Raw genomic sequence first — 57671 nt, 5'->3', positions numbered from 1 at the left:
TGTGACGTCACATCGTCATCATCGTGCAAGATTGCAAACCCGATATTGCTGCTAACCCTACCCTGTTGTGTCCAACCAGACACGCTGGATAGAATCCGGGGGACGTGGTGCTTCCACGGGAAAGTGGTACCTGGGCCGTGAAGATCGGAGATCCAGACCCAATTTTTTGCCCACTCTCCGTGCAAGAGGTTGTAGACGCAGTTCCCGGAGGTCAGGATCAGGTTGTTGTCGCCAACTATCGTGCTGCCAGTGCATATATAGTCTTGTCCGCCGGCTGTGTATACAACCAGGCCCTGCGAATTTGTGACCCTGTCCATAGTGCCGTTATCGGCATTTTGGGTCGGCGGTACCGGGTCCATCGAAATTTCCGGAACATCGGATCGCGGCGACTGTGGGGCCTCTAGATTCATGTCCTCCGGAAGGGGTGCGGGTATGGCGTTGGCTATTCGCTCCGGAGTCCAGTATTCCTTAACCTTTTCGACAAGTGCTTCGCTGGTGATAGCCTGACCATCGCTGGTGCGATTGGGGTAGGAGACGCCGACACTAGTAGGGTCCGAATTAACCGGGGAGGACTGGTCTGCTTGGGCAGCGGGTGAAGCGCTCCCAATGAGGGTCAATGCTAGGAATGCAGGCGCAGACCATCGTAGTAGTGGTCTCAAGGGTTTGTTTTCCTTCCTTCGTGAGTTGCGAGATGACAGTAGTCCTAAAAGGACAAACCTTACAATGGGTGTGTGATCTATGTCACCTTATGCCCGATTATTCGGTCATTGTCTTCGAGGTGACTCGTAATGGGGTTTGGCCAGGGCCAGGTAGCTATGGTTGCCTTCCTGGCGCCTGGGCAGGGCAGCGTCCCCGCAGAACGGGCCGAGGACTCGCCACCGCCCAGGGCGTCCCGACGCGGGGCATTCCGCAGGTGGCCATGGACGTTTCCGGATGGGGAGCGCGCCGCCGCGTACTCACAGCTGGGAGCCTCCCTCCAGGAAGGCTGGTCGCCGCTCGCTGCTGACGAGGTCGTCGCCCCCAGGGCTCCGGACACGGCCTCACCTACGCGGCCACGGTCATCCCGGGTCGGCTTCGCGGAAACATGTATGACGCACCCGTCGTCGGGGTGCGGACCTCGTCCCCGACCGAACAACTCGCCCACCTTCTCGGTCACCGGAGATACCGGCGATGAGGGGGTCCGGCGGCCGGGGCCTAGTGAGGTACAGGTGTACGGCGGCAGCGGTCAGAAGGCGCCGGTTGACCCGTCGGTCAGCTCGCGAAGGATGTCGGCGTGGCCGGTGTGCCGAGCCGTCTCTTGGATCACGTGCATCAGGATCCAGCGGAGCGAGACCTCGCCGAGCTGCGGCTGTGGCACTACATGATCGAGGTCGAATCGGGCTGCCACCGTGCGGGACCGAACGCACTCTGCCTCGTAGGCCGTCGCGAGCCGTTCGACGGTGTCCTCGTCGGTCAGGGTGAAGCTGGCCAGCGCGCTCTCCGCGGTGGCCTGGACGACATCACCCTCGCTGGGGTCGAGTAGTGCCGAGAACCAGTTCCGCTCCACGAGGGTGAGGTGCTTGACCAGGCCGGCGACCGTGGTCGCGGACGGCACCAGGCGGCGAGCGGCATCGGTTTCGGAGAGCCCACGCAGCTTGCGCAGCACCGCGCCGCGCTAGAAGTCGAGGAAGGTTTCGAGCACCGCGCGTTCACTGCCCATGCGTACCTGCACCAGACCAACTGTGGGATCGGCACTCCTCGCAACCATGCCGGGACCCTAACCGACCGCTGGTGCCTTCACATCCCGAGTTTTCGCGAGCCCCTTCGACCGGGAGGTGGAAAGTGGTCAGGGGCGGGTCTCGGTTGCTGGAGTACCCGCCCCTGACCGATTGGCTGAGCGCGTTGGCCCGGGAGGTCCTCGCCGTCGGGCTGCCGGCGGTGGCTCCGCCAGAAACACAGTAGACCGCAGGCCGGTCTGGTCAGGCGATGAAGTCTCGGACCTTGGTGTAGTTACTGGAGTCGTCGTTCATGTCGGTGTGCCCCTTGCAGCCCACGGAGGTGTTCACTGCGCCGTCGAGCTTCGCCGAACTGTCGGGGTTGATCAGCGCGTCGCACGTCGACCACAGGGCGGCGTAGTTGACGTTTCCCGGGGTTTCGTCGCCGGAGTTCAGCGAGTCGAGGAAGCTGCTGCCTCGAATCATTTCCCGGCACGAGGTGTAAAAGAAGCAGAACAAGGAGACGTCGGTGCCGTGGTTCACCCCGGCCACGGAGACGAAGTCGTCCACGGTGGCGGTCCCGCCGCCGTTTTTGAGGTACCAGCGGGAGCTCAGCGTTCCCATCGAGTGAGCGACGATATCAACCTTCGTGGCGCCGCTCGCGTCGAGCACCTCCTGCACCTTGTCGATGAGCTGCGAACCGGTGGTCGCGTTGGACTGTTTCCAGTCGTAGGACCAGTTGTAGAGCTCGGAGTTCTGGTAGCCGTCCGCCTTGAACTTGTTGATCCAGGTGTTCCAGGTGCTGGCGGAACTGCTCAGACCATGGACGAAGAGGACGGGATTGCGGTCTGCGGCCTGCGCGGCCGACGGGGCGACCAGTGCCACCGTCGCCACCAGGGCGGCGACGATGGCGGTGCGGACGAAGCGTCTCATGGGGGTCTCTTTCGATCCGGGCGGCCCAGAGTTTCGGACCTGACGGTGGTGGGTGGGAGACAATCCAGTGACGAACGTCAATGTGACACGAGGGTGTCGGGGGGTGCTAGTGGTGTTATGTTTCGATCCGGTAACATTGATCACTGTCTGGCGGTGTTGCTGGTCAGGACAGGGGTGAATGCTCCTCGCGTAGCTTCGCCGACCCGGCGCCGACCGACCAGCCGGCAACCCACTCGCTGGATGTGGTCGGCTTGGTCCGGTCCGCCAGGTGGTACCAGTCCATCCGGCACGAGGCTTGGGTAACCTCCAACACGCCGTAGCCGTGTCCGTCCAGTTCGGTCCAACGTACGTGTGGATTCGTCGCGCGGATCAGGCTCGCGCCGAGCTTGCTGATGGCGTTGTCGGCCGGTAGCCGCAGGAAGTCGTCCACGTTGTCGGTGGTCACCGATGGCACCACGAATTCGGCGGCGGCCGGCGACCAGGGGCCGGTGGCTTTCGTCGTCAGTTCGTTGGCCCACGAGGTGTGGATATCCCCGGTGAGGAAGACGACGTCACGGGTGTCGGTGGCGCGGAGGTGGTCGACCAACTCGTTGCGGTCGGCGTTGTAGCCGTCCCACTGGTCGGCGTTGAGCACCACGCCGTTCTGTGGCACGCCCAGTAGCTCGCCCAGCGGGCCGAGAAGCCAGGCGGGTAACGTGCCGACATCGAGCCGAGAGATCATCACCGAGCTACCGACCAGCTTCCATCGCGCGTCGGAGGCGGCCAGACCGCTCTTCAGCCAGGTCATCTGGTCTTCACCGGTGATTGTCCGGTCGGTGTCGTCGACCTCGCCCCAGTCCTGCTCTGACCGGTACGTCCGCAGGTCCAGCATGGAGAGGTCGGCCAGCCGCCCGAAGCGGAGCCGGCGGTAGATGGCGCCATCCACCCCCGCGCGTACCGGCATCCATTCCAGGTACGCCTGCCGCGCCGCGGCCAGCCGGGCCGCGTAGTCACCCTCATCGCCCGGGGTGTGGTTCTCCGCGCCGCCGGACCACGAGTTGTTGGCGACCTCGTGGTCGTCCCAGGTGATCGCCCATGGCAGCGCGGCGTGCAGGGCCTGTAGGTCCGGGTCGGTCTTGTAGGTGGCGTGCCGGATGCGGTAGTCGGCCAGGGTGAGTATCTCGTGCGGTGGGCTGACCGGACGGATGACCTGACCCGCGGTGCCGAGCTCTCCGGTGCCGTACTCGTAGAGGTAGTCGCCGAGGTGCACGACGAGGTTCAGGTCGCCCCGCTCGGCCAGGTACCGGTAGGCCGCGAAGTAGCCGCCCTCCCAGTTCGAGCAGGAGACCACGCCCAGTCGCAGGCGATCGATCTCGGCGTCCAGGTCCGGCGCCGTCATCGTTCGCCCGGTCGGGGACCAGCCGCCGTCGTAGCCGAAGCGGTACCAGTACGTGGTGGCTGGCTCGAGCCCGGTTGCCTCGACGCGAACGGTGTGGTCCCGCGCGGGCCCGGTGGGAATCGTCCCCTGTGCCAGCGGCGTGGTGAAGTCCGGGTCGGCGGAGATCTGCCAGGACACCTGCGCCTCGGGGCCGAGCCCGGATCCGGGTTGGGCCTCCTCGGTCGGGGTCAGGCGGGTCCAGAGTAGGACTCCGTTGGGGAGGGGGTCGCCGGAGGCGACGCCGTGCCGGAAGGCGCCGCTGGCGGCCTGCACGGGATTGCCGCGGGCGACGGTGGCACTGGCGAGGGCGGCGGTGCCAGCGGACGCGCCGGCCACCCGGAGCAACGTCCGGCGATCAATTCCATTCATCATGAACTATGTTTACCGGATCCGGTGTCGGGTTCGCTACCGCCGGCTGTTGGCGTCGTTGGCACCCGCTGCCCGACGTGGCTCGCGACCGGGCGGGGCCCCGGGCGTCGAGAGGTTGCGGCGGTGGGCCGGGGTGGGCCTCGAACGGGTGAGGAGGCCCGCCCTCTGGGTGAAAGGTCCCGCTTGGTTCCTAATGTGATAGCGCGCCCTCGCGGGTGGGGCAGGGCGGGGTGAAGCGGGATGTACGCAGGTGCGGCGGGGATGGCGCTGGTCGCCGTGGTGGTCGTGGCGGGCTGCTACCTGGCGCACCGTGCGCTGGCGATTGCCCGTCGGCCGCTGCTGGTCGCGCCGTTTGAGTCCGGCTGGCCCCCGGAGGAGCACGCCCTGTCCCGGTACCACGTCCGTTGGTACCTGGTGACGGTGCTGTTCCTGGCGTTCGACGTGGAGATGCTCTTCATGTACCCGTGGGCGGTCGTCGTCGCCGACCTGGGGGCCACCGCCGTGGTGGAGATGTTCGTCTTCCTGGCAGGTGTGCTCGTCGCGGTCGTGTGGGCCTGGCGGGAAGGCGCGCTGCGATGGGTGTGAGCGGGACGCTGGCGCGGCTCGCCCTCCGGCACGCCCACCTGCTGGTCATCGAGGTGCCCGGGAACTGGCTGACCCGGGTCGCCGTCGAGCGGCTCGCGGGCGTCCGGGGGTGGCGGCTGGCGGTGTCACCGGCGGACGCCGACATCCTGGCGGTGTGTGGATCGCCCGGACCGGAGCTGGCGCTGGTGGTGGCGCGCCTGTGGGAGCAGCTGCCCGGGCCACGGGCCCGGATCGACGTCACCGGGCCGGAGCTGGTGGCCGCCGCCCTGGACCAGGCGGAGGCCGCCCTGCGGGACACGCCCCGCCAGCGACGGGACAGTATCGCCCGCGACGGGCGTGGGCCCGACGACGCCCCCGACGGCGACAACGCCCTGGCGCACGGCAGCGAGGATCGCGACGGGCTGGAGATGGACGTGCTGCACGTACGACTCGGCCCGGTGCTGCCGGACTGGCCAGCCGGCCTGGTCCTCCGCGCTCAGCTGCACGGCGACCTCATCGCCGAGGCGCAGGCGGGTGTCGTTGACGCCGGGCCCGGGCCGGCCGGCGGTGCGCACGTCGTCGGTGGTGGCCCGTCCGGCGAGGTCAGGCCGGCAGACGCCGGCGAGCTCGCCGCCCAACGCTGCGACAACGTGGCTCGGCTGCTGGCGCTGGCGGGCTGGCCGGACGCGGCCCAGCGGGCCCGCGTTGTCCGCGATCGGCTCCTGGCCGGCGAACGGTCGGCGGCGACCACGGAGTTGGCGCGGCTACGGCGCCGGGTACGCCGTTCGTGGCCGCTGCACTGGTCGCTGCGGCGGGTGGGGCCACTGCCGCCCGACGAACTGGCCCGATTGGGGCTCGCCCCGGATCTCACCGGTGACGTGTGGGACCGACTCAACGGCATGCTCGACCGGGCACTCCTCGCAGCCGGTGGTCCCTCCGGTGTGGTGGACGGTGCTCCTGCCGGTGTCGCCGGTGGTCCCGCCGGTGTGGTGGCCGGTGCTCCTGCCCCGGTGGTGGTCGGCACGCCCGTCGGCGTCGCGGTCGGCCTGCCGGTCACACCGCCCGCGGCGGTCGCCAGCGTGGTGTCCGGGTGGGACCTGGCCACCGCCCGGCTCATCGTGGCCAGCCTCGACATCGCGGTGTTGGGTGTGGTCACCGATGGCTGAAACACCGGTAGCCGTTTCCGGTGGCTGGGCGCCGGTCGCGGCGGGGCTGCTGGGGACGCTCGCGGTAGCCGCGGCGCTCTTCGACGGCGCCCTGGCCGGGCGGGCCGCCGGTGCCGGGTCCCGGATGGGGCGGCCGGTGGGGGAGGTGGCGCGGTTGCTGCGGCAGCGCCGGCGCACCACCGTCGCCGCGGACCGCCTGCTGTGGCGGATCGGCGGGGCCGGGTTGCTCGGGATGGCGCTGATGATCGTCACGGTGGTGCCGCTCGGGCGGTGGACCCTGTTCGACCTGGCCGTCGGGGTGGTGTGGGTAAACGCGCTCGATGTCCTGGCGTGGGCGTTCGTCTGGCTGACCGGGTGGGGCGCCAACTCCGCGTACGCGATGGTCGGCGGATACCGGTTTCTCGCCCACGGGCTGGCGTACGAGTTGCCGTTGATGTTCGCGTTGGTGGCGCCGGCGGTCGCGGCGTCCAGTCTGCGGGTGGGGGAGGTCGCCGCCGCGCAGCAGGGGTTGTGGTTTGTGGTGTGGATGCCGGTGGCCTTCGTCGTCTACTGCCTCGGCGTGGTGGCGATCGCGGTCTGGGGGCCCTTCTCGCCGGCGCTCGGTCGCGACGTGGCGGGTGGGGTGACGGCGGAGCTCTCCGGCGTGGATCGACTGTTGTTTCTGGCCGGTCGGTACGCGCTGCTCGCGGCGGGTGCCGCCTTCGCCGTACCGATGTTCCTCGGTGGTGGGTCCGGCCCGCTGCTGCCGGCCTGGGCCTGGGTGCTGGTGAAGGCCACGGCGCTGCTGGCGGGGTTGGTGTGGCTGCGCCGTCGGATGCCCGCGCTGCGTCCGGACGTGTTCATGGAGGTGGGCTGGCTGGTGCTGCTGCCGGCGGTGCTGCTGCAGGACCTCCTCGTCGCCGTCATCGTGATCGGGGGCTGAGGCGTGCTCACCCACCTCGTCTTCTGGGGCCTCGCGGTCGTCGCGGTGCTCGCCGGGGTCGCCGTCTTCGTCGTCAACTCGATGGCCCGGGCCAGCTACTCCCTGGCGCTCTCCTTCATCGCGGTCGGTCTTCAGGTGCTCCTGCTGCAGCAGCTCTACGTCGGCGTGTTGGTCATCCTGATGATGGTGATGGAGATGGCGATCATGGCTGTCTACATGAACATGTTCATGGGAATGAATCCGGCGATGATGTCGATGAACATGGTCCACGGTGCTCGCCACGCCCTACCGGTGTCGGTCGGGGTGTTTCTGCTCCTGGCCGCCGGGGCGCTGTTCGCGCCGTGGCCGAGCCGTCGCGGCAGCCCACCGGCGGATGTCACCGCCGCCCTCGGCACGGAGTTGATGGGTCCGAAGATGTTGACGATGGCGGTGGTGGGTGTGGTCATGGCGGCCACCATCGTCAGTGGGGTCGTTCTGGCCGCGCACCGCACCCGCTACGACCGGCTCGGGGACGACCTTCGTCGGCCTCGGGCGGCCGATCCGCAGCCGGGGGGAGTCGGCCGGTGACGGTACGGACTGTGCTGCTGGTGGCCGCAGCCCTGATCTCCGTTGGTTTGTACGGCGCCCTGTCCCAACAGGTCGTGGTGATGGTGATGATGGGCCTGGAGTTGATGCTCAACGGCGTGATCCTGGCCGTGGCCGGGCTGTGGTGGTTCTGCGCCCCCGACCCGTCCGGGCAGGTGCTGCTCCTGGTCGTCCTCGCGGCGATGACGGTGGAGATGGCGATGGGCTTCGCCGTCGCCACGTCCCTGCACCGGATCCGGCGGTCGGACCTGACCGACACGGCCGCGGACCTGTCCGGATGAGCACGCTCGGGACGGCAGCGTTGTGGGCGGTGGTCGGCCTGCCCGCCACCGCCGGTGTCGTGCTGGTCGTCGCCCGGCCCCGGGACCGGGTCGCGGTGCGGGTCGCGTTGGCGGTCGCGGCCACGGCCGTGCTGCTTTCGGCACCGGTCGCCGTCGTCCGGCCGACGGTGGCGGTGCCGTTCCTGGCCGGCGCGGATTTCGTCCTGACGGTGGATGGCCTGGCCGCGCTGGTCCTGCCGACGGTGCTGGTGGTGACGCTGCTGGCGCTGGTGGCCGCCGTCGGCGAGGCGCTCACCCCGGCGGCGCGGTTCCACGGCCTGATGCTGTTGTTCGCCGCCGCGGCCGCGCTTACCGTCACGGCGGGCACCCTGCCGACGTTGCTCTTCGCCTGGGAGCTGATGGGCGCCGCGTCGTACGCGTTGATCGGGTTCTGGTGGTGGGACGAGGCCCGGGTCGCCGCCGGCCGCACGGCATTCGTCACCACCCGTACTGCGGATCTTGGCCTCTACCTGGCGGCCGGGGCGGCGCTGGCCGGTGGTGCGGGCCTGGCCCTGGCCGACCTCGCCGCCAGCAGCCCGGGGTGGCGGCACGTGCTGGCGGCGGGAGTCCTGGTCGCGGCGTTCGGCAAGGCCGCGCAGCTACCGTTCTCCTTCTGGCTGTCCCGGGCGATGGTCGGGCCGAGCCCGGTCAGTGCGCTGCTGCACTCCGCGGCGATGGTGGCACTGGGCGGCTACCTGCTCCTGCGGATGCAGCCGCTGCTGGCCGCCACCGCCTGGGCGCCGTGGGCGGCCATGTGGGTCGGTGCGGGGACCGCGCTGCTGCTCGGCGCGGTCGCGCTTACCCAGCCCGACCTCAAGCAACTCCTCGCCGCCTCCACCTGCGCGCAACTCGGTTTCGTGGTGTTGGCCGCCGGCGCCGGTGCGGTGGCGGGTGGGGCCGCGCATCTGGTGGCGCACGCCGCGGTCAAGGCGCTGTTGTTCCTCGCCGCCGGGGCGTGGCTTGCCGCGCTGGGCACCAAACAGCTCGCCGGTCTGGCCGGAGTGGCCCGGCGCTGGTCGCTGGCGGGCTGGTCGGCCACGGTCGCGCTGCTGGCGTTGGCCGGGATCGCGCCGCTGTCACTCTGGGCGACCAAGGACGCCATCCTCGCTGCCGTCCGCGAGGAGTCGCCGGCGCTGTACGCGGTCGCCCTCGCGGCCGCCGCGCTCTCCGCCGCCTACGCGGGGAAGGTTCTCGTCGTGCTCTGGCGGCGGGTCCCCGCCGACCAGCAGGACGCGGTGGATGCGTACCGGGACCAGGAGGGGACCGGCACCGGGCGGATTCCCTGGGCCGCCTGGTTGCCGCTGCTGGTGCTGGCGGTCGCCGCCGCGGGCGCCGGATTGCTGGCGCTGCCCCCGATCGGCGCCGTCGTCGCGCACGCCGTCGGTCAGCCCGGCGGCTACCACCCGACCCCGGTACCGGAACTGGCCGCGTCGGCGTTGATCGCCCTGGCGGCCCTCCTCGTCGTGGCGCGGTGGCGGGTGCCGGCACCCCGCTGGGCGCGGCGGTGGCTGGGCCTGCGACCGGCGGCTTCGGTACTGGTGACGCGTCCGACCCTGGCGCTCGGTGCGGCGGCGGCCCGGTTCGACGACCGGGTGCTGGACCGGGGCGTCGCGCAGGCGGCGCGGGCCACGGTCGTCCTCGCCCGGCGGGCGGCCCGGGTCGACGAACGCCGGGTCGACCGGACGGTGGAGGTGGTCGCGGCCGGGCTGCGGCGGCTGGGGCACCTCGCGCGCCGGCCGCAGACCGGGCAGCTGCACCAGTACTACCTCCAGGCCGTGGTGGTGCTCGTCGTGGGTGCCGTCGTCCTCGTGGTGCTGGGGTAGCCGGATGCTGACCGCGATCGTCTTCCTGCCCCTGCTCGTCGCGGTGCTGCTGGCCGTCGTCCCCCGGTGCGGCGACGCCGCCGCGCGCTGGGTCTGGGTGGGTGCGGCGACGGTCGAGCTGGCGTTGGTCGGCGTCGTCTGGGCGGGGTACGAGACGCCGCCGCCGGGACAGCTGGCCTTCGTCGAACGGGCGGCGTGGATCCCGGGGGTGGGCAGCAGCTACCACCTCGGCGTGGACGGGCTCTCCCTGCCCCTGATGGCGATGACCGCGGTGGTCTTCCTCGCCTGCGCGGTGTACGCGCTGCGGGAGCGGCACCGCCCCCGCGTACAGGCGTCGCTCTTCCTGTTCCTCCAGAGCGTGTGCCTCGGGGTCTTCGCCGCGGCCGACCTGATCCTCTTCTTCGTCTTCTTCGACCTGTCCATCGTCGGGATGTACGCGGTGATCGCCGGCTGGGGGCACGGCGACCGGGCCCGGTCGGCGCTGAAGTTCTTCCTCTACACCTTCCTCGGCTCGCTGGCGCTGCTCACCGGTTTCATCGGCCTGTACGCGGCCGCCGACCCGCACACCTTCGACATGCCGGCCCTCACCGCGGAGAACCCGCTCGCGGGGCGCCCCCTGGCCGGCGGCCTGGTGCTCGCCGCGATCCTGATCGGCCTGGCGGTGAAGACCCCCACCGTGCCGTTCCACACCTGGTTGCCGCCGGCGCACACCGACGCTCCCGCGGTCGGCTCCGCCGTTCTGGCCGGGGTGCTGTTGAAGCTGGGTACCTACGGCTTCGTGCGGATCGCCGCACCGATGCTGCCCGAGGCGTGGCGGGGTTGGGCGTGGGTGATCGTCGCCGTCGGGGTGGTGTCGGTCCTCTACGGCGCGCTGGTCGCCCTGGCCCAGACCAACCTCAAGCGGATGATCGCCTACACCTCGATCAATCACATGGGTTACGTCGTGCTCGCCGTTGGCGTCGCCGGCCTGGTCGGCGTGGACACCGCGGAGCCGCGGGCGGTGGCGGTGACCGGTGCGGTCACCCAGATGGTCAGCCACGGTCTGATCACCGCTGCCCTGTTCCTGCTCGCCGGGGTCCTGTACGAGCGGGCCGGCAGTTATGACCTGCACGCGTACGGCGGTCTCGCCGCCCCGGCACCGGTGTTCGCCGCCCTCTTCGCCGTCGGCGCCTTCGCCTCCCTCGGCCTGCCGGCCTTCTCCGGCTTCATCGCCGAGTTCCAGGTCTTCGCCGGCAGCATCGCCACCGCTCCCGTGACGGCGGTGGCGCTGCTCGGCATCCTCGTCACGGCCGCGTTGTTCCTCCGCGCCGGGCAGGCGTTGCTGACCGGCCCCACCGTCGGCTGCGCGAGGGGCTTCGGTGACCTGCGCGCGACCGAGCTGTGGTCGGTGGGGCCACTTTTGGCGCTGTCCCTGCTCATCGGGGTGCTGCCGCGTCCGCTGCTCGATCTCGTCGAGCCGGCTGCCCGTACCGTCGTTGACCTGCTCGGCCGGTGACCCAGGTGGCGTCGGAGATGATGCGCGCCGAGTTGTTGCTGCCGGAGATGCTGCTCGCCGGCGGTGCCCTCGTCGTCCTGCTCGGCGGCTCGTTCACGCCCCGCCACCGGCAGTGGGTCCTGCGGGGGGTCGCCGCCGCTGTCTGCGGCACAGTGATCATCACCGCGGCGGTCGCGCTCTCCGCTCCGGCCAACACCGCCTTCGACGGCACCTACGCGGTCGACACCGGCACCGGCGTCGCCCGGATCCTCGCCGCCACCGGCTGCCTCCTCGTCCTCGCCCTCGCCGGGGACGAGCTCGCCGGGTCGGCCCGGGAGAGCGACGCCTACGCGCTGCTGCTCTTCGCCACCGCCGGGGCGGTGCTGCTCGCCGGCGCCACCGACCTGCTCGCCCTGGTGGTCGGCTTTCTGCTGGCCAGCATCCCGCTGTACGCGCTGATCGGCCTGGCCGGCACCGGCACCGGCGCCGAAGCGGTGCTCAAGACCTACCTTCTCGGCGCACTCTTCGGCATCCTGCTCCTGCTCGGTGTCACGCTGCTCGCCGGGATCACCGGCACCACGGCCTACGCCGAACTGGCCGCTCGGCTGCCCGACGCGCCGCGGTCGGTGGTCACCGCGGCCGCCGTCGCGGTGATCGGCGGGTTGATGTTCAAAGCCGGTGGATTTCCCGCGCACTTCTGGGTTCCCGACGCGGCCCAGGGCGGTACGGCCACGGCGGCGACGTTCCTCACCACCGTGCCCAAGATCGGCGCGCTGCTGGCGGTTCACCGGCTCGCGGAGGTCCTCCCCGGCTCCTCGAACTGGCCGGCGGTGGTGGCCACGCTGGCCGTGGCGTCCATGCTGCTGGGTAACCTCGCCGCGTACTGGCAGACCGACGTGCGGCGGCTGCTCGGCTGGTCAACGGTGAGCCAGGTCGGCTACCTGCTGGTGCCGGTGGTCGCCACCGGACGCAGCGACCTCGCCCAGCCGTCGTTGTTGGTCTATCTCGCCGGCTACACCGTCACCAACGTCGCCGCCTTCGCGGTCACCGCCGCGCTACCACGGCACCGCGACCGTACGTCCTGGCGCGGGGTGGCGGCGACCGCGCCGTGGCTGGCCGCCGCCCTGGTGGTGGCGCTGCTCGGGCTGGTCGGCACCCCGCCGACAGCGGTCTTCGTCGGGAAACTGACCGCCGCGAGCGCCGCCTGGGACGGCGGGTACGCGTGGCTGGCGGTCGTCGTCTTCATCAACTCCGCGCTCAGCCTCTTCTACTACCTGCGGTGGCTGGTTCCGCTCTATCAGCCCTGGGCGGTCGCCCCGCCCGACCGCCCAGGGCGATGGAGTACGACGGTGGCCGTCGTGGCGGCCGTGCTCAGCCTCGCCGTCGGGGTCGCCGCCGGCCTGGTGTGGCGGGCCGCCGGCGGATAGCGAGCCGGGGCACGAGGTCAGCGGCGGGGTTCACCGGGGCACCTACCGACCGGTGAACCGGGGCGCCCGCTTGTCGAGGAAGGCCTGCATCCCCTCCCGCTGGTCGGCGGTGCCGAACAGGGCGTGGAAGCTGCGTCGCTCAAAGCGGACCCCCTCCCGCAGGCCGGTCTCCAGCGCATGGTCGACCGCCTCGCAGGCGGCCGTGGTGGCCGCCTTGCCGAATCCGGCCACTGTCCGGGCCACCGCCTCCGCCTCCGCCCGCAGCTGGTCGGCCGGAACGACCCGGGAGACCAGGCCGCTGCGCTCGGCCTCCTCGGCGGTCATGAGCCGGCCGGTCAGGATCAGGTCCATGGCCTTGGCCTTGCCCACCAGCCGGGTCAGCCGCTGGGTGCCGCCGATGCCGGGGATCACGCCGAGTTTGATCTCCGGTTGGCCGAAGCGAGCCGTGTCGGCGGCGACGATGATGTCGCACATCATGGCCAGTTCACAGCCGCCGCCGAGGGCGTAGCCGGCGACCGCCGCCACGGTGGGCGTACGAAGCGCGGTGAAGGCCTCCCAACCGGCGAAGAAGTCCTCGACCACCATCTCCGCGGCCGACTTCGCCGCCATCTCCCGGATGTCCGCACCCGCCGCGAAGAACCGGTCGGTGCCGGTGAGGACGAAACATCCGACGCCCGGGTCGGCATCCAGCGGCTGCAGCGTGGCCAGTAGTTCGGTCAGCAGTTCGGTGTTGAGCGCGTTGCGGGCGGCAGGCCGGTTCAGCCGTACGGTGACGACCCGGTCGGTCCGCTCCACGATGAGATTCACAGTCTCTTCTCCTTGTCGCTCAGGAGTCCCAGATGGCGCCGTAGGCGGGGATGCCCCGTTGCTCCAGCCCGTGGACGACCTGCCAGGTCAGCTTCTTGTTGGAGATGCAGATGACGGCTTCGGCGCCGTGTTCGCGGTAGGCGCGGTAGGCCAGGGCCACCATGTCGGGCTTACCGTCGGTGGCGGTGTCCCAGATCATGGCGCCCGGCCGGGCGGTGCGAATCTCGTCGATCAACGCGTCGCCGTAGGTGGTCCGGGGGCTACGGACCGCCCAGACCAGGTGCGAGGGGACCTCATCGGCCAGCAGGTGGGGCAGCACCGGACCGATCCCGCTGCCGGTGGCGACGTAGATCACCTTGGTGAAGAGCGTCTCGATGTTGGCCACCCCGGCGGTGGTGATGCCCTTGACCCACAGGTGGGATGGGGGATCATCCACGAGGGCGCCGGTCCAGTCGCCCGCGCGGGAGATGGTGATGCGGAAGTGTCGTTGTCCCGGTGCGGGAACGTTGGCGAACGAGTGCCACTCCAGCAGCGGGCTACGGCTGACCGCGGTGGAGGAGCCGGGGAAGGGCACCCGGCGTCGCTCGAGCTGGACCAGCGCGACGTGGGTGGAGGGTCGTTCGACGGCCACGGGCACCTTGCGCAGCCGGAGCCACGGCAGGGCGACGCTGAACGTCATCAGGGCGAGCGCCCAGCTGCTCGGCGCGGTCAGCAGCGCGGTGGCGAGCGGTCGGGAACCGGAATCTGCGGCGATCATCAGTACCGTCAGCGCCCAGAACAGCGTCAGGGCCAGCCACCCACCGAAGCGGTGGACCCGTTCGAACAGGTCGTGGTGCCGGGCGCGTACCGGTGGCAGGGCGGTGCCGCAGACGGTGAGGAGCAAAGCGACCAACAGGTAGGTCACGACTAGGGTCGCGGGCAGGCCCGCGCCGTCCCGGCGGGCCTCGACGGTGGCAGTTGCGGTGAAGGCGAGGAACCACAGGGTCCCGGCGAGCGCGCCGCCGACGTGTAGCCCACCGAAGTGGTAGACCTTGCCGAGGGTCCGGCGGATGCGCAGGGGCCAATCCGGTCGGGCCCGGGTGGCCAGCCAGAAGAACAGATTGATGACGTACTGCTGTCGGACGACGACGGCGAGGGTGAAGTTTGCCAAGGTCAGCCCGGCGAGCTGGGAGGCCGGTAGCTCGGTGGTGGACCATCCGCCGGTGCCGAGCCCGTACCCGGCCAGGCCGAGATTCACGACGAGGACCACCGCGGCCAGCCGGTGATGGTGTATCAGGGCCGGGTGCGTGAAGATTCGCCGCGGTAGCGGAAGCCGCGGCGGCAGCGGGACACCGTGGGCGGAGCGCGCCGGGTCCGGGGCTGCGCTGGCCGGTGGTGCGGGTGGCGTTTCGGCCAGCGGGGTGGTGGTCATCGCGTCGCCTCCCGCTCGTGGTCGGCTACGAGCCGGCGGAGGGCGGTCTTGTCGATCTTTCCTCGGCTGGTCATCGGGAGTTCCGGCAGGGTGTGCACGGTCTCGGGCACGCAGTAGTACGGCAGTGCCTCGGAGACGGCCATCTGGGCGAGCCCGGGATCCACCTGGGTGGGTGCCACGAATGAGACGAGGGTGCGGTCGTCCAGTTTGATGGTCGCGGCTCGGGTGCACCCCGGTACCGCCTCCAGGATCGCCGAAACCGAGTCCAGCTCCACCCGAAAGCCGCGGACCTTCACCTGGTCGTCGGTCCGTCCGAAGTGTTCCAACTCGCCGTCGGGGGTCCAGCGCCCCAGATCACGGGTACGGAACATCCGGCGCCCACCGCCGAGGAACGGGTCGAGGGCGTACCGTTCGGCGGTGAGCTGGGGGTTTCCGAGGTATCCCGCCGAGACGCCGGCACCACCGGCCCACATCTCGCCGACCGTGCCGATCGGGCAGGGTCGAAGATCGGTGTCGAGCACGTACACGGTGTTGTTGGGGGTTGGCCGGCCGATGGTGAGTCGTTCGGCGGTCGGGTGGTGCCGGCTCATCGTGTTGACGATTGTGGTTTCGGTGGGGCCGCAGGAGTTGTAGAAGGAACAGACCGCGGACCAGGTGTCCGCGAGTGAGCGGGGGCAGGGCTCACCGGCGACCGCCACGACCTTGACCCGGTGACACCGGTGTGGGTCGATCCGGCTGAGCACCGTCGGGGTTGCCACGATGACGTCCACGCGGGACATCGTCTCGGCGATGTTCCGGCCACGAATGACGAGCGTGGCACCGTGGCTGAGCGCCCCCAGGATCTCCCAGGCGGCCATGTCGAAGGCGATGTTGAGGATCTGGCTGACCCGCCAGCCCGGCTGGATACCGAGGTCGCCGGGGGAGGTGAGCAGGATGTTGCAGAGGTTGCGGTGGGTCACGACCACCCCGTTGGGTCGGCCGGTGCTACCAGAGGTGAACAGCACGTAGCAGGGGTCGTCGGGCTGCACCGGCCTGGTCGGGGTGAAGCGACGGACCGGGCGTTCGCCGGGCTCCCCAGCCGGACCGTCCAGGGCGATCACGACGTGGCCGTCGGGAGCCGGAATGCGCTCGGCGGTGGCGGTGAGGGTCAGGATCACCCGGGTCCCGGCGGTCTGGATGACATGCTGCAACTGGGCCGTGGGCACGGAGTCGACGTGTTGCGGTACGTAGGCCGCGCCGGACTTCAGGGCCGCGATCAGGCCGACGACCATGGGGATCGACCGCCGGACGAAGAGCGCGACCCGGTCACCGGGACGAACGCCGGCGGCAGCGAGCCGGGCCGCCAACTGGTCGGCTCTCCGGTCCAGCTCGCGATAGGTGATGGTCTCGTCGCCGTGTTCGACGGCGATGGCGTCCGGAGTGACGGTGGCCCAGTACTCGAAGGCGTGGTGGATGTGGGAGTACGCGACCGATTCGGTGGGACCGTGACCGAAGCGTACGAATAGCTCGCGGTCGCGGGGCGGCAGTGTCGCCAGTGGTTCCGGCAGTTGGTGGGGCGGGGTGGGCACGTTCGGGTGGCTGGTCGTTCGGGTCGACGCGGTTGTCTCTCCGGTGGGGGCAGTCGAGATGCGCTGCATGGGTCCTACTTCCTGGCGTGGGTTCCAGACCGATGGCGACAGCGCGGGTCGCCGCATTCCAGAGAAGCGGACCGATTCTGAATGGTCAGCCTTTAGGCATTTATGTAAGTAAATGGTAATGTATTTCGATGTATCTGAGCAGGGTGGCGTAACTCAAGGCGTACTGAGGGCTGGCTCTGGCTGGCCCGCCGACGGCAGGGTGGCACTGGGCCGACCGGCGCCAGTGGTCCGGTCGCTACGCCGGAAGTAGCACCGCCGCGGTGTGGACCAGACCGTCTACGACGGCGAATCGACCGGACACGGTGGCCGGTGGGGCGGGCACCGGGGCAGCGGCTACCCGCGCGGGCGCGATCCGGGCGGTGAACCGACCTTCCTCGGGATCCAGCGTCACCGTCGCGTCGTGGAAGTCCAACCAGGTGCCGACGACCGGGTGCCAGACCTTGTAGACCGTCTCCTTCGCGCTGAACACCACGGTCGGCCAGGAGACGCCGCTGGGCAACCGTGGAAACAGCGCCTCCTCCTCCGGCAGGCAGATCGCCGAGACCACCCCCGGGCTCAGCGGTCGGTGTTGCTCGGCGTCGAGGCCGACCGATCGGATCTCGTCGGCCCGGGCCACGGCGGCGGCGCAGTAGCCGCGGGTGTGGGTGATCGCCCCGACCACCCCGGCCGGCCAGACCGGCGCCCGGTTGGCGGCGGTGGGGACGGCGACCGGCGGCCGGCCGAGCGCGGAGATGGCGCGGCGGGCGCAGACACGACCAGCGGTGAATTCGCGACGTCGGCTGGTCACCGCTCGATCGCCGAGGCCCGCCCGCTCCTCCGGCAACAGCACGCCCTCCCAGTCGGGCGGCTCCGCGACCACGACCGCGACGGCGGCAGGCAGCAGGTCACGCATCGACTACTCCGGTGCGGCTTCGCCAGCGGGAAGGTCCGCGCGGCGCAGCCAGCGTCTGCGTGAGGGTCATGGCTGCCCAAGGTAGCGCATTCGCGGTGCTGCTGCTGGGGCGCGAATCCCGCGCGGAAGCGCGAAACCCCGGGCGGAAGCCCTGCCGCTGACTTGGGCGCGGTTGTTAGCGGCTCATTCGTCTCGACCGCAAGCGACGGATCGGCGTGGCGATCGTCGTAAATCTGACCCAACCCGGCCAGTTGTGCCATCGCTCCAAGCTGGTTAAGCTTTTGCTGCGCGCTCCAATCGCCCGCTTCCCCCGTGGCAGGCGATCGGGGCGCGCTTCTCTTTGGCATGGCCCACACGTCTCGCGTGCGGGCCCTTTTCGTTATTCCGGGTGCCAGAGCCGGCGCCGGCCCGACCCAACCGGCGCCCGCCCGGCCCAGCCGAAGCCGGTCAGATCCATCGGCTGTCCAGCCACATCCGGTTGGACCAGCTGTCGTACGGAATCGGCTCACCCACGAAGATCGGATAGAAGTAGGCGAAGTTGAGCGCCACCAGCAGCACGAACCCTCCGGCGATGACGGCGCCGACGAGCCGTTGCCCCCCGTCGCCTGCTGCCGGGGTCTGCGGTGTGTGCGCCGAAGCGTTCGCCGCCGGCGAGCCGATGATCACACCCAGCACGTAGGTCACCGCGAGCACCAGGAACGGGAGCGCCGGGGCGGTGTAGAAGGAGAACATGGTGCGCCCGCTGTCCGTCGCGTACCAGAACCAGGGCAGTATCCCGGCCGCCACACAGAGCAGGATCGCCCCGGCCCGCCAGTCCCGTCGCGCGAGGCCCAGCCAGGCGAGCGCGGCCAGAGCGGGTAGGAAGGACCACCAGAGCAGCGGCGTGCCCAGCAGCAGCACCTCGGTGGCGCAGTTCGCCGCGGCGCAGGTTCCCTCGCCCGACCAGTAGAACGCGACCGGCCGCGCCAGGAGGAGCCACTGCCAGGGCCAGGACTGGTACGTGTGCGCGCTGTCGAGCTGCCGGTGGAAGCCGTACGCCTGCCGGTGGTACTCGATCAGGTTCTGTAGCGTCCCGATGACGGGGGTGTCGCTCAGCGCGGCCTGCGGCCAGCGCTGTGCGTCGGGCACCCGGTAGAACCCCTCGTCGCCCAGCAGCCATCCGGACCAGGTGGCGAGGTAGGTGACCACCATCAGCAGCCCGGCCAGCAGCAGCCAGGGTGTCTCGTCGCGCAGGGTGCGCCGCCACGGCCGGCGTACCTGTGCGGAGCGGCGGGCGCCGACCTCCCAGAGGATCACCAGGAGCGCGAACACCGGGAGGAAGTACAGCGCACTCCACTTCACCGCGCAGGCGCAGCCGAACAGCACCCCGGCGGCCAGCCGCCACCACGGCCACGTCCGCCAGCCACCGGCGGGTCGGTCGGCGGCTGGTGGGTGGCCCGGGTTCAGCCCGGCGGTGAGGGTCTCCGCCCAGCGGCGGCGCCGGGTGTCCCGGTCGAGAACCAGTGCGCCAAACGACGCCAGCACGAAGAAGAGCAGAAAGATGTCGAGCAGTGCGGTGCGGGACAGCACCAGGTGGAAGCCGTCCAGGGCCAGCAGCAGCCCGGCGGCGCAGCCCAGCACGGTGGAGCCGAACAGTCGGCGCGCGATCCGGACCAGCAGCAGCACCGAGAGGGTGCCGATCAGCGCTGCCGAGAATCGCCAGCCCACCTCGGGGGCGGTGGTGATCAGGTGCCCGGCGGCGGCGATCCCCTGTTCGGTGTCGCGGTATCCGAAGGCCCACTCGCCGAGCCCGATGAGCCACTTGCCCAGGGGCGGGTGGACCACGTACGACGGGGCGTCGTCCTGGTAGTTCCACTCGACGCCCCGGTCGACCAGAGCCCAGCCCTCGCGGGCGTAGTAGACCTCGTCGAAGATCTTGCCGGGCGGGGTGCCGAGGTTGACGAAGCGCAGGACCGCCGCGATCGCGACGATCATCGCGGTGGCCAGCCAGGACCGCCGGTCGAGCCGGTTGTCAACGGTGGCCAGCCGGCGGCGGACGAGGTCGGGAAGGCCCTTGCCGGTGGGCAGGTTCCGGCCCGTCTGCTCGGGCTGTTCCGGCCCGGACCGGCCGGCGGGGTGCGCTGTTGACGCCTGGGTCACCCCGTGATCGTAGGCTGCGAAGGTGGGCCGGCGTGCCCACTGCCCTGAGCCAGAATTGTAACCGTCGATGAAGGAGCGTCCTTTCGTGGATGCGAAGTCCGATATCGGGCGCTTGGTCCTGCTCGGCGCGCCGCTCGGAAATCCGGCCGACGCCTCCGCCCGGCTCCGCGAGGTGCTCGCAACCGCTGACCTGGTGGCAGCCGAGGACACCCGGCGCCTGGCCCGGTTGGCCCGGGAGCTCGAGGTGACCGTTTCCGGGCGGATGGTCTCATATTTTGAGGGGAACGAGGAACGCCGTACGCCGGAACTTGTCGAGGCGCTCCGCGCCGGCCTCAGCGTGGCCCTGATCACCGACGGCGGCATGCCCAGCGTCTCGGACCCGGGCTACCGGCTGGTCCGGGCGGCGGTGGACGCCGGGATACCGATCACCGCCGCCCCCGGCCCCAGCGCGGTCACCACCGCCCTCACCCTCTCCGGGCTGGCCAGCGACCGGTTCTGCTTCGAGGGCTTCCTGCCCCGCAGCCCGGGCTCGCGCCGCGCCCGGCTGACCGCGCTCGCCACCGAGGAACGCACCCTGGTCTTCTTCGAGGCGCCGCACCGGGTCGCCGCGGCCCTCGCCGACCTGGCCGCGGCGTTCGGCGTGGACCGGCCGGCGGCGCTCTGCCGGGAGCTGACCAAGACCTACGAACAGGTGCTCCGGCGTCCACTCGGTGAGTTGGCGAGCTGGGCCGCCGAGGAGCCGGCGCGGGGCGAGATCACCCTGGTGGTGGCGGGGGCCTCGGGTCCGGCCCGGCAACGTCCGGACGACGAGACGTTGCGCGCCGCGGTCGCCGCCCGGGAAGCGACCGGACGTTCCCGTCGGGACGCGGTGACCGAGGTCGCCGTCGAGTACGGGCTACGCCGACGTGAGGTCTACGACATCGTCCATCGGTGAGGTGGGGCCCACGGAAGAGAAGTGACCCGGGCGGCCGCCGGGCCTGTTGGTTCGCGGCCCGGCGGCCGGGGTCACTAGGCTTGTTGGCCATGAGTCACGTTCTCGCGGCGGTTGCCTGGCCCTACGCCAACGGCCCGCGCCACATCGGCCACGTCTCCGGCTTCGGCGTTCCCTCTGACGTCTTCGCCCGGTACATGCGGATGGCCGGCCACGACGTGCTCATGGTCTCCGGCACCGACGAACACGGCACGCCGATCCAGGTGCAGGCCGACGCGGAGGGGGTCACCCCCCGTGAGCTGGCCGACCGCTACAACCGGGTGATCGTGACGGACCTGCACGGGCTCGGACTCTCCTACGACCTGTTCACCCGGACCACCACCGGCAACCACTACGCCGTGGTGCAGGAGCTGTTCGAGGGGATGTACCGCAACGGCTACATCGTGCCGAAGACCACCATGGGTGCCATCTCCCCGTCCACCGGTCGGACTCTGCCCGATCGCTACATCGAGGGCACCTGCCCGATCTGTGGCTACGACAGCGCCCGCGGCGACCAGTGCGACAGCTGCGGCAACCAGCTTGACCCGATCGACCTGCGACACCCGAAGTCGAAGATCAACGGGGAGACGCCGAAGTTCGTCGAGACCGAACACTTCTTCCTCGACCTGCCGGCGCTCGCCGACGTCCTGGGGCAGTGGCTGGGCACGCGGGAGGGCTGGCGGCCGAACGTGCTGCGCTTCTCCAAGAACCTGCTGGACGACCTCCAGCCCCGGGCGATCACCCGGGACCTGGAGTGGGGCGTACCGGTCCCGCTCGACGGCTGGCGGGAGCGCGGCGACAAGCGCATCTACGTGTGGTTCGACGCGGTGATCGGCTACCTCTCCGCCTCGATCGAGTGGGCCCGCCGCTCCGGTGACCCACAGGCGTGGCGCCGGTGGTGGTCGGCGGACGGGCCGGGCAAGGACGCCCCCAGCCACTACTTCATGGGCAAGGACAACATCGTCTTCCACTCGGTAATCTGGCCGGCGCTGCTCGCCGGCTACTCCGGCGAAGGCTCCCACGACGGCCAGCCGGGAGAGTTGGGTCGGCTGAACCTGCCCACCGAGGTGGTCTCCAGCGAGTTCCTGACCATGGAGGGGCGGAAGTTCTCCTCGTCCCGGCGCGTGGTTATCTACGTCCGCGACTTCCTGGAGCGCTACGACGCCGACGCGTTGCGCTACTTCATCGCGGTGGCCGGTCCGGAGAGCAACGACACCGACTTCACCTGGGCGGAGTTCCTCCGGCGTAACAACGACGAGCTGGTCGCCGGCTGGGGCAACCTGGTCAACCGCTCCATCTCGATGGCCGCGAAGAACTTCGGCGCGATCCCCCCGGTTGACCCGGCCGGGCTCACCGAGGCCGACGAGGCGCTGCTCGCGGTGGCCCGGGCCGGCTTCGACACGGTCGGCGAGCTGATCGGCCGGCACCGGCAGAAGCAGGCGATCGGCGAGGCGATGAAGGTGGTGGCCGAGGCTAACCGCTACCTCTCCGAGCAGGCGCCGTGGAAGCTCAAGGGCGAGGCGGACCGGCCGCGGATGGGCACCGTCCTGCACGTCGCCCTGCAGGTGGTCAGCGACGCGAACACGCTGCTCACCCCCTTCCTGCCGCACTCCGCGCAGCAGATCCACCAGCTGCTCGGCGGCACCGGGGTGCACGCGCCGATGCCGGTGATCGAGGAGGTTGCGGACCTCGACGGTGGGCCGGACTACCCGGTGCTGACCGGCGACTACACGGTCGGTGCCCGGTGGGAGTCGGTGCCGCTGGAGGTGGGGCGGGCACTCGACCCGCCCAAGCCGGTGTTCCGCAAACTCGACCCGTCGATCGTGGACGAGGAGCTGGCCCGCCTGGCGGGCTGAGCGCTGGTGGCCGTGCCGCTCGCCGCAGCGGATCCACCGCTCGGCGCAGCGGCCCACCGGCGGCAGGTGACGGTGATCATGCGGTCGTAGTCTCGGCCGCCACACCCGATCACCCGCACCGGAGGTGGGCCGATGGCCACACCCGAACCCCAGACGCCGGCCGCCGCGAAGACCCGGGCGAAGGACAAGAGCCCCTGGAACTGGCTGCTCTTCGTGCCGGTCGTCGTGCCGTTGATACCAGCGTTCTACAACACCGACTCACCCCGGGTTTTCGGCTTCCCGCGGTTCTACTGGCTCCAGCTCGCGTACATTCTGCTCGGCGTCGCGGTCACCACGCTCGTGTACCAGCTCACGAAGAGGCGGGGTGACCGCTGATGTGGCGTGAGCACGTTACCGAGATCAGCATCTTTACCGCGCTCTTCCTGCTGGTGAGCGCCATGGGATTCATCGCATCCCGCTGGCGCGCGCCGAAGGACATGGCCCACCTCGACGAGTGGGGGCTCGGTGGGCGCAACTTCGGCGGCTGGATCACCTGGTTCCTGATCGGCGGCGACCTGTACACCGCGTACACCTTCGTGGCCGTGCCGGCGTTGGTGTTCGGTGCCGGTGCGATGGGCTTCTTCGCGGTGCCGTACACCGTCGTCATCTACCCGATGGTCTTTCTGGTGCTCTGTCGACTCTGGTCGGTGTCGCACCGGCACGGTTTCGTCACTCCGGCGGACTTCGTCCGTAGCCGGTTTGACTCGCCGGTCCTCGCCCTACTTGTGGCGATCACCGGGATTGTGGCCACGATGCCGTACATCGCGTTGCAGCTCGTCGGGATCGAGGCGGTGCTCAAGACCATGGGCGTGACCGGGGAGAGCAGCCTGGCCCGGCACCTGCCCATCATCATCGCGTTCGCGATCCTGGCGGCGTACACGTACCAGTCCGGGCTCCGTGCGCCGGCGCTGATCGCCTTCGTCAAGGACACCCTGATCTACGTGGTGATCCTGGCGGCGGTGCTGTACCTGCCGTACAAGCTGGGGGGCTGGGGAGAGATCTTCGACGCTGCCGACGCGAAGTTCGCGGCATCACCGAATCCCAACGACGGGATTCTGCTCAATGCCAACAACCAGGTCCAGTACCTCACCCTGGCCTTCGGCTCTGCGCTGGCGCTCTTCCTGTACCCGCACAGCATCACCGGTGTGCTGGCCAGCCGGAACCGGGACGTCATCAAGCGGAACATGTCGGCGCTGCCCGCCTACAGTGTGCTGCTGGGGCTCATCGCGCTGCTCGGCTTCATGGCGATCGCGGCCGACGTGCAGCCGCTGCCCGGGGCGACCGCGGGCACGGTGGACAACAACACCATTGTTCCGGTGCTCTTCGACCAGCAGTTCCCGAGCTGGTTCACCGGCGTCGCGTACGCGGCCATCGGCATCGGGGCGCTGGTGCCGGCGGCGATCATGTCGATCGCGGCAGCGAATCTGTTCACCCGCAACATCTACAAGGAGTATCTGCGGCGGGACGCCACCCCAGCGCAGGAGGCGAAGGTCTCCAAGCTCACCTCGTTGGTGGTGAAGATCGGCGCAGTAGCCTGCATCGTCTTCCTCGACCCGCAGTTCTCCATCGATCTTCAGCTGATCGGCGGCGTGATCATCCTGCAGACGCTGCCGGCGGTGGCCCTCGGCCTCTACACCCGCTGGTTCCACCGCGGTGCGCTGATCGCCGGTTGGGCCGTCGGCATGTCCCTGGGAATGTGGATGCTCTACCAGGTGTCCAGCCCGACCCGGAGTCACTTCGGCGGCTCCGCGTTTCCCCTGGAGAAGTTCGGCTTCGACACGACGATGACCATCTACGCCGGGTTCGTGGCCGTGCTGGCCAACCTGTTGGTCGCGACAGTGCTGACGCTGGTGCTGCGGACCGCGAAGGTGGCCGACGGGGGCGACCGGACCAGCCCGGACGACTACTTCGCCGACGAGGGGGACCCGCGGGTGAGCCGGGGCGAGCACCGGGGCGTCGACGCTGCCCCGGAATCGGTGGCGGGCGCGAATGCCGGGTAGCCGATGGTCCGGGTGCACACCGGGTAGCGGGCGGCTGCCGGTGCTGGTGTGTGATGCTTGGGCCGATGACCGAGCAGACCGAAGCCCGCACCCTGCGCCCGGCCCGGCGGGTCGGGGAGTTCCCGTCCATGCCCGAGCCACTGCCCCGACCGGTGCCCGACAGCCACACCCACCTCGACATCACGATCGGTGAGGCCGGGGTTATCCCGCGACGCACCCCGGGGCCGCAGACTCCGCAGTCGGAGGCGGCCGGTGACCCGATGGCTGACCCGGTCCGGGCGGTGGTCGAGGCGGCCGCGGAGGTTGGGGTGGACCGGTTGGTGCAGGTGGGGGTCGACGTCGACTCGTCCCGGTGGGGGGCGGAGCTGGCCCGGCGCCATCCGGCGGTCGTCGCCACCGTCGCGCTGCACCCCAACGAGGCGCCCCGGCTGGCGGAGCTGGACGAGGCGCTGCGGGTCGTCGAGTCGCTGGCCGGCCAGGACCGGGTACGGGGCGTCGGCGAGACCGGGATGGACTTCTTCCGCACCGGCGAGGACGGGCGGGCCGCGCAGGAGGCCAGCTTCCGGGCCCACATCGACATCGCCAAGCGGTACGGCCGGACCCTGGTGGTCCACGACCGCGACGCGCACGCCGACGTGTTGCGGATCCTGGACGACGCGGGCGCCCCGGAGACGGTGGTGATGCACTGCTTCTCCGGCGACGCCGAGTTCGCCCGCGCGTGCGTGCGCCGCGGCTACCTACTCAGCTTCGCCGGCACCGTCACCTTCAACAGTGCCGCGGCGCTGCGGGAGGCCGCCGCGGTGACCCCGCTGGATCACCTCCTCGTGGAGACGGACGCGCCGTATCTCACTCCGGTGCCGCACCGGGGCCGGCCCAACGCGTCGTACCTGATCCCGCTCACCGTCCGCGCGCTCGCCGCCACCACCGGCAGCGACCTGGACGAGCTCTGCGCGGCCCTCTCCCGTACCGGCGAGCGGGCCTTCGGCCCCTGGTGACGGTGGTGCTGACGGGATTTCGCCGGGAGGTGGCGGGCCCCTGCCCGGTGCGCCCCGGCGTCCACCTACGCTAGCGGGCGTGACCGGTCTCCTCGGCCCGGCGGAGATCCGGGACCTCGCCGCCCGCCTCGGCGTCGCTCCCACGAAGCGACTCGGCCAGAACTTCGTGCACGACCCCAACACGGTGCGGCGGATCGTCACCACCGCCGGTCTGACCGCCGAGGACGTGGTGTTGGAGGTGGGGCCGGGACTCGGCTCACTCACCCTCGCGCTGCTGCCGGTCGCCGCGCACGTGCACGCCGTCGAGATCGACCCGGTCCTCGCCGCCGCCCTGCCGGAGACCGCCGCCCGGCACGCCGGCCCCGCCGCCGGCCGGCTCTCCGTGCACCGCGCCGACGCGCTCCGGGTCACCGCCGGTCAGCTCGCCGATCCCGCGCCGACCGCGCTGGTCGCCAACCTGCCGTACAACGTCGCCGTGCCGGTGGTGCTGCACCTGCTCGCCGAGTTGCCGACGCTGCGGCACGGCCTGGTCATGGTGCAGAAGGAGGTCGCCGATCGACTCGTCGCCGGTCCCGGTTCCCGGGTGTACGGCGTGCCGTCGGTCAAACTTGCCTGGTACGCCCACGTCCGCGCGGCGGGCAAGGTGCCGCCGAACGTGTTCTGGCCGGTGCCGAACGTCGACTCCGGGCTGGTCGCCTTCACCCGTCGGGAACCGCCGGGCGTGGGCGGGTCCCGGGAGCGGGTCTTCGCGGTGGTGGACGCCGCGTTCGCCCAGCGTCGCAAAACCCTTCGCGCGGCCCTGGCCGGCTGGGCCGGCGGTGCGGACCGGGCGGCGGCGGTGCTCACCGCCGCCGGAGTGGATCCCCGCGCCCGCGGGGAGGCGCTCCCGGTCGAGCAGTTCGTCGCGATCGCCGCGTCGGCCCCGGCCGCCACTCCCACCGGGCAGTAGGCTGACGCCGTGCCCGTCAAGGAAGTTGGAAAAGCCAGGCCGTTGTCCCCGCCCGTCGCGCCGGGGACGGTGAGCCGGGGCCCGGTCGGGGACGCCATCTCGTGACCGAGGCATGGCGACCGGAGGATGACGAACCGCGAGGTGTCAGCGGGCCGGTCCGGGTACGAGTCCCCGCCAAGATCAATCTGCATCTGGGGGTGGGCCCGCTACGCCGGGACGGCTATCACGAGCTCAACACCGTCTACCACGCGATCTCTGTGCACGACGAGTTGACCGCCCGCCGGGGCGACACCCTCAGCCTGACGATGGCGGGCGAGGGGACCGGCGAGCTGGCCCTGGACGAGTCGAACCTGGTTATTCGCGCTGCCCGCGCCCTCGCCAGCTCCGCCGGGGTGCCGCCGCACGCCCGGCTGCACCTGCGGAAGCAGATTCCCCTGGCCGGTGGGCTCGCCGGGGGCAGCGCCGATGCCGCCGCCGCGCTGGTCGCCTGCGACGCGCTGTGGGGGACCGGGCTGTCGCGGGACGAGTTGGCGGAGGTCGCCGCCGGCCTCGGTTCCGACGTGCCGTTCCTGATCCACGGTGGCACCGCGCTCGGCACCGGCCGGGGTGAGGCGGTCAGCCCGGTACTGGCCCGGCCGACCGTCTGGCACTGGGTCGTCGCGGTCGCCGACGGTGGCCTCTCCACGCCGGTCGCGTACCGGGAACTCGATCGGCTCCGCGAGGCCGGGGCCGCCGGCCCCCCACTCGGCAGCACCGACACCCTCCTCGCCGCCCTTCGGCAGTCTGACCCCCGGGTGCTCGCCGCAGCCCTCGGCAACGATCTCCAGGACGCCGCACTCGCCCTGCGGCCGTCCCTGGCCGCCACCCTGAAGGCGGGCGAGGCGGCGGGGGCGCTCGCGGGTATCGTCTCCGGCTCCGGTCCGACCTGCGTCTTCCTCGCCACCGGAGCAGCCGAGGCGGAGCGCATCGCCGCCGAGCTGGGCGCCCTCGACGTGTGCCGACAGGCGCGCACCGCACACGGCCCGGTCGCCGGGGCCCGGATCGGCTGACGTCCCCGGCGTCGGCCCCCGGCGCCCGCGTACCCTTGCCTCGGGCGTCCTTGGCTGCCGATCCGGTGCCGGGCGCCCTTGACCATGGAAGGGGTGTAGTGGCCAACATCGTCAACCTGGACCGGGTGTCCAAGGGCTACGGCGCTGCCGGGCCGCTGCTCACCGATGTCTCGCTCGGTCTCGACGACGCCGACCGGATCGGTGTGGTGGGCCTCAACGGCGCCGGCAAGTCCACCCTGCTGCGCCTGCTCACCCGGCAGGAGGAGCCGGACGACGGCCGGGTGACCCACCGGCGTGACCTGCGCGTCGCCGCGTTGCCGCAGACCCTGCAGCTCGCCCCCGACGCGACCGTCCGAGACGTGGTCCTGGGTACCGCGTGGCTGGCCGAGGGGATGGGCGCCGAGCACGAGTGGGCCGGCGACGCCGGAGTCCGGGCGGTCCTCGACGGCCTCGGGATGCCGCACCTCGGCCTCGACGCTCCGGTCGGCCCGATGTCCGGCGGCGAGCGCCGGCGAGTCGCCCTGGCCGCGCTGCTGGTTCGCGAGGCCGACCTACTGATCCTCGACGAGCCCACCAACCACCTTGATGTCGGCGGCATCGACTGGCTGGCCCGGCACCTGCTCGCCCGCCGAGGTGCGCTCGTCGTGGTCACCCACGACCGTTGGTTCCTCGACGCCGTCTGCACCACCACCTGGGAGGTCGCCGACCAGACCGTCCGGGCGTACGAGGGTGGGTTCGCCGCCTGGACCCTCGCCCGGGTCGAACGGGAACGGGTCGCCGCCGCCACCGAGGCGCGCCGCCAGAATCTGCTCCGCAAGGAGATCGCCTGGCTGCGGCGCGGCGCGCCGGCCCGTACCGCCAAGCCGAAGTTCCGCATCGACGCGGCGAACGCGCTGATCGCCGACGTTCCGCCGCCGCGGGACAGCATGTCGCTGCAGCGGCTCGCCACCGCCCGGCTCGGCAAGCAGGTGTACGACCTGGAGCACGTCCGGTTGGACGCGGGGCCGAAGGAGATCCTGCGCGACCTCACCTGGCAGGTCGGTCCCGGGGATCGGATCGCCGTCCTCGGTCGCAACGGCGCCGGCAAGACCACGCTGTTGCGGATGCTCGCCGGCGTCACCCGACCGGATCATGGCCGGTTCGTGGCCGGTTCCACGGTGCGTCCCGCCTTCCTCTCCCAGGAACTCGCCGAACTCCCCGGCCACCTGCGCGTCCTCGAGGCGGTCGAGGAGATCGCCCGCCGGGTCCGGTTGGGTGACCGGGAGATCTCCGCCGCCCAGCTTGCCGAGGTCTTCGGCTTCGACGACCGCCGGCTCTGGACCCCGGTGGCTGATCTCTCCGGTGGCGAGCGGCGGCGGCTGCAGCTGCTCCGCCTGCTCGCCGGTGAGCCGAACGTGCTCCTGCTGGACGAGCCCACCAACGACCTGGACACCGACACCCTCGCCGCGCTCGAGGATCTGCTCGACTCCTGGCCTGGCGTGATCATCGTGGCCAGCCACGACCGGTACCTGGTGGAACGGGTCGCCGACACCGTGTACGGCATGTTCGGCGACGGCCAGTTGGTGCACCTGCCCGGCGGGGTGGACGAGTATCTAGCCCGGGCCACCGACGGCGGCCCTCCGGGACCGGCGACGGGTGCGGGGCCGACGCCGGCGCCGGCGAGCGGGATGTCTGCCGCGCAGGTCCGCCAGGCCCGTAAGGAGCTGGCCCGGCTCGAGCGGCAGGTCGGCCGGCTGGAGCAGCGGGAGGCGGAGCTACTCGACCAGCTGGCCGCGAACGCGACCGACTACGCCCGGGTGGCGGAGCTGGACGCCCAGCTCAAGGAGGTCCGGGGCGAGCGGGAGCAGGTCGAACAGGCCTGGCTGACGCTGGCCGACGAGATCCCGGCCGGCTGACCGCCGCTGCGCCGCGGCCCATTCGGCCGGGACCGTGTGCGGCGTCACACCGGCCGGTACGGGACAATCGGCGCCGACCCTCACCGTAACGTCGTTGGAGACTCAGCCATGGCCCACACCCCCGTGAACCACCCCGCGCGGCCGATCTACCGGGCGATCGGCGGGCTGACCGGCCTGTACCTGGTCGCCTTCGGCGTGCTCGGTCTCATCGCGACCGTCGGCGACGAGCTCTGGGCCCAGGGCGACACCGCGGTACTCGGTCAGGGCACGAACCTTGGCTTCTCGCTGCTCAGCGTGCTGCTCGGTGGCGCCGTGCTGGCCGGTACGGCGATCGGCCGCAACGTCGACGTGCTGATCAACCAGGGGCTGGGGTACGCGGGGATGGCGCTCAGCCTCGCCGGCCTCGCCCTCCTCCGCACCGAGGCGAACTTCTTCAACTTCAGCATCGCCACCATCCTGGTGCTGATGGTGGCCGGCCTGGTCCTGCTCATGGTCGGGATGTACGGCAAGGTCGGCACCGACGCGGAGCAGGAGGCCTGGCAGAAGGCGCGGCTGGTGCTCTGACCACTGCTCTCGGCCACGGCGTCCGCCGTATCCCGACAGCGGGGGCGCGGCGGACGCCGTGGCGCTTGCGGCTACCGGCCGATTCGCCGTACGCGCGGCCCCGGCCTGGGTGACAATGGCCCCTGGCTGTCGTCGAGTGGTCGGAGGGCGTCATGGCGCACATCCCGCTGAACCATCCGGCGCGGCCGATCTACCGGGTCCTCGCCGGGCTGATCGGTCTCTACATCCTGGTCTTCGGTGTCTGGGGCACCGCGCAGACGCTGGGTGACCCGCTCTTCGACCGGGACGGAGAATGGGTGCTCGGCCTCCGCACCAACCTCGCGTTCGCGTTGGCCTCGGTGGTCTTCGGCGCCTTCCTCCTGGTGGGGGCGTCGCGGCGGGGCAATCTCGGCCACTACATGAACCTGATCGCCGGGGTCGTCTTTCTGGTGACCAGCATCCTGATGATGTCGGTGCTGCGGACCTCGGCCAATTTTCTCAGCTTCTCGATGTCGACCGTGATCGTGTCGATGCTCTTCGGGCTGATCCTGCTCGGCACCGGCCTCTACGACAAGGTCGGGCCGGTGGAGCCCGCCGAGGCGGAGTAGGCCGACCGGTCGATGGATCAGCGTCTCCGGACGGTGATCAGGCCGGGCTTCGGCTCGAGGTGGGACAGCCCGTTCCAGGCCAGGTTCACCAGGTGCGCCGCCACCGTCTCCTTGCCCGGTCGGCGTACCTCCAGCCACCAGCGGCCGGTCAGCGCCACCATTCCCACCAGGGCCTGGGCGTAGAGTTCGGCCAGTTTCGGGTCGTACCCGCGGCTGGAGAACTCGGCGCCGAGGATGTGCTCCACCTGGTGCGCGACGTCGTTCATGACGCTGCTGAAGTTGCCCGTTGACGACATCAGGGGTGACTCCCGGACCAACACCCGGAACCCGCTGTTCTCCTCCTCGATGTACGTGAGCAGGGTCAGCGCGGCCTGTTCGAGCAGTGCCCGTGGGTGGCCGGCGGTCAGGGCGGTGGTGATCCGGTCGAGCAGGCTGCGGACCTCCCGGTCCACCACCACCGCGTACAGCCCCTCCTTGCCGCCGAAGTGCTCGTACACCACCGGTTTGGAGACCTTCGCCCGAGCCGCCACCTCCTCGATCGAGGTGGCGTCGAAGCCGCGTTCGGCGAAGAGCTGGCGCGCGGTCGCGATGAGTTGTTCGCGCCGCTGCGCCGCCGACATGCGTACCCGCGCGGTCTTGCCGGCCGCCGCGGCTCCCCGTCGGCGACCGGGGGTGTGGTCGCTGCCCAGGCCATCCATCATGTCGTCACCTCATCGGCGCTCGGTGCCGTCCGGTCGTGGGGGTCGAGTCGGTCACCGGCAATCCGGTCGTGGGTCGAGCCCGTCACCGGTCATCCTGTCAGGTCGGCTCGGGCGCGGCGTCCGGCGGCGGTCGGGACCGGTGCCGCGGCGCGGCGCACCGTGGCGCGCGCTGACCCCACCACCCGGTTGGCCCCAAGTTGGCGGGGACTATCGTGGTTGTCGGTAATTCGGCCTGCGGCCGGGTGCTGCCCGGGCGGATCGCAGGTATGATCACCGAGCTGTTCCGGATCGTGGGTCTGTTACGACCACGCGTTCGGAGGACACGGCGATGGGGTGTGGGGTAACGGCAACCCGCAGGCCTTTGGAGCCTTGAGCTCCTGGTTCGAATCCAGGCACCCCAGCTCCTGCCACCGGTCAGCATTGTGAAGGCCCCGCCCGATCCCGGGTTGATGTCTGGTTAGCATGACCGCGAGACTGTCGCCGCACCGACGGGAGCCCTTCCGTGTCCCAGCAGCCCCCTCCCCGTACCGTCGTGGTGCTCGCCGCCGGCGCGGGTAAGCGGATGAAGTCCGGGCTCCCGAAGGTGCTGCACCCACTGCTTGGCCGTACGCTCGTCGGCCACGTGCTCAGCGCCGCCGCGCCGCTCGCCGCCGACCGCACGGTGGTCGTGGTCGGCCACGGCGCCGACCAGGTGCGGGCCCATCTGGCGGAGATCGCCCCGCAGGCCACCCCGGTGCTCCAGGCCGAACAGCTCGGCACCGGGCACGCGGTGCGGGTCGCGTTGGCCGCCGTCCCGGAGAGCAGCGGCACCGTGGTGGTTCTCAACGGGGACGTGCCGCTGCTGCGGCCGGAGACCCTCGGCGGGTTGGTCGAGGCGCACGAGCGGGCGGGTGCCGCGGCGACGGTGCTGGCCGCGGAAGTACCCGACCCGACCGGGCTCGGCCGGATCGTGCGCGACGCCGACGGTCAGCTCCAGCAGATCGTGGAGCAGCGCGACACGACCCCGGACCAGCGGGAGATTCGGGAGATCAACGCCGGCATCTACGCGTTCGACGCGGCCCGGCTGCGGGACGCGCTCGGCAAGCTGTCGACCGAGAACGCGCAGGGCGAGGAGTACCTGACCGACGTCTTCGGCCTGCTGCGGTCGGCGGACGAGCCGGTCGCGGTACACGTGGCGCCGGATCACATCGAGACGCTGGGCTGCAACGACCGGGTGGAGTTGACCGGGCTGCGGCGACTGCTGCGTGACCGGGTCAACGAGGCCTGGATGCGCAGCGGGGTCAGCCTGCTCGACCCGGCGACCACCTGGATCGACGTGACCGTGGCATTGGACCGGGACGCGGTGGTCGACCAGAACACCCAGCTCCGGGGCGCCACCGTGATCGGCGCTGGTGCGCAGGTCGGCCCGGACGTCACGTTGGTGGACACCCTGGTCGGGCCCGGCGCCACCGTGGTCCGCAGTCACGCGGTCGGCGCGGAGATCGGCCCGGCGGCCAGCGTCGGCCCGTACGCGTACCTGCGGCCGGCGGCGCGGCTGGCCGAGAAGGCGAAGGTGGGCACCTTCGTCGAGGTGAAGAATTCCGAGGTCGGCGTGGGGTCGAAGGTCCCGCACCTGACCTACGTCGGGGACGCCACGATCGGCGAGCAGAGCAATATCGGCGCGGCGACCGTGTTCGTCAACTACGACGGGGTACGCAAGCACCGTACGGTCATCGGTGACCACGCCCGTACCGGCGCGGACAACATGTTCGTGGCGCCGGTCGAGGTCGGCGACGGGGCGTACACGGCGGCCGGTTCCGTGATTGCCGAGGACGTGCCGGCTGGGGCGATGGCGGTGGCCCGGTCGCGGCAGCGCAACATCGAGGGCTGGGTGCTCAAGCGGCGGGCCGGCACCGCCGCCGCGGCGGCTGCCGAGCGTGCGGGGCAGGCCGGTGTCGCGGGAGTGTCCTCCGGGGCGACGGCAAGTGAAGGTGAGGCAATGCACGCGGGGGCCGAGCCGGTGGGTGGGGCGCACGGCACCGGGGATACTGCAACCGACTAGCCCCGGCCCACCACCCGCGCCGGGCACCACCAACCAACAGGAGCAGACGGGCCATGGGCAGCATCGTCGCCGAAAACCGCAAGAGCCTGATGCTCTTCTCCGGGCGTGGCTTTCCGGAGTTAGCCAAGGAGATCGGCGAGGTGCTCGGGGTCGCCCCGACACCGGCCGACGCCTACGATTTCGCCAACGGTGAGATCTTCGTCCGCTACAAGGACTCGGTGCGCGGTTCGGACGCCTTCGTGGTGCAGTCCGTCACGCACGGGGTCAACACCTGGGTCATGGAGACCCTGATCATGATCGACGCGTTGAAGCGTGGGTCGGCCAAGCGGATCACCGTGGTCCTGCCGTTCTACCCGTACTCGCGGCAGGACAAGAAGCACCGGGGTCGGGAGCCGATCTCGGGCCGGCTGATCGCGGACCTGTTGAAGACCGCCGGCGCGAACCGGATTCTCACCGTGGATCTGCACACCGCCCAGATCCAGGGCTTCTTCGACGGCCCGGTGGACCACCTCTTCGCGATGGACGTGCTCGCCGAGGAGGTGGAGCGTCGGTACGCGGGGCGTCCGATGACGGTGGTCGCCCCGGATTCGGGTCGGGTCCGGGTCGCCGAGCGGTGGACCGACCGGCTGGGCGGCTGCCCGCTGGCGTTCATCCACAAGACCCGGGACCCGTCCAAGCCGAACCAGGTGGTGGCGAACCGGGTGGTCGGTGAGGTTGAGGGCCGGGTCTGCCTGATCGTCGATGACATGATCGACACGGGTGGCACGATCACCAAGGCGGCGGAGATCCTCAAGGAGTTGGGTGCGGCCGAGATCGTCGTCGCCTCCACCCATGCGCTCTTCTCGGACCCGGCGACCGAGCGGCTGAAGAACAGCCCGATCAGCGAGGTACTGGTGACGAACACGTTGCCGCTGCCGCCGGAGAAGCAGCTCGACAAGATCACCGTGCTGTCGATCGCACCGCTGCTGGCCCGGGCGATCCGGGAGGTCTTCGACGATGGTTCGGTGACCACCCTCTTCGGTGGCCTGAGCTGAGGCCCCGGCGGCCCCGGTCCGGCGGCGGTCGCTGCCGGACCGGGGCTTCGTCGGTGCGGCTCCGGCCGGAGCGGTTGATTCCGGGGTGCCGCCGGAGTGGGTGGATTATCTTCGGGTAGACTAGTGCGGTTGCCACGGCGAGGGTGCCCTGCGGGCCGCTGATCAGGACCGCACGGAGGCGCCGTCATCGACGCGGCGCTCCTAGGCGGTCGGTCATGACGCAGGAGCCCCAGCGAGCCCCTCGCCCGGCACCGAGACGACCATCGCCGCAGCGAAGCATCAGGAGTTTCCCCGTGTCCGAGGTAAAGATCAGCGCCGAGCCCCGTACCGAGTTCGGCAAGGGGGGTGCCCGTCGTACCCGCCGGGCCGGCAAGGTGCCTGCCGTGCTGTATGGCCACGGCGAGAAGCCCAAGCACATCGCGCTGCCGGCCCGGGAGTTCGCCGCGGCGATCCGGCGCGGTGGCGCCAACCAGCTCTTCACGATCGACGTCAGCGACGGCACGCAGGTGCTGGCGTTGCCGAAGGCGATCCAGCGGGATCCGGTCAAGGACACCTTCGAGCACGTGGACCTGCTGCTGGTCCGCCGCGGCGAGCAGGTCACGGTCGAGGTCCCGGTGCAGTTGGTCGGGGAGGCCGCGAAGGGCACACTGATCGTGCACGACCACGACAGCCTCTCGGTGACCGCTGACGCCACCAAGGTGCCGGACCACCTCGACGCCACCATTGAGGGCCTGGAGGCGGGCACGCAGGTCGCCGCCGGCGACGTGCAGCTGCCGGCCGGAGTCGAGCTGGCCACCGACCCGGAGCTGCCGGTCGCCGCGGTGACCGCCGCCCCGACCGAGGAGCAGCTTGAGGCCACGCTGCCGGAGGTGGAGGAGGCCGCTGCGGAGGCCGAGGCCGAGGTCGGCGAGGTCACCGAGGGCTCGGAGGGCGCCGAGGCCGGGGCTCCGGTCGCCGAGCAGGAGGCGGGTGCCGAGGCGAAGGCCGAGGCCTGATCGTTCGCTGCGCAGCTGCCAGGCGTCCCCGCTCGTCGGGGGCGCCTGTTGCGTATCGGTGGGTGGCACGGGTACGAGCGGAAGGGGCAGACGGTGGCGGAGGAGACAGGGCCGTGGCTGGTAGTCGGCCTGGGTAACCCCGGTCGGCAGTACGCCGGGAACCGGCACAACGTCGGCTTCCTCGTGGCCGACCTGCTGGCGGGGCGGCTGGGGGCCCGGTTCAGTCGACACAAGCGGGCGATGGCGGAGGCCGCCGAGGGGCGGTTGGGTCTCGGCGGGCCACGGCTGGTGCTGGTGAAGCCGCTGACCTACATGAACCTCTCCGGCGCGGCGGCGGCGGGCCTGGCGCAGTTCTACAAGGTGCCGCCGACGCGGGTGGTGGCCATCCATGACGAGCTGGATATCCCCTACGGCCAGGTTCGGGTGAAGTGCGGTGGCGGCGAGGGCGGCCACAACGGTCTGCGGTCGATGACGAAGTCCCTGGGGACGAAGGAGTACGCCCGGGTGCGGTTCGGCGTCGGCCGGCCACCGGCTCGGCGGGACCCGGCGGATTTCGTACTGTCGGATTTCGGTACCGTCGAGCGTAAGGAGCTGGACTTCCTGGTGGACCGGGCGGCAGATGTCGTGGAGTCGGTTGTCGACCGCGGGGTGGAACCGACCCAGAACCTCTACCACGGTGCCTGACGGCCGGATCGGCGATGGTCTCCGCTCCTACCGACGGCTGGCGCGGCGACGGGAGTACGGGAGATGAGTAGTCCTCCGATGATCGATGGGGCGTTCGCCCGTTGGTTGGCGGTCCGGGCCGGGCAGGCGCTGGTCAGCCTGCGCGACGAGGTGGGCTTCGGAGATCCGGGTGCCCTGCGGGCCGCGGGGGACAAGGTCTCGCACGACCTGCTCCGGACCGAACTGGCGACGTGGCGTCCGCAGGACGCGGTCCTGTCCGAGGAGGACGAGGGCTCCCGGCTGGCCTGGGCGGCGGAGGCGGGCGCGTCGACGGCACCGCGTCTGGGCAGCGACCGAGTGTGGATCATCGACCCGTTGGACGGAACCCGGGAGTTCGGCGAGGCGGGCCGGGCGGACTGGGCGGTGCATGTGGCGCTCTGGGCGCGGAACGCCCCGACGCCGCACGGACTGGTGGCGGGCGCGGTCGGGTTGCCGGCCCAGGACCGGGTGTTGGGAACGGACTACCCGCCGGGGTACCCGCAGGTGCCGGCGGTGACCACCGCGGGCGAGCCGCCGATCCGGTTGGCCGCCAGTCGCAGCCGTCCCCCGGTCTTCCTCACCGACCTGGCCGCCGAGGTGGGTGCCGAGCTGGTGCCGATGGGTTCGGCCGGTGCGAAGATCGCGGCGGTGATCACTGGTGAGGTGGACGCGTACATCCACGCGGGCGGGCAGTACGAGTGGGATTCGGCAGCGCCGGTGGCGGTGGCGACCGCCACCGGGCTGCATGCCTCCCGAATCGACGGATCCGCGCTGACCTACAACGAAGCCAACCCACGCCTGCCGGACCTGTTGGTCTGTCGACAGGATCTCGCCGGCCGACTGCTTGCGGCGTTGCGGCGCCATTGCGGGTAGCCTGAGCGCTACTTCTGGCAAAGCCGACCGGAGAGGTCTGGAAATGAGTGCGGGAATCGAGTCGGCGTCATGACCACGATGGCGGCATACCAGGTGTCCCACCTCGACGCGCTGGAGGCGGAGAGCATCTTCGTGCTGCGTGAGGTGGTCGCGGAGATGGAACGACCGGTGCTGCTCTTCTCCGGCGGCAAAGACTCGATCGTCATGCTCTGGCTGGCGCAGAAGGCGTTCGCCCCGGCGAACATTCCGTTCCCGGTGCTGCATGTCGACACCGGGCACAACTTCCCCGAGGTGCTGGCGTACCGGGACCAGCGGGTCGCCGAGCTGGGCCTGCAACTGCTGGTGGCGAGCGTGCCCGAGGCGCTGGCCAGCGGGCTGGTACGGGAGAGCGCGGACGGCATGCGCAACCGGATCCAGACCCCGGTGCTCCTGGCCGCCGTCGAACAGCACCGCTTCGACGCGCTCTTCGGTGGTGCCCGGCGGGATGAGGAGAAGGCGCGGGCCAAGGAGCGGGTGTTCAGCTTCCGGGACGAGTTCGGCCAGTGGGATCCGAAGAACCAGCGTCCGGAGCTCTGGTCGCTCTACAACGGTCGGCACCAGCCGGGTGAGTCGATCCGGGCGTTTCCGCTGTCCAACTGGACCGAGTTGGATGTCTGGCACTACATCGCCCGGGAACGGATCGAGGCGCCCTCGATCTACTACGCGCACGAGCGCGAGGTGATCGAGCGTGACGGGATGCTGTACGCGGTGAACGAGTTCATCCGCCCCCGCGCCGGTGAGGAGCGGTTCAAGGCCCGGGTTCGCTACCGGACGGTGGGCGACGCCTCCTGCACGGCGGCGGTCCGCTCGGACGCCGACACGGTGGCGAAGGTCATCGAGGAGGTGGCCGCCACCCGGATCACCGAGCGGGGCGCGACCCGCGGTGACGACCGGGTCAGCGAGGCTGCGATGGAGGACCGCAAGCGGGAGGGCTACTTCTGATGACCACCGAGACGACCGCCGCGGTCGGTGCCGGAGCGGCGTCCGCCCGCCCGATGGACCTGCTGCGGTTCGCCACCGCCGGCAGCGTGGATGACGGCAAGTCGACCCTGATCGGCCGCCTGCTCTACGACACCCGGTCCCTCTTCGCCGATCAGCTCGCCGCCGTGGAGGCGGTCAGCGCGGCCCGCGGCGACGAGTACACCAATCTCGCGCTGCTCACCGACGGCCTGCGGGCCGAGCGGGAGCAGGGCATCACGATCGACGTGGCGTACCGCTACTTCGCCACCCCCCGGCGGAAGTTCATCATCGCCGACACCCCGGGGCACATCCAGTACACCCGGAACATGGTCACCGGTGCCTCCACCGCCGACCTTGCGCTGATCCTGGTTGATGCCCGGAAGGGCCTGGTGGAGCAGTCCCGTCGGCACGCCTTCCTCTGCTCCCTGCTGCGGGTGCCGCACCTGGTCCTCTGTGTCAACAAGATGGACCTGGTGGACTGGTCGCGCGAGGTCTACGAGAAGATCGCCGACGAGTTCACCGCGTTCGCGGCGAAGCTCGACGCACCCGACCTGACGGTGGTGCCGGTCTCCGCGCTGCACGGCGACAACATCGTCTCCCGGTCGGAGAGGATGCCCTGGTACGAGGGGCCGTCCCTGCTGCACCACCTGGAACGGGTGCACATCGCCAGCGACCGGAACCTGGTCGACGTGCGCTTCCCGGTGCAGTACGTGATCCGCCCGCAGTCCACCACCGTCACCGACTACCGCGGGTACGCGGGCCAGGTCGCCTCCGGCGTACTCAAGCCCGAGGACGAGGTGATGGTGCTGCCGAGCGGCTTCACCAGCCGGATCGCCGCGGTGGAGACCGCCGACGGGCCGGTACCGGAGGCGTTCCCGCCGATGTCGGTGACCGTACGGTTGACTGACGAGATCGATATTTCCCGGGGTGACATGATCTGTCGCCCGAACAACGCCCCGGTCGTTGCCCAGGACATCGAGGCGATGGTCTGCTGGATGGACGAGACCCGACCGTTGCAGCTCGGTGGCAGGTACGTGATCAAGCACACCACCCGGTCGGCGCGGGCCATTCTCCGCGGGCTGCACTACCGGTTGGACATCAACTCGCTGCACCGGGACGAGTCGGCGGGGGAGCTGAAGCTCAACGAGATCGGCCGGGTCCGGTTCCGGACGATGGTCCCGCTGCTTGTTGACGAGTACCGCCGGAACCGCACCACTGGTGGCTTCGTCATCATCGATGAGACGACGAACCGGACGGTTGGCGCCGGCATGATCGTCGAGGCGGGCTGACCCCACCCGGCCGGCGGTCTGACCCCACCCCCGCCAGCGCGGGGCGCTCCGGGGTCGCCGCTGATCGAGGTTGGTCGCCGGCGACGAGCCGGCTACCCCCGTTCCGGCAGGTGGTCGCGGTAGAAGGTCCAGGCATCGCCGATGATGTCGTGCAGGGTGGGCTTGGCCGGTGTCCAGCCCAACTCGGTACGGGCCAGGTCGGCGGCGGCGACCAACTCGGCGGGGTCGCCGACGCGGCGGGGGGCGACCACCACCGGAACCGGGGCGCCGGTGACCTCGCGGACCACCTCGACGACCTGACGGTTGGTGAACCCGTTGCCGTTGCCGAGGTTGTAGATCCGGTGCTGGCCGCCGACCGCGGCGTCGAGCGCGAGTAGGTGGGCCCGGGCGAGGTCGGTGACGTGGATGTAGTCGCGGACGCAGGTGCCGTCCACGGTCGGGTAGTCGTCGCCGAAGAGCTGGAGCTTCTCCCGTCGGCCGGCGGCGACGTCGAACGCGATGGGGATGAGGTGCGTCTCCGGATCGTGCCGTTCCCCGAGGGGCACCGGGGCAGCCAGGTGGGCGCCGGCGACGTTGAAGTAGCGCAGCGAGACGGCAGCCAACCCGTTCCCGGCCGCCGCCGAGGTGAGCGCCATGTCGACGGTCAGCTTGGTGGCGCCGTACGTGTTGGTGGGGGCGGTGATCGCGGTCTCCGAGATGGGCAGCTCGACCGGGTTGCCGTAGACGGCGGCGGTGGAGGAGAAGACCACCTTCGGGACCCCGGCGACGCGTACGGCGTCGAGCAGGGCGAGGGAGCCGACGACGTTGGTGTGCCAGTACAGCTCTGGCTTGACCATCGACTCGCCGGCGGCGATCAGGGCGGCGAAGTGCAGCACCCCGTCGAAGCCCGCCTGCGGGGTCACCACCTGTGCCGCCTCGTCCAGGGGGGCGACGATGTGGGTGGCGTCGGGTGCCACGGCGACGCGGTGTCCGGTCCGTAGGTCGTCCAGAACGACAACCTCGTGGCCGGCGTCGAGCAGCATCCGGGTCACCACGCTGCCGATGAAGCCGGCGCCGCCGGTGACGAGCAGTTTCACGTCGATCTCCTCCTGCCGGGGCCGCCCCCACAGCGACCGTCGGTGGTCACCCTACGGCGGCTTGCTGTGCCCGCGCTGCGAGGCGATCGGCGAGGCGGGTCGCCGCCCGCGGGGCGGAAGAACTGGCGCGGTGCTGTTCCGCCACTGCGATGAGTGTCTACCATCCATCTCATGCGGGAAGCGGGTCGTCCCGGGCTCCGGCGCCGTGCGCGGGGGCGACCCCGCCGCGAACCCGGCTCGCTGTCCTGGGCGGTCGCCCGGATCGTGGTCCGCACCGCTACCGCCGCCACCCGCCTGGTGACCGGTCTGCTCGGCACCAGTCCGGTGGCCGGCCGGGAACGGATCAGCGAGGACGAGTTACGCGCCCTGGTCGCCGCGGCGACCGTGCTGGACCCGGTGGAACGGCGGATCATCGATGAGGTTCTAGTGGCCGGTGCCAGCCTGGTACGCGAGGTGATGATGCCGCGCACCGAGGTGGTCTTCCTCTCCACGGCGCTGACCATCGACCAGGCGGAGCGTCTGGTCCGGGTCGAGCCGCACACCCGCTACCCGGTGGTGGACGGGACCCACGACGACGTGGTCGGCTTCGTGCACCTACACGACGTGCTACTTCGTACCGACGAAGACCCACTGGTCACAGTGGGCGAGCTGGCCCGGGAGGTCAAGCGTCTGCCGGGCAGTAAACGGGTGCTTCCGGCCCTGACCGAGATGCGCCGGGAGGGGCATCACCTGGCGGTGGTCGTCGACGAGTACGGGGGGACCGCCGGCATCGTCACCTGTGAGGACCTCATTGAGGAACTGGTTGGCGAACTGCACGACGAGTACGACACGCCGCCGGAGCCGACACACACCGGCCTGCCCACCACCGTTGACGGCCGACTGAACCTGGCCGACTTCGCCGAGCGGACCGGGGTGAGCCTGCCGAATGGACCCTACGAGACGGTTGGTGGCTATGTCATGGCCGAGCTGGGCCGGCTGCCGGTGGCCGGTGACGAGGTGTCGGTGACCGCCGCGCCGGCCACCCCGGTGGAGCCGGTGCGGGCGCCGCCCGGGGGTTGGCGGCTGCGGGTGCTGACGCTGGATGGGCGTCGGGTGGCCCGGGTGACGGTAGCCGCGGTCCGGCCCGCCGAGTCGCGACGCGAGACGGGGCTCCCCACCCAGCCCGGTCGCGGCCGACCCGCCGGCCCGTCCTGACGGATGCCCCCGGTTGCTGACAGAATTGCCAGCATGCCCAACGTACCCGTTCGACCGCGCGTATTCTCTGGCATTCAGCCGACCGCCGACTCGTTCCATCTCGGCAACTACCTGGGCGCGGTGCAGCACTGGGTGGCGTTGCAGGAGACGCATGACGCCACCTACTGCGTGGTCGATCTGCACGCGATCACCGCCGGGCACGACCCCCGGGTGTTGGCACAGCGGTCCCGGATGGCCGCCGCGCAGCTGCTCGCGGTGGGGCTGGACCCAGAACGCTGCACCCTCTTCGTGCAGTCCCAGGTGCCCGAGCACGCGCAGTTGGCCTGGGTGTTGGGGTGCATCACCGGGTTCGGCGAGGCAGGCCGGATGACCCAGTTCAAGGACAAGTCGCAGAAGCAGGGCAACGAGCGGGCCAGCGTCGGCCTGTTCACGTACCCGGTCCTGCAGGCGGCCGACATCCTCCTCTACCAGGCGGAGGCGGTGCCGGTCGGCGAGGACCAGCGGCAGCACCTGGAGCTCAGCCGCGATCTGGCGCAGCGGTTCAACACCCGGTTCGGCTCGACCTTCGCCGTTCCCGCGGCACACATCGTCAAGGACACGGCAAAGATCACGGATTTGCAGGACCCGACGGCGAAGATGTCGAAGTCGTCCTCCTCCCCGGCGGGTATCGTCCTGCTCCTGGAGGACGCGGCCCGGTCGGTCAAGAAGATCCGTTCGGCGGTCACCGACACCGGACGCGAGGTCGTCTTTGATGTCCAGCAGAAGCCGGGTGTCTCCAACCTGCTGACGATCTACTCGGCGCTTTCCGACCGGAGCATTGACGATCTGGTCGGCGCCTACGCCGGCAAGGGCTACGGTGACCTGAAGAAGGACCTCGGAGAGGTGGTACGCGAGTTCGTGACGCCGATCCAGGAACGTGTCCGCGGCTACCTGGACGACCCGGCCCAGCTCGACAAGCTGCTCGCCGCGGGGGCGCAGAAGGCGCGGGCGGTGGCAGCACCGACCCTACAGGCGGTGTACGAGCGGGTGGGCTTCTTCCCGCCGGTGCGCGGCGAGTAGCAGCGACGCGACGCGTGCGGGTGAGCGGGATGGAACCGGTGGCCAAAGGGGTGGCACGAGGCGTGGACCTGCGGGACGGGTCGTCGACGGCCGGCGGCACAATCCAGATCGGCATCGCGGTGGACATCCCCGAGCCCTGGGGGAGTGTGCTGACCCAGCGGCGGCTGGCGGCGGGTGACCAGCAGGCCGTCCCGGCGCACGTGACGCTGCTCGGGCCGACCGAGATTCCGGGCACCGCCCTGCCAGCTGTCGAACGGCACCTCACCGCGGTGGCCGCCGCGCACCCTCCGTTCACCCTGCACCTGCGCGGGACCGGCACGTTCCGGCCGGTCACCCAGGTGGTTTTCGTAACGGTGGCGACCGGGATCAGCGAGTGCGAGCTGCTCGCCGCGGCGATCCGGGCCGCTCCGGAGCTGGACCGGGAAACCCGTTTTCCGTACCACCCGCACGTCACGGTGGCGCAGGATGTCTCACCCGACACGCTGGACCAGGCGTACGAGGACCTGGCTGACTTCTCGGCGATGTTCGGGGTGGAGGCGTTCACGCTCTTCTCCCACAGTGGCCAGACGCGGTGGCAGCCCCGGCGGGACTTTCGGCTCGGCGGCTGAGCGGGTGCCCCGGCGACAGGTCGGCGAGGATGGCGAGGTGAACGTGTTCCGCCGGATCCAGGCGGGTGCCCACGGGCGGATTACCTCCACGCGGCGCCGCTATCCGTCCTTCGACCACGGGTTGCGGGCGGCCCTGCTCTACAACCGCCGGTTCGGCAGCCGGCTCGCCGCCGCGATCGCCTACTACGGCTTCTTCGCGGTCTTCGCGCTCGCCCTCGTCGCCTACTCCGTCTTCGGGGCGATCCTGGAGGGAAACGCCGAGGTCAATGCCGCCGCGGCGGACTTCCTTCGGGAGAACCTGCCCTTCCTCGACCCGGTGCAGGTCGCCGAGAGCAGCGGGGCCGTCGGCGTGGTCGGTCTGACCATCCTGGTCTTCACCGGGGTCGGCTGGGTGGAGGCGATCCGTTCCTCCCAGCGGTTGCTGTACGGCCTCGACCAACAACCCGGCAACTTTGTCGTTCGCCGGTTGGTCGACCTGGGCGTGCTGCTGGTGGTGTTCGTGCTGCTCGGCGTCTCGGTAGCGGCGGTGGACACGTTGGAGTCGCTGCTGCGGTGGCTGCTGGGCAGTGCCGGCTCGGTCGGGCTCACCACGATCAGCGCCCTGCTCAGCGTCTTCGTGAACGCGGTGCTGGCGACCCTGCTGCTGGCGGCGGTGCCCCGGCTGCGGCCCAGCCGGGTCCGGCTGCGCCCGGCGGTGCTGCTGGTGGCGGTGGGTATCACCCTGCTCAACACCATCGGGCGGTACTACGTGGTGCGGACCGAGCGGAACCCGGCGTACACGGTGGTGGCGGGCGCGGTGGGGCTGCTGCTCTACCTCTATCTGCTCAACCAACTCGTGCTCTTCGGCGCGGCGTTGGTGGCCACCGGCAGCCGGGGGCAGGTGGTGGACCTCGCGGCGGAGCGGGTGGCGGCCTACCCGGAGGAGGCGGGCTCCCCGCCCCCCGGGCGGCCGAGCGTGAACGGGCCGACGGCACCCGAACCAGGGACGGAGCGTCGAACCGGGGATCCGCCCACGGCCGGGGAACGATGATTGGCGGGTGGGCACTCTCGTGACACTCGATCTGCCGGACGACTCGCCGCTGCTCGATCTGCCGTGGATTATCACCTTCGGCCCGCTCGGCGACGCCGACGAGTGGGAGCCGGTGGTCTGCGGCCCGTACGAGCGGGCGCCCGCGTTGGCGTTGGCCGAGGTGATGGTGGCGGAGGAGGCGCTGATGGCAGTGGTCGAACCGCTGCTGCCGGCGGTGTCGGCGGAGCAGATCCGTGGTGAGATCGCCGCGGCGCAGGCGGCCGCCGCGGATGAGGCGGCGGACCAGGCGGACAGCGCCGAGCTCTACGGCAACTTCGACGACACCTTCGACGAGGAGCTGGCGGAGGGGGAACGGGACCGGGAGCCCCAGTCGGCCATGCCGCCGAGTGAGGCCGCGATCCGGGCGGGATTTGCCCGGATCGCGGCGAAGTTGCCCGGCCTCGAGCGTTGATCCCGGGCCGGTCGGCTGCCCAGCCGCCCGGCGGCGCGGGGCACGCCGAACGACCAGGTTGGTGGGGGCTTACCCGCTGGAGCGCCGCTCGAACCAGGCGGCCGCGTCGACCGGGATCAGGTAGCCGGACTCCCCCCGGGTGAGCGGGGCGCTGGCGACGAGCGGCTCGCCGTACCCGGTGCTGACGGCGGCTGCGTCGCTGATGTTGACCACACAGGTGAGCGCCGTACCGCCGGCGGTACGGGTGAAGGCGAGGAGGCCCGGCCGGCTCTCCTGCCAGACGATCTGGGCCGCGGCGGTGGCGAGCGCGGGGTGCGCTCGGCGGATCCGGAGCGCGGTGCGATACAGCTCGAGCGTGGAGTCGGGGACGCCGCGCTGGGCAGCCACCGACAGTTCCCGCCAGGTAGCCGGGGCGGGCAGCCAGCTCAGCGCGCTGCCGGCGGGTCCGAAGCCGTACGGGGCGAGCTCGCCGCTCCACGGGATCGGCACCCGGCAGCCGTCCCGGCTCTGGCCGGTCCGCAGGTACTGCGGGTCCTGCCGCAGGTCGTCCGGGAGGTCGAGGACCTCGGGTAGACCCAGTTCCTCACCCTGGTAGACGTAGGCGCAGCCGGGCAGCGCGAGCATCAGCAGGGCTGCGGCGCGGGCGCGGCGTAGTCCGGCCGGCCCATCCCCGTACCGGGTGACGTGTCGCTGCTTGTCATGGTTTGAGAGCACCCAGGTGGTGGGCGCGTTGATGACCGCTGACTCCGCGAGGGCGCTGTCGATGACCTTGCGGAAGGAGTCGGCCGACCAGTGGGCGTCGAGGAAGTCGAAGCTGAACGCCTGGTGCAGCTCGTCTGGACCGATGTAGCGGGCGAGCCGTTGCGGGGTTTCCGCCCATGCCTCGGCCACCGCCATCCGGCCCCCGGGGTAGCTGTCCAGGATCGGCCGCCAGGCACGGTAGATGTCGTGCACCTCGTCCTGGTCGAAGTAGGGCAGTCGGCTCTTGCCGAGTAGTTCGACCTGTCGTTGGCCGGTCTGCTGGCCGAAGCCGACATCCGGCAGGCCCGCCGCCTTGATCATTCCGTGGGCCACGTCAATCCGGAAGCCGTCGACGCCGCGGTCCAACCAGAACCGGAGCACCTCCTCGAACTCGGTGCGGACCTCGGGGTTGCGCCAGTTCAGGTCCGGCTGTGCCGAGTCGAACAGGTGCAGGTACCACTGCCCGTCGGGCAGTCGGGTCCAGGCTGGTCCGCCGAAGATGCTCTCCCAGTCGTTCGGTGGCAGTTCGCCCGCCGCTCCGCGCCCGGTGGCGAAGTGGTAGCGGGCCCGCTCGGGGGAGCCGGGGGCCGCCGCGAGGGCGGCCTGGAACCAGGGGTGGGCGCTCGAGGTGTGATTGGGCACCAGGTCGACGATGATCCGTAGGCCCAGTGCGTGCGCGTCAACGATCACGTCGTCGAACTCGGTGAGGGTGCCGAACATCGGGTCGACATCGCGGTAGTCAGCGACGTCGTAGCCGCCGTCAATCATGGGTGAGGGGTAGAAGGGGGTCAACCAGAGCGCGTCCACCCCGAGGTCGCGCAGGTACGGCAGGCGTTGCCGCAGGCCCGCCAGGTCGCCGATCCCGTCACCATTCGCGTCGGCGAAGCTGCGGAGGTAGACCTGATAGATGGCGGCGGAGCGCCACCAGTCATCGTCGGAGGTCGGCGGGGTGGGGTTGCGGACGGTCATGAGGGGTTCCCCGATCTCGCGCGGTACGGCGGTCTCCGGCGCGGACAGGGGTGGTGGCGCCGGTTGCTGTGCAGGATGCCGGCAGAGCGTTGCAAGAGTCAAGCAGCCCTTGCGCAAGTCAACGCGAGGACCACGGTGTTGATCGCTGGCCAGAGGTTGAACCCGGGGTTCGCCTCCCGGCCGGGGCGGACGGCGGGGTTCAGACCGAGACCGCCAGCGGGGACGGGGTGGGTCCACCGGGGTCAACGCCGGGCGTCCGGGCGACCGCGGTCGAGCCGCGCACCACCAGCTCGGGCCGGAACAGATACTCCGAGTGTGGGGCGGCATGCCCGTTGATCTCGTCCACCAGCGCCTGGACAGCGGCAACCGCCATCGCCGCGACCGGCTGGCGCATGGTGGTCAGGGGCGGGTCGGTGAAGGCCATCAGCGGGGAGTCGTCGTATCCGACGACGGAGACGTCGCGGGGCACGGCGAGCCCGCGCTGTCGGGCGGCGCGGATGGCACCCAACGCCATCGGGTCGGAGCCGCAGACCAGGCCGGTGACGCCGCGGTCCAGCAGGCGGGTGGCGGCGGCCTCGCCCCCCTCGACGCCGAAGAGGGAGAGCTCGGTGAGCTCGGCGAGCTCGGCCTCGGAGACGTCGGTGCGGCGCCGCATGGCGGCCTGGTAGCCGGCGACCTTGCGCTGTACGGGGACGAACCGGTTCGGCCCGGTGATCAGGCCGATCCGGCGGTGCCCCAGCGCGACCAGGTGGGTGACGGCCAGCTCGGCGGCCTCCCGGTCGTCACAGGAGATGAAGGGCGCGGGGAGGTTCGGCGCGTAGCCGTTGACCATGACAACCGGCAGCGGGCGGGCGATCAGTGCGCGGTACCGCTCGTGGTCGGCGGCGGTGTCGGCGTGCAGGCCGGAGACGAAGACGATGCCGGAGACCTGCCGGTCGAGCAGCATCTCGACGTATTCGTCCTCCCGGATTCCCCCGGGGGTCTGGGTGCACAGCACGGGGGTGAAGCCGGTCGGCGCCAGCGCCGACTCGATGATCTGTGCGAAGGCGGGAAAGATCGGGTTGTCGAGTTCCGGGACGACCAGGCCCACCAGTCCGGCGCAGCGTTTGCGTAGCCGGGCTGGGCGTTCGTAGCCGAGCACGTCGAGGGCGGTCAGGACGGCCTGTCGGGTCTCGGGTGCCACTCCGGGTCGGTCGTTGAGCACCCGCGACACGGTGGCCTCACTGACCTCTGCCTGCTGGGCGATGTCGGACAGTCGAGCGCGCATGGCGGCACTGTAGCTCACCGGATGGTTTTTGCGCTTACGGGCAAGTTCTTGCAGTCGTGGCTTCCGGGGCTACTGGGCTGGGCAGAGGACGGTGTTCGGTCGGTGTGGACCCCAGGGGCGCCGCATCGAGCAGCATCAACGCGGTCAGGGCGTCGGCGGCCGGGGGGCGGAGGGCGATGGCCGGCCGATGTGAGGGCCTGCCGTTTTGTCGCGCAAGCCCGACATGGGATGGGTCTAGATGACAAGATGGCCCCGGTTGTTGCAAGACGGTTCGCAAAGGGTTTCTAACTTAGAAAACTCTTGCTAGTGTCCCGCCGACACCGGCAGGCAATCTAGGAGCGAACATGCGTCGCACAGCCAAGGGAGTCGCCGTACTCGCCTCCGCCGCCCTTGCTCTGACCCTCGTCGCCTGTGGCGAGGACGAGCAGAGCGCGGGGGAAGGGTCAACGACCGACCCCGCAGCCATGAAGGCCGAGCTGACCTGGTGGGACACCTCAGACCCGAAGAACGAGGGTCCGGTTTTCCAGGAGCTGATCGCCAGGTTCAACCAGACCTATCCGAACGTGAAGATCAATTATCAGTCGGTCCCTTTCGGTGAGGCGCAGAACCAGTTCAAGACGGCAGCACAGGCCGAGACCGGCGCGCCGGACATCATGCGGGCGGAGGTGGCCTGGGTTCCGGAGTTCGCCTCGCTGGGCTACCTCTACGCGCTGGACGGCTCCGAACTGCTCGCCGACGAGTCGGACTTCCTGGCCACTCCGCTCGCCTCGAACAAGTACGACGGCAAGACCTACGGCGTCCCGCAGGTGACCGACACGCTCTCGCTCATGTACAACAAGAAGCTGTTGGCCGAGGCGGGTGTCGCCGCCGCGCCGACGACCTGGGCCGAGCTGAAGACCGCCGCCCAGGCCGTCAAGGAGAAGACCGGCGCGGACGGCCTCTACCTCAATCCGGAGGGCTACTTCCTGCTGCCGTTTTTCTACGGCGAGGGCGGGGACCTGGTGGATGTCCCGGCCAAGAAGATCGTCGTCGGCTCGGACCAGAACGTGACCGGGCTGAAGATCGCCAAAGATCTGATCGACAGCGGCGCGGCCGTCCCGCCGCCCGCGACGGACTCCTACGGAACCATGATGACCCTCTTCAAGGAAGAGAAGGTCGCCATGATCATTAATGGTCCCTGGGAGGTCAACAACGTGTCGCAGGCGCCGACCTTCGGCGGCGTGGAGAACCTCGGCATCGCCCCGGTCCCCGGCGGCTCGGCCCGGGCCGGCAGTCCGGTCGGCGGGCACAACTACACCGTCTGGTCCGGCATGCCAGAGGAGAAGGTCGAGGCCGCCATCGCCTTCGTGGCCTTCATGAGCTCCGCCGAATCACAGGCGTTTCTCGCTGAGAAGCTCGGGCTGCTGCCGACGCGCAAGTCGGCCTACGACCTTGACGCGGTACGGAGCAATCCGATCGTGACCGCGTACCAGCCCGCCGTCGAGGCCGCGGTCAGCCGCCCCTGGATCCCCGAGGCCGGCCAGTTCTTCGAACCGCTGGACGAGATGGCCACCAAGGTCCTGATCCAGAACCGGGACCCGAAGGAGGCGCTCGACGAGCTCGCGAAGAGGTACCAGGCGGAGGTCGTCACCGCGTACGGCTTCTGATCCACCCGCCGGCGGGCAGAGGCCGGCGACCACTCGTCCCTCGGCATCCGCTCGGGCCGGCGACCGCTCCGGTCGCCGGCCGACCGGCTCACCTCCTGGAGCTCAGCTGATATGCGCACCGTGACCGCCGCGCCAGCGCCCGCGCCGCCCGACCGTCGCTTCGCCCGCCCGTCCCGACTTCGTCGTAGCTGGGACCGGAACTGGTACGCCTGGGCGATGGTCCTGCCGGTGGTGATCGTCCTGGCAGTCTTGATCTTCTATCCGCTCGGCCGGGGAATCTGGCTCTCCTTCACCAACCTCAACGAGGCCAACCAGGTGGCGGAGATCTGTACCAAGTCGATCACCGGCGGTGAGGTCTGCGAGGAGAACCCCAACCGGTGGGAGTACGCGGGTCTGGACAACTACGTTCGGGTCCTCACGGGCCAGGTCGGCCGGTTCTGGGAGTGGACCGGGATCACCCTGATCTGGACCTCCGTCGGTGTTGCCTTCCACTATGGGCTCGGGCTTGGCCTCGCCATCCTGCTCAACCGCCCGATCCGCGGCCGTGGCCTCTACCGGGTGCTGCTGGTGCTGCCGTGGGCGGTGCCGGCCTTCGTCAGCGCCTTCGCCTGGAAGTTCATCTTCAACGAGCGGTTCGGCCTGGCGAACTCGCTGCTCACCGGGCTCGGGGCCGACCCGCTCCCGTGGTTCTCGGAACGGTGGACGTCCCTGTTCACCGCGATCGTCACCAACGTCTGGCTCGGCGTGCCGTTCATGATGGTGGCGCTGCTCGGCGGGCTGCAGACCATTCCCGGTGAGCTCTACGAGGCGGCGGAGATCGACGGCGCGTCGCCGTGGCAGCGGTTCCGTGCCATCACGTTGCCGGGCCTGCGCCCGACCAGCATGACCGTGATCCTGCTCGGCACCATCTGGACGTTCAACCTTTTCCCGGTCATCTTCCTGGTGACGGAGGGAGAGCCGGCCGGCGAGACCGAGATCCTGGTGACCGGCGCGTACCGGGCCGCCTTCGAGGGCATTCGCAACTACTCGCTCGCCTCCACGTACGGCGTGTTGATCCTCTCCATTCTCTTGGTCTTCTCCGTGTTCTACCGGCGGGCACTGCGTAAGCAAGGCGAGGTGTGGTGATGAGCCAGTCGACCAACTCCGGGACGGCCACGTCCACAGCGGGGACGGCCCCGATCGGGGCCGGGGCCACGCCGACCGTCCGGGCCGAGACCGCGCGGCGTGCTGGCCGTGGTCGGCGTAGCCCGGCGACGTCGCTGCTGCTGCACGGGACCTTGATCGTCGCCTCGCTGGTCGCGATCGGTCCGATCGTCTGGGTGCTGCTCTCCTCCTTCAAGCCCGGGTACGCGGTGCAGAGCAGCAACCTGACCCTGGTCCAGGATCCGACCCTGACCAACTACCGCTACGTGCTGTTCGACACCAGCTTTCTGCGGTGGCTGCTGAACTCGGTGATCGTGGCCGCCGGCACGATGGGGATCGGCATCTTCCTCTCGGCGACCACCGGTTACGCCGTCTCCCGGTTCAACTTCCCGGGCCGCCGGCCGTTGATGATGGTCTTCCTGGTCACCCAGATGTTCCCGGTGGCCATCCTGATCGTGCCGATCTACACGATCATGGCGCGGCTCGGGTTGATCAACACGTTGCCGTCGCTGGTGATCGCCTACCTGACCATCGCGGTTCCGTTCTGTGCCTGGATGCTGAAGGGCTATTTCGACTCCATCCCCACCTCGCTGGACGAGGCGGCGGCGCTGGACGGCTGCGGCCCGTTCGCCACCTTCTGGCGGGTGGTGCTGCCGCTGGCCCGCCCGGCCGTCGCGGTCACCGCCTTCTACACCTTCCTCACCGCGTGGGGGGAGGTCGCCTACGCGTCGGCCTTCATCCAGACCGACAACCAGTTCACCCTGGCGTACGGGCTTCGGCAGTTCGTGCCGCAGTACAACCCGCAGTGGGAGTACCTGACGGCGGCGGCGGTGCTGGTGACGGTCCCGGCCGGGCTGGTCTTCATGATCGCCCAACGGCATCTGGTCTCGGGTCTGACCGCGGGTGGTACGAAGGGCTGAGGCGCCGATCGACCGAGCCCCTCTACTACGACCCGTCGTTGTGGGGGAGGATAGGCCGCGTGGAAGCTCTACGACTGACTCTCCGTTACATCCACCTGATCGGGTTCGCGCTGTTGCTCGGCGGCGCGGTGGTGCAGTACCTCAAGGGCAGGTTCCGGATCAACCCGGCCATGCTCTGGGGTGCGGGGCTCGCGTTGCTGACCGGAATCGGCCTCTCCGCGCCACTGCGGGACGGGGGCGAGCCGGACCCGGCGAAGCTCGTCACCAAGCTGACGCTCGCGCTGCTCATCTTCGTCATGGTCTTCTTCTCGCGGAAGCGGGAAGCGGTCAACCGGGGGCACTTCCTCGCGATCATCGGGCTGACCCTGGTCAACGCTGCGGTGGCGGTCTTCTGGCGGTAGCGTCCGACTGGGGGTAACTCCCCTGCACGAGGAACCCCCTGCAGCGGAGAATTCGTCCCATCCGGGCTCCTTTGGCCGGCATGTCGAGTGACCGAAATACCCCAGGATCACGTCGGGGTAACAGGCACTCAACAGTCACGCATGATTGTCGGCCGGGACCGGGGCCGGGGCGTACGCTCGGCGTCCGGAACGTGGGACACCGGCGGCACAGTGCAGGCCGGTTCACAAGGGCTGCCACCGCGGTCGCCGCGGTGCGCAACGGAAGGAGTCGTCTTGCGCTCGGTGCGTGGGATGCGGATCGCCTCGGTCTTCGCGGTGGGTGGCCTCGTGCTGGCTGCCTCCGCCTGCGGTGAGGCGCCCGAGGAGAACAACGCCGGCAACGGCGGCGAGAAGTTCAGTGCCTGCATGGTGACCGACGTCGGCGGGATCGACGACAAGTCCTTCAACACCTCGGCCTGGCAGGGCTTGGAGGCAGCCAAGGCCGAGAACAAGGACATCGACATCAAGTACGTCGCGTCGAAGGCCGAGGCCGACTACGAGCCGAACCTGACGCAGTATGTCAACCAGGACTGCGACTTCATCCTCGCCGTCGGTGGCCTGATGGGGGACGCTACCGCCATGATCGCGGAGGCGAACCCGGATCAGCAGTTCGGCATCGTGGACACGAAGTTGCCGCAGAGCAACGTCTACCCGATGCAGTTCGACACCGCCCAGGCCGGCTTCCTCGCCGGTTATCTGGCCGCCGGCTTCAGCGAGACCGGCAAGGTGGGCACCTACGGCGGCGAGAAGATCCCGCCGGTGACCATCTTCATGGACGGCTACGCCGACGGGGTCGACCACTACAACGAGGCCAAGGGGAAGGACGTCCAGGTCCTGGGCTGGGACAAGGAAAGCCAGGACGGCTCGTTCGCCAACAGCTTCGTCAAGCAGGACGAGGGCAAGAAGGTCAGCGACGCGCTGGTCGCCCAGGGCGCCGACATCATCATGCCGGTCGCCGGCGGTGCCGGCCTCGGCACCACCGCGGCCGCCCAGTCCTCCGGTGGCAAGTACAACACCATCTGGGTCGACGTCGACGGCTGCGAGAGCACCTCGAACTGCCCGGCGATCATCACCACCGTGGTGAAGAACATCCCCGGCGCCGTTCAGGAGGCCGTGCTCAAGGCCGCCGCCGGCGAGAAGCTGGAGGCGAACCCGGGCTTCACCGGCACGCTGGCCAACGAGGGCGTCTCGCTTGCGCCGTACCACGAGTTCGACAGTAAGATCCCGGCTGAGCTGAAGGCCGAGGTCGACAAGCTGAAGGCGGACATCGCCGCCGGCCTGATCAAGGTCGAGTCGCAGTCCCAGCCGCAGTGAGCTGATGCCGGCTCGCCGTGGTGGGGCGCTCCGCCAAGCCGCTCGGCGAGTGGCACCGCACGACGATCCGGCCGCCCTGGCGCCACGGGACCTCCCGCTGGCGCCGGGGCGGCCGATCGGTTCCACCGACGAGTGCCGTTGCCGACGTACCGGCAGCTCCCCGCACCATCGCTTCGGACCCGGGAGGTTGCGCTGAGACTCGAACTGCGCGGCATCACCAAACGCTTCGGTGACCTGGTCGCCAACGACCACATCGATCTCACGGTGGAGCCGGGGGAGATCCACGCCCTGCTCGGGGAGAACGGCGCGGGTAAGTCGACCCTGATGAACGTGCTGTACGGGCTCTATCAGCCCGACGAGGGCGAGATCCTGGTGGACGGGAAGCCGCTGAAGCCGCGCGGCCCGGCGGACGCCATCGCGGCCGGGATCGGCATGGTGCACCAGCACTTCATGCTGGTACCGGTCCTCACCGTGGCCGAGAACGTCATGCTCGGCGCCGAGCAGGTCCGGGGCGGCATGCTCGGCTTCCTCGACCGGCGACGTGCCCGGCGCGAGGTCGCGGAGGTCTCGACCCGCTACAACCTCCGGGTGGATCCCGACGCGATCATCGAGGACCTGCCGGTCGGCATCCAGCAGCGGGTCGAGATCGTCAAGGCCCTCACCCGCGACGTTGACCTGCTCATCCTCGACGAGCCGACCGCGGTGCTCACGCCGCAGGAGACCGAGGAACTGCTCACCGTCATGCGGGAGCTCAAGGCCGCTGGTCGGTCGATCGTCTTCATCACCCACAAGCTCGGTGAGGTGAAGGCCATCGCCGACCGGGTCACCGTGATCCGGCGCGGGCGGACCGTCGGCACCGCCACGCCGGAGGCGAGCCGGGACGAACTGGCCGCCCTGATGGTGGGCCGCACCGTCCGGCTCACCGTGGACAAGCAGCCCGCCACGTCCGGCGAGCCGGTCCTCGAGCTCTCCGGGCTGGTGGCTGACGACGACCGGCAGGTACGCGCGGTGGACGGCGTTGACCTGACCGTGCGCGCTGGTGAGGTGCTCGGCATCGCCGGCGTGCAGGGCAACGGCCAGACGGAGCTGGTCGAGGCCGTCATGGGGCTACGTCCGCTGCTCGCCGGCTCGGTGCGGCTGGGCGGGGAGCGGATCGACGACTGGTCAACCAAGGAGGTCCTCCGCGCGGGCGTGGGCTACGTGCCCGAGGATCGCAGTGTTGACGGGTTGGTCAAGGAACTCAGCATCGCGGAGAACCTGGTGCTGGACCTGTACGACCGACCGCCGTTCGGCCGGGGGCTCGCGCTCCGCCCGGATGCGATCAAGAAGTCGGCGCAGGAGCGGATCGCCCAGTTCGACGTCCGTACCCCGTCGGCGGAGGCGGCGGTCGGCACGCTCTCCGGCGGGAACCAACAGAAGGTGATCGTCGCCCGGGAACTGTCCCGGCCGCTGAAACTCCTCATCGCCGCCCAGCCGACCCGCGGCGTCGATGTCGGCTCCATCGAGTTCATCCACAGCCGGGTCATTCACGAGCGAGATGCCGGAACCGCCGTCCTCCTCGTCTCCAGCGAACTCGACGAGGTGATCGGCCTGGCCGACCGGATCGCGGTGATGTACCGCGGTCGGATCATCGGCATCGTCGGCCCGGACACCCCCCGTGAGGAGATCGGCCTGCTGATGGCGGGTATCACTCCGGACCCGGCGGACGCCGGGGCGAACGGTGCGACGGCGGGTACCGACGGCGGGGCGCCCAGCCCGTCGGGCCCCGGCAGCGAGGACGAGGCATGACCAACGCAGAGTCCGGCTCCCCGGACAAGGAACCGGCGACCACGGACCAGGCGGCCAGGATGGCGCTCGACAACACCGAGCGAACCGAGCCGGCGAGTCAGCAGCCACCGGAGCGCCCCACGCTCGGGCGGCTCTTCGTGGCGAATCTCTGGGCCGCCAACACCTTCACGGTGACGTTGCTGTCACTGGTCCTGGCGATGATCGTCGGTGGGATCCTGATGATCGTCTCCGATCCGGACGTCCTGGCCACCTACAGCTACATCACCGCCCGCCCGGCCGACGCCCTCAACGCCAGCTGGGCGTTGGTCAGCGAGGCGTACGCGAACCTGTTCAAGGGCGCGGTCCTCGACCCCGACGCGGTCGGCCTCACCGCGGCGTTGAGCCCGATCTCGGAGACGCTGACCTACACCGCCCCGCTGGTCTTCACCGGTCTCTCCGTGGCGCTCGCCTTCCGTGGCGGCCTGTTCAACATCGGTGCCCAGGGGCAGGCCACGATGGGCGTCGTCGCGGCCGGGCTGGCCGGGTTCCTGCTGCCGCTGCCGGCCGGGCTGCACCTGCTCGTCGCGGTGTTCGCCGGTGCGGTGGGCGGTGCCGTGTGGGGCTTCATTCCGGGGATTCTCAAGGCCCGCACCGGTGCCCACGAGGTGATCAACACGATCATGCTCAACTACGTCGCGGCGTACTTCCTGGTGTGGTTGATCGTGCAGAACGGGGTTCAGGACCCGAACCGTACGAATGCCATCAGTCGACCGGTGGACGCCTCCGCGCAGCTTCCCCGGCTCTTCGGCGACAACCTGCGGGCACACGCCGGAATCATCCTCGCCGTGCTGGCGACCTGGGCGGTCGCCTGGCTGCTGAACCGGTCGACCCTCGGCTTCGAGTTGCGGGCCGTGGGGAGCAACCCGGCGGCTTCGCGTACCGCCGGCATCAGTGTCACCCGGACCTACGTGTTGATCATGGTCTTCGCCGGCGCCCTGGCCGGCCTCGGCGGCTCCCAGATGGTGCTCGGCACCACCGCCGCCGCACTGACCCCGCTGGTCGTGGCCCAGATCGGTTTCGACGGCATTCTGGTGGCGCTCCTTGGCCGGGTGAAGCCGTGGGGCGTGTTGCTCGCCGCCCTGCTCTTCGGCGCGTTGCAGGCCGGCGGTAACCGGATGCAGTCGTACTCGGGTGTCTCGCTGGAACTGGTTACCGTGCTCCAGGCGCTGATCGTCATCTTCATCGCCGCACCGGCCCTGGTGAAGGCGATCTTCCAGCTTCGAGCCGCCCGGGCCGCCCGGCCGCAGACGAGCCTCGCGAAGGGCTGGTGACGCGCATGTCCACCATGGCTGTTGACGACGTCGCGGTCGCCCCGGTCAACGAGGGGTTCTGGACCCGGGCCAGGAAGGCCGGCCTGGTGCTGGCCGTGCTCGGCCTGCTGGCGGTGCTGCTCTTCACCGCGCTCGCCGCCAGCGAGCCGGCCCGGTTCACCCTCAGCGAGGACGCCAGCGGCGCCGCGTTGAAGATCAACGGTACGGTCGGCGCGGCCCTCTTCGGGGCGGTCGCCCTCGCCGCCGGCGTGGCGATCCTGGCCGGGCTGCCGAAGCGCTGGTTCACCCTCGTGCTCGGTGTCGGCCTGGTCGGCTTCGTGGTGAGCTTCCTCTGCTGGCAGGTCTCCACCGCGCCGGCCGGGCAGAACTTCATGCCCCTGGTCAACATCGTCCGGGGCACCTTCATCCTGGCTCTTCCGCTGATCTTCGGGGCGCTGGCCGGCGTGCTCTGCGAACGCTCCGGCGTGGTCAACGTGGCCATCGAGGGGCAGCTGCTGATGGGGGCCTTCAGCGGCGCCCTCTTCGGCAGCCTCAGCGGCAACCTCTGGGTGGGCCTGGTCGCCGCGGCCATCGGCGGCACCTTCATCTCACTGCTGCTGGCGGTCTTCGCCATCCGCTACCTGGTGGACCAGGTGGTCATGGGGATCGTGCTGAACCTGCTCGCGGTGGGCATCACCGGCTTCCTCTACGAGCGGCTGATGCAACCCGATCCGGCGAAATACAACAGCGCCCCACACTTCAGCAACTGGGAGATCCCGCTGCTGTCGGAGATCCCGGTGCTCGGGCCGGCGCTGTTCTCCGGCAACATCTTCCTCTACCTCGGCCTGCTTCTGGTCCTGGTGATCCACATTGCGCTGTTCCGGACCCGGTGGGGCCTGCGTACCCGTTCGGTCGGTGAGCACCCGACCGCCGCCGACACCCTCGGCGTCCGGGTGCTGCGACTGCGCTACCGCAACGTGCTGCTGGCCGGGGCGGTCGCCGGCATCGGTGGTGCGTCGTACACGCTCGCCCTCTTCTCGTTCACCAAGAACATGATCGGTGGCAAGGGCTTCATCGCCCTGGCGGCGCTGATCTTCGGCCGGTGGAGCCCGACCGGCGCGCTGCTCGCGGCGCTCTTCTTCGGCTTCGCCGACCAGCTCGGCACCTACCTGAGCGCGATCAACAGCGCCATTCCGAGCCAGTTCCTGGCGATGCTGCCGTACCTGGCGACGATCCTGGCGGTGGCGGGGCTGGTGGGTAGGGTCCGGGCGCCGGCCGCCGACGGAAAGCCGTACATCAAGGGTTGATGGGGATACCAGATGGAGCTCGACTGGGGGCGGCTGCGCGCCGCGGCGACCGAGGTGATGCGGCATGCGTACGTGCCGTACTCGAAGTTTCCGGTGGGGGCGGCCGCCCTGGTGGACGATGGTCGCATCGTGGTCGGCTGCAACGTGGAGAACGCGTCGTACGGCATGGTGCTCTGCGCCGAGTGCGGCGTGATCTCCGCGCTGCACGCCACCGGTGGTGGGCGGATCGTCGCGCTCTCCTGCGTTGACGCCACCGGGGAGCCGCTGATGCCGTGCGGGCGGTGCCGGCAGCTGCTCTGGGAACACGGCGG

51 protein-coding genes and 1 tRNA gene (1 of these 52 only partly in view) are annotated in these 57671 nt (G+C 70.3%); 40 read left to right on the top strand and 12 right to left on the bottom strand.

The genetic code is table 11. The features are described 5' to 3' along the window. Positions 1-1225: 1225 nt before the first annotated feature. From H0524_RS23305 to H0524_RS23295, 3 genes are all read right to left on the bottom strand, one after another. Positions 1226-1645, bottom strand: a complete 420-nt coding sequence (locus H0524_RS23305) for a DinB family protein (protein WP_309225210.1) — start codon at positions 1643-1645, stop codon at positions 1226-1228. 313 nt (positions 1646-1958) lie between these two features. After that, positions 1959-2627: a triacylglycerol lipase gene (locus tag H0524_RS23300; protein ID WP_180200572.1), complete on the bottom strand. Its 669-nt coding sequence runs from the start codon at positions 2625-2627 to the stop codon at positions 1959-1961. A 163-nt stretch (positions 2628-2790) separates the two neighbouring features. Further along, the gene (locus tag H0524_RS23295; RefSeq protein ID WP_180200571.1) at positions 2791-4416 is read right to left on the bottom strand and encodes an alkaline phosphatase; all 1626 of its coding nucleotides are present in this window, start codon (positions 4414-4416) and stop codon (positions 2791-2793) included. A gap of 258 nt (positions 4417-4674) precedes the next feature. Between H0524_RS23295 and H0524_RS23290 the strand changes: the two genes are divergently transcribed. The 8 genes from H0524_RS23290 to H0524_RS23255 are packed head-to-tail and all read left to right on the top strand — an operon-like array spanning position 4675 to position 12694. Further along, entirely contained in the window at positions 4675-4998 is a 324-nt protein-coding gene (locus H0524_RS23290; RefSeq protein ID WP_180200612.1) for an NADH-quinone oxidoreductase subunit A, read from the top strand. Continuing rightward, positions 4989-6143, top strand: a complete 1155-nt coding sequence (locus tag H0524_RS23285; protein WP_180200570.1) for a hypothetical protein — start codon at positions 4989-4991, stop codon at positions 6141-6143. Before H0524_RS23290 ends, H0524_RS23285 begins: the two co-directional genes overlap by 10 nt. Further along, the gene (locus H0524_RS23280; protein ID WP_180200569.1) at positions 6136-7065 is read left to right on the top strand and encodes a complex I subunit 1 family protein; all 930 of its coding nucleotides are present in this window, start codon (positions 6136-6138) and stop codon (positions 7063-7065) included. The genes H0524_RS23285 and H0524_RS23280 overlap by 8 nt, the downstream gene beginning before the upstream one ends. A gap of 3 nt (positions 7066-7068) precedes the next feature. Then, on the top strand, positions 7069-7632 hold the full coding sequence (locus H0524_RS23275) for an NADH:ubiquinone oxidoreductase subunit J (protein ID WP_180200568.1): 564 nt from the start codon (positions 7069-7071) through the stop codon (positions 7630-7632). Further along, on the top strand, positions 7629-7931 hold the full coding sequence (locus H0524_RS23270) for an NADH-quinone oxidoreductase subunit K (RefSeq protein WP_018727486.1): 303 nt from the start codon (positions 7629-7631) through the stop codon (positions 7929-7931). Before H0524_RS23275 ends, H0524_RS23270 begins: the two co-directional genes overlap by 4 nt. Continuing rightward, positions 7928-9793 (top strand): proton-conducting transporter membrane subunit, encoded by a 1866-nt coding sequence (locus tag H0524_RS23265; RefSeq protein ID WP_180200567.1) that lies wholly within the window; start codon positions 7928-7930, stop codon positions 9791-9793. The genes H0524_RS23270 and H0524_RS23265 overlap by 4 nt, the downstream gene beginning before the upstream one ends. Positions 9794-9797: 4 nt before the next feature. After that, positions 9798-11288, top strand: coding sequence for a NuoM family protein (locus tag H0524_RS23260; protein WP_180200566.1), 1491 nt, complete (start codon positions 9798-9800; stop codon positions 11286-11288). 5 nt (positions 11289-11293) lie between these two features. Then, entirely contained in the window at positions 11294-12694 is a 1401-nt protein-coding gene (locus H0524_RS23255) for a proton-conducting transporter membrane subunit (RefSeq protein ID WP_180200611.1), read from the top strand. Positions 12695-12736: 42 nt separating this feature from the next. Here the strand turns inward: H0524_RS23255 and H0524_RS23250 are convergent, their stop codons facing one another. The 5 genes from H0524_RS23250 to H0524_RS23230 all read right to left on the bottom strand — a co-directional run bounded on the left by H0524_RS23250 (position 12737) and on the right by H0524_RS23230 (position 19580). Then, positions 12737-13501, bottom strand: coding sequence for an enoyl-CoA hydratase-related protein (locus H0524_RS23250; protein WP_180200565.1), 765 nt, complete (start codon positions 13499-13501; stop codon positions 12737-12739). A 19-nt stretch (positions 13502-13520) separates the two neighbouring features. Continuing rightward, positions 13521-14912 (bottom strand): hypothetical protein, encoded by a 1392-nt coding sequence (locus H0524_RS23245; RefSeq protein ID WP_180200564.1) that lies wholly within the window; start codon positions 14910-14912, stop codon positions 13521-13523. Continuing rightward, positions 14909-16549 (bottom strand): amino acid adenylation domain-containing protein, encoded by a 1641-nt coding sequence (locus H0524_RS23240; RefSeq protein ID WP_180200563.1) that lies wholly within the window; start codon positions 16547-16549, stop codon positions 14909-14911. Before H0524_RS23240 ends, H0524_RS23245 begins: the two co-directional genes overlap by 4 nt. A 235-nt stretch (positions 16550-16784) precedes the next feature. Next, on the bottom strand, positions 16785-17441 hold the full coding sequence (locus tag H0524_RS23235) for a 4'-phosphopantetheinyl transferase (RefSeq protein ID WP_180200562.1): 657 nt from the start codon (positions 17439-17441) through the stop codon (positions 16785-16787). 447 nt (positions 17442-17888) lie between these two features. Further along, entirely contained in the window at positions 17889-19580 is a 1692-nt protein-coding gene (locus tag H0524_RS23230; RefSeq protein ID WP_180200561.1) for a phospholipid carrier-dependent glycosyltransferase, read from the bottom strand. A gap of 85 nt (positions 19581-19665) precedes the next feature. Here H0524_RS23230 and rsmI point away from each other — a divergent pair, with 85 nt between their 5' ends. From rsmI to H0524_RS23180, 10 genes are all read left to right on the top strand, one after another. Beyond that, positions 19666-20514, top strand: coding sequence for a 16S rRNA (cytidine(1402)-2'-O)-methyltransferase (gene rsmI, locus H0524_RS23225; RefSeq protein ID WP_180200610.1), 849 nt, complete (start codon positions 19666-19668; stop codon positions 20512-20514). Positions 20515-20603: 89 nt separating this feature from the next. Continuing rightward, a complete protein-coding gene (metG, locus tag H0524_RS23220) occupies positions 20604-22406 on the top strand; it encodes a methionine--tRNA ligase (RefSeq protein WP_180200560.1) in 1803 nt (600 codons plus the stop codon). Positions 22407-22538: 132 nt separating this feature from the next. Beyond that, complete coding sequence (locus H0524_RS23215; protein WP_180200559.1) at positions 22539-22781, top strand: DUF3311 domain-containing protein; 243 nt, start codon at positions 22539-22541, stop codon at positions 22779-22781. Continuing rightward, a complete protein-coding gene (mctP, locus tag H0524_RS23210; protein WP_180200558.1) occupies positions 22781-24445 on the top strand; it encodes a monocarboxylate uptake permease MctP in 1665 nt (554 codons plus the stop codon). The genes H0524_RS23215 and mctP overlap by 1 nt, the downstream gene beginning before the upstream one ends. Before the next feature lie 53 nt (positions 24446-24498). Next, entirely contained in the window at positions 24499-25440 is a 942-nt protein-coding gene (locus tag H0524_RS23205; RefSeq protein WP_180200557.1) for a TatD family hydrolase, read from the top strand. A gap of 79 nt (positions 25441-25519) precedes the next feature. Further along, positions 25520-26389, top strand: coding sequence for a 16S rRNA (adenine(1518)-N(6)/adenine(1519)-N(6))-dimethyltransferase RsmA (rsmA, locus tag H0524_RS23200; protein WP_180200556.1), 870 nt, complete (start codon positions 25520-25522; stop codon positions 26387-26389). 101 nt (positions 26390-26490) lie between these two features. Then, positions 26491-27438, top strand: coding sequence for a 4-(cytidine 5'-diphospho)-2-C-methyl-D-erythritol kinase (locus tag H0524_RS23195; RefSeq protein WP_180200555.1), 948 nt, complete (start codon positions 26491-26493; stop codon positions 27436-27438). A gap of 98 nt (positions 27439-27536) precedes the next feature. Next, the gene (locus H0524_RS23190; protein WP_180200554.1) at positions 27537-29333 is read left to right on the top strand and encodes an ABC-F family ATP-binding cassette domain-containing protein; all 1797 of its coding nucleotides are present in this window, start codon (positions 27537-27539) and stop codon (positions 29331-29333) included. A 108-nt stretch (positions 29334-29441) separates the two neighbouring features. After that, positions 29442-29897, top strand: coding sequence for a DUF4383 domain-containing protein (locus tag H0524_RS23185; protein ID WP_180200553.1), 456 nt, complete (start codon positions 29442-29444; stop codon positions 29895-29897). 152 nt (positions 29898-30049) lie between these two features. Continuing rightward, complete coding sequence (locus tag H0524_RS23180) at positions 30050-30484, top strand: DUF4383 domain-containing protein (protein WP_180200552.1); 435 nt, start codon at positions 30050-30052, stop codon at positions 30482-30484. A 17-nt stretch (positions 30485-30501) separates the two neighbouring features. Here H0524_RS23180 and H0524_RS23175 read toward each other — a convergent pair whose 3' ends face one another. Then, a complete protein-coding gene (locus H0524_RS23175) occupies positions 30502-31185 on the bottom strand; it encodes a TetR/AcrR family transcriptional regulator (protein ID WP_180200551.1) in 684 nt (227 codons plus the stop codon). Positions 31186-31514: 329 nt separating this feature from the next. Between H0524_RS23175 and H0524_RS23170 the strand changes: the two genes are divergently transcribed. From H0524_RS23170 to H0524_RS23135, 8 genes are all read left to right on the top strand, one after another. Then, positions 31515-31586: transfer RNA gene (locus tag H0524_RS23170), tRNA-Gln, on the top strand. Positions 31587-31687: 101 nt separating this feature from the next. After that, the gene (gene glmU, locus H0524_RS23165; RefSeq protein ID WP_180200550.1) at positions 31688-33226 is read left to right on the top strand and encodes a bifunctional UDP-N-acetylglucosamine diphosphorylase/glucosamine-1-phosphate N-acetyltransferase GlmU; all 1539 of its coding nucleotides are present in this window, start codon (positions 31688-31690) and stop codon (positions 33224-33226) included. Positions 33227-33279: 53 nt separating this feature from the next. Further along, positions 33280-34260: a ribose-phosphate diphosphokinase gene (locus H0524_RS23160; protein WP_018218501.1), complete on the top strand. Its 981-nt coding sequence runs from the start codon at positions 33280-33282 to the stop codon at positions 34258-34260. 293 nt (positions 34261-34553) lie between these two features. Then, the gene (locus H0524_RS23155) at positions 34554-35255 is read left to right on the top strand and encodes a 50S ribosomal protein L25/general stress protein Ctc (protein WP_180200549.1); all 702 of its coding nucleotides are present in this window, start codon (positions 34554-34556) and stop codon (positions 35253-35255) included. 93 nt (positions 35256-35348) lie between these two features. Continuing rightward, positions 35349-35939, top strand: a complete 591-nt coding sequence (gene pth, locus H0524_RS23150; protein WP_180200548.1) for an aminoacyl-tRNA hydrolase — start codon at positions 35349-35351, stop codon at positions 35937-35939. A gap of 63 nt (positions 35940-36002) precedes the next feature. After that, a complete protein-coding gene (locus H0524_RS23145) occupies positions 36003-36830 on the top strand; it encodes an inositol monophosphatase family protein (RefSeq protein WP_180200547.1) in 828 nt (275 codons plus the stop codon). Between the two features lie 69 nt (positions 36831-36899). Then, positions 36900-37811: a sulfate adenylyltransferase subunit CysD gene (gene cysD / locus H0524_RS23140; protein ID WP_180200546.1), complete on the top strand. Its 912-nt coding sequence runs from the start codon at positions 36900-36902 to the stop codon at positions 37809-37811. After that, complete coding sequence (locus H0524_RS23135; protein ID WP_018727462.1) at positions 37811-39118, top strand: sulfate adenylyltransferase subunit 1; 1308 nt, start codon at positions 37811-37813, stop codon at positions 39116-39118. The genes cysD and H0524_RS23135 overlap by 1 nt, the downstream gene beginning before the upstream one ends. 92 nt (positions 39119-39210) lie before the next feature. On the opposite strand, the gene galE is transcribed toward H0524_RS23135, so the two are convergent. Then, on the bottom strand, positions 39211-40194 hold the full coding sequence (galE, locus tag H0524_RS23130; protein ID WP_180200545.1) for a UDP-glucose 4-epimerase GalE: 984 nt from the start codon (positions 40192-40194) through the stop codon (positions 39211-39213). Between the two features lie 171 nt (positions 40195-40365). On the opposite strand from galE, the gene H0524_RS23125 reads away from it, so the two are divergent. Genes H0524_RS23125 through H0524_RS23105 form a run of 5 tightly spaced genes read left to right on the top strand, consistent with a single transcriptional unit; the run spans position 40366 to position 44536 of the window. Then, complete coding sequence (locus H0524_RS23125) at positions 40366-41388, top strand: hemolysin family protein (protein WP_255436193.1); 1023 nt, start codon at positions 40366-40368, stop codon at positions 41386-41388. A gap of 33 nt (positions 41389-41421) precedes the next feature. Next, positions 41422-42447 carry a tryptophan--tRNA ligase gene (gene trpS, locus H0524_RS23120; protein ID WP_180200544.1) on the top strand — a complete coding sequence of 342 codons (1026 nt, stop codon included), beginning with the start codon at positions 41422-41424 and terminating at the stop codon, positions 42445-42447. A gap of 29 nt (positions 42448-42476) precedes the next feature. Then, positions 42477-43055 carry a 2'-5' RNA ligase family protein gene (locus H0524_RS23115; protein WP_180200543.1) on the top strand — a complete coding sequence of 193 codons (579 nt, stop codon included), beginning with the start codon at positions 42477-42479 and terminating at the stop codon, positions 43053-43055. Between the two features lie 37 nt (positions 43056-43092). Continuing rightward, positions 43093-44085, top strand: coding sequence for a YihY/virulence factor BrkB family protein (locus H0524_RS23110; RefSeq protein WP_180200542.1), 993 nt, complete (start codon positions 43093-43095; stop codon positions 44083-44085). A gap of 7 nt (positions 44086-44092) precedes the next feature. After that, entirely contained in the window at positions 44093-44536 is a 444-nt protein-coding gene (locus H0524_RS23105; protein WP_180200541.1) for a hypothetical protein, read from the top strand. Positions 44537-44605: 69 nt separating this feature from the next. Here the strand turns inward: H0524_RS23105 and H0524_RS23100 are convergent, their stop codons facing one another. Further along, positions 44606-46246 carry a glycoside hydrolase family 13 protein gene (locus tag H0524_RS23100; RefSeq protein WP_180200540.1) on the bottom strand — a complete coding sequence of 547 codons (1641 nt, stop codon included), beginning with the start codon at positions 46244-46246 and terminating at the stop codon, positions 44606-44608. A 199-nt stretch (positions 46247-46445) separates the two neighbouring features. After that, on the bottom strand, positions 46446-47513 hold the full coding sequence (locus H0524_RS23095) for a LacI family DNA-binding transcriptional regulator (protein ID WP_180200539.1): 1068 nt from the start codon (positions 47511-47513) through the stop codon (positions 46446-46448). Between the two features lie 344 nt (positions 47514-47857). Between H0524_RS23095 and H0524_RS23090 the strand changes: the two genes are divergently transcribed. The 9 genes from H0524_RS23090 to H0524_RS23050 all read left to right on the top strand — a co-directional run. Then, entirely contained in the window at positions 47858-49159 is a 1302-nt protein-coding gene (locus H0524_RS23090; RefSeq protein ID WP_180200538.1) for an extracellular solute-binding protein, read from the top strand. A gap of 111 nt (positions 49160-49270) precedes the next feature. After that, positions 49271-50284 (top strand): carbohydrate ABC transporter permease, encoded by a 1014-nt coding sequence (locus tag H0524_RS23085; protein WP_180200537.1) that lies wholly within the window; start codon positions 49271-49273, stop codon positions 50282-50284. Continuing rightward, positions 50284-51222 (top strand): sugar ABC transporter permease, encoded by a 939-nt coding sequence (locus tag H0524_RS23080; RefSeq protein WP_180200536.1) that lies wholly within the window; start codon positions 50284-50286, stop codon positions 51220-51222. The genes H0524_RS23085 and H0524_RS23080 overlap by 1 nt, the downstream gene beginning before the upstream one ends. Before the next feature lie 59 nt (positions 51223-51281). Then, on the top strand, positions 51282-51623 hold the full coding sequence (locus H0524_RS23075; protein WP_018727450.1) for a hypothetical protein: 342 nt from the start codon (positions 51282-51284) through the stop codon (positions 51621-51623). A gap of 291 nt (positions 51624-51914) precedes the next feature. Further along, positions 51915-52976: a BMP family protein gene (locus H0524_RS23070; RefSeq protein WP_180200608.1), complete on the top strand. Its 1062-nt coding sequence runs from the start codon at positions 51915-51917 to the stop codon at positions 52974-52976. 138 nt (positions 52977-53114) lie between these two features. After that, positions 53115-54764 carry an ABC transporter ATP-binding protein gene (locus H0524_RS23065; protein WP_309225209.1) on the top strand — a complete coding sequence of 550 codons (1650 nt, stop codon included), beginning with the start codon at positions 53115-53117 and terminating at the stop codon, positions 54762-54764. Continuing rightward, a complete protein-coding gene (locus tag H0524_RS23060; RefSeq protein ID WP_180200534.1) occupies positions 54761-56074 on the top strand; it encodes an ABC transporter permease in 1314 nt (437 codons plus the stop codon). Before H0524_RS23065 ends, H0524_RS23060 begins: the two co-directional genes overlap by 4 nt. 5 nt (positions 56075-56079) lie before the next feature. Further along, complete coding sequence (locus tag H0524_RS23055; protein WP_180200533.1) at positions 56080-57360, top strand: ABC transporter permease; 1281 nt, start codon at positions 56080-56082, stop codon at positions 57358-57360. Between the two features lie 12 nt (positions 57361-57372). Next, a protein-coding gene (locus H0524_RS23050; protein ID WP_180200532.1) for a cytidine deaminase crosses the window boundary here: on the top strand, positions 57373-57671 show its 5' end (the start). It continues 406 nt past the right edge of the window; the window shows 299 of its 705 coding nt (coding positions 1-299); its start codon is at positions 57373-57375; its stop codon lies off the right edge, out of view.

Source organism: Salinispora sp. H7-4 (assembly GCF_013416675.1).
In the GTDB taxonomy this organism is placed as follows: Bacteria; Actinomycetota; Actinomycetes; order Mycobacteriales; family Micromonosporaceae; genus Micromonospora; species Micromonospora vitiensis.
This window is presented reverse-complemented; position numbering and strand designations above follow the sequence as displayed.

Bases quoted from the DNA above. Each gene is read 5' to 3' on its own strand.
- H0524_RS23280 (WP_180200569.1), top strand. From the start codon at position 6,136: ATGGCTGAAACACCGGTAGCCGTTTCCGGTGGCTGGGCGCCGGTCGCG.
- H0524_RS23070 (WP_180200608.1), top strand. From the start codon at position 51,915: ATGCGGATCGCCTCGGTCTTCGCGGTGGGTGGCCTCGTGCTGGCTGCC.
- H0524_RS23085 (WP_180200537.1), top strand. From the start codon at position 49,271: ATGCGCACCGTGACCGCCGCGCCAGCGCCCGCGCCGCCCGACCGTCGC.
- cysD (WP_180200546.1), top strand. From the start codon at position 36,900: ATGACCACGATGGCGGCATACCAGGTGTCCCACCTCGACGCGCTGGAG.
- H0524_RS23090 (WP_180200538.1), top strand. From the start codon at position 47,858: ATGCGTCGCACAGCCAAGGGAGTCGCCGTACTCGCCTCCGCCGCCCTT.
- mctP (WP_180200558.1), top strand. From the start codon at position 22,781: ATGTGGCGTGAGCACGTTACCGAGATCAGCATCTTTACCGCGCTCTTC.
- H0524_RS23115 (WP_180200543.1), top strand. From the start codon at position 42,477: ATGGAACCGGTGGCCAAAGGGGTGGCACGAGGCGTGGACCTGCGGGAC.
- H0524_RS23160 (WP_018218501.1), top strand. From the start codon at position 33,280: ATGGGCAGCATCGTCGCCGAAAACCGCAAGAGCCTGATGCTCTTCTCC.
- H0524_RS23285 (WP_180200570.1), top strand. From the start codon at position 4,989: ATGGGTGTGAGCGGGACGCTGGCGCGGCTCGCCCTCCGGCACGCCCAC.
- metG (WP_180200560.1), top strand. From the start codon at position 20,604: ATGAGTCACGTTCTCGCGGCGGTTGCCTGGCCCTACGCCAACGGCCCG.
- H0524_RS23205 (WP_180200557.1), top strand. From the start codon at position 24,499: ATGCTTGGGCCGATGACCGAGCAGACCGAAGCCCGCACCCTGCGCCCG.
- H0524_RS23290 (WP_180200612.1), top strand. From the start codon at position 4,675: ATGGCGCTGGTCGCCGTGGTGGTCGTGGCGGGCTGCTACCTGGCGCAC.
- H0524_RS23060 (WP_180200534.1), top strand. From the start codon at position 54,761: ATGACCAACGCAGAGTCCGGCTCCCCGGACAAGGAACCGGCGACCACG.
- trpS (WP_180200544.1), top strand. From the start codon at position 41,422: ATGCCCAACGTACCCGTTCGACCGCGCGTATTCTCTGGCATTCAGCCG.
- H0524_RS23185 (WP_180200553.1), top strand. From the start codon at position 29,442: ATGGCCCACACCCCCGTGAACCACCCCGCGCGGCCGATCTACCGGGCG.
- H0524_RS23235 (WP_180200562.1), bottom strand. From the start codon at position 17,441: ATGCGTGACCTGCTGCCTGCCGCCGTCGCGGTCGTGGTCGCGGAGCCG.
- H0524_RS23265 (WP_180200567.1), top strand. From the start codon at position 7,928: ATGAGCACGCTCGGGACGGCAGCGTTGTGGGCGGTGGTCGGCCTGCCC.
- H0524_RS23175 (WP_180200551.1), bottom strand. From the start codon at position 31,185: ATGATGGATGGCCTGGGCAGCGACCACACCCCCGGTCGCCGACGGGGA.
- H0524_RS23215 (WP_180200559.1), top strand. From the start codon at position 22,539: ATGGCCACACCCGAACCCCAGACGCCGGCCGCCGCGAAGACCCGGGCG.
- H0524_RS23300 (WP_180200572.1), bottom strand. From the start codon at position 2,627: ATGAGACGCTTCGTCCGCACCGCCATCGTCGCCGCCCTGGTGGCGACG.
- H0524_RS23295 (WP_180200571.1), bottom strand. From the start codon at position 4,416: ATGATGAATGGAATTGATCGCCGGACGTTGCTCCGGGTGGCCGGCGCG.
- H0524_RS23100 (WP_180200540.1), bottom strand. From the start codon at position 46,246: ATGACCGTCCGCAACCCCACCCCGCCGACCTCCGACGATGACTGGTGG.
- H0524_RS23260 (WP_180200566.1), top strand. From the start codon at position 9,798: ATGCTGACCGCGATCGTCTTCCTGCCCCTGCTCGTCGCGGTGCTGCTG.
- H0524_RS23180 (WP_180200552.1), top strand. From the start codon at position 30,050: ATGGCGCACATCCCGCTGAACCATCCGGCGCGGCCGATCTACCGGGTC.
- H0524_RS23135 (WP_018727462.1), top strand. From the start codon at position 37,811: ATGACCACCGAGACGACCGCCGCGGTCGGTGCCGGAGCGGCGTCCGCC.
- H0524_RS23145 (WP_180200547.1), top strand. From the start codon at position 36,003: ATGAGTAGTCCTCCGATGATCGATGGGGCGTTCGCCCGTTGGTTGGCG.
- H0524_RS23240 (WP_180200563.1), bottom strand. From the start codon at position 16,549: ATGCAGCGCATCTCGACTGCCCCCACCGGAGAGACAACCGCGTCGACC.
- H0524_RS23125 (WP_255436193.1), top strand. From the start codon at position 40,366: ATGCGGGAAGCGGGTCGTCCCGGGCTCCGGCGCCGTGCGCGGGGGCGA.
- H0524_RS23095 (WP_180200539.1), bottom strand. From the start codon at position 47,513: ATGCGCGCTCGACTGTCCGACATCGCCCAGCAGGCAGAGGTCAGTGAG.
- H0524_RS23245 (WP_180200564.1), bottom strand. From the start codon at position 14,912: ATGACCACCACCCCGCTGGCCGAAACGCCACCCGCACCACCGGCCAGC.
- H0524_RS23055 (WP_180200533.1), top strand. From the start codon at position 56,080: ATGTCCACCATGGCTGTTGACGACGTCGCGGTCGCCCCGGTCAACGAG.
- H0524_RS23080 (WP_180200536.1), top strand. From the start codon at position 50,284: ATGAGCCAGTCGACCAACTCCGGGACGGCCACGTCCACAGCGGGGACG.